This window comes from uncultured Lacinutrix sp. (assembly GCF_947500325.1).
Lineage (GTDB): Bacteria > Bacteroidota > Bacteroidia > Flavobacteriales > Flavobacteriaceae > Lacinutrix.
The window spans coordinates 1-56,312 of record NZ_CANMRQ010000015.1; the positions used below are offsets into that span (position 1 = coordinate 1).

Consider the following 56,312-nt stretch of genomic DNA (forward strand, 5'->3'; position numbering starts at 1 on the left):
TCGTTTAACTCTTTTGTTCTCTTTACTTTTCATTAATAAGTCGATTTTTTGTCAACTTATTTCAGGACGGGACAACCAAAACAAAAAAGCCGCAACTTATGTTGCGGCTTTTTTTATTTAATTATGTTACCATTTTTATCATAAAAATGATATTCTAAATACGTGTAAGCATCTCTAGGTTGAATTTTGACCCATTTTTTGTGTTCAAAAAACCATTTTGAACGTATAGATGGAAAACCTTTCGTAAGAAAGGCTGCTATAAAAGGATGTGTGTTTAAGGTCACCTTTTTGTAGTCTTTTTTAAATAATTGTTCAAGGCGTTGAGTAATTTTTTCTACCAATACAATTGGCGCTTCGACTTCTTGTCCACCATTACCATTAGGGTTTTCCTCCCTGGTTTTAATGTTCATTTCTGGTCTTACTCTTTGTCTTGTAATTTGAATCAATCCAAACTTACTTGGAGGTAATATTTTGTGTTTGGCTCTATCATCTTTCATTTCATCACGAAGATAATTGTAGAGTTTCTTTCTGTTTTCAGCTTTACCTAAATCAATAAAATCTACTACTATTATGCCTCCCATATCTCGGAGTCTAAGTTGTCTTGCAACTTCTGCAGCAGAAATTAAATTGACTTCTAAAGCTGTGTCTTCTTGTGAGTTAGATTTATTTGATCTATTCCCACTGTTTACATCTATAACATGAAGTGCTTCAGTATGTTCTATTACTAAATAAGCACCTTTAGCCATTGAAACCGTTTTTCCAAATGCGGTTTTAATTTGTCTTTCAACTCCAAATTTTTCAAAAATTGGAACCTTAGATTGATGTAGTTTGACTATTGATTCTTTTTTTGGTGCAATTTCTTGCAAATACTCTTTAATTTGAATAAAAAGCGATTCATCGTCTACTACAATACTAGTAAAAGTATCGTTAAAAATGTCTCTTAAAATAGAAGAGGCTTTATTTAACTCACCTAATACTTTAGTAGGATGATGTGCTTTATGTAGTTTTTTACACATTGCGGTCCAACGACCAATCAAATTTTGTAAATCTTTGTCTAATTCGGCTACTTTTTTGCCTTCGGCTACTGTGCGTACAATAACTCCAAATCCTTTTGGAGTTATACTTTTTACCAAACGTTTTAATCTGTCTTTTTCAGCTTTGTCTTCTATTTTTTGAGAAATAGAAATACGATCACTAAAAGGAACTAAAACGATATATCTACCAGCAATAGAAAGCTCAGAGCTTATTCTAGGGCCTTTAGTAGATATTGGTTCTTTTACAATTTGTACCAGCATCGATTGATTTGATTTTAAGACATTGGCAATTTTGCCGTCTTTATCAATATCTTTTTCAAATGGGTAATTTCTTAAAGAAAAGTCTTTTAATTTACCTGTGCTTACACTTTTGGTGAATTTTAAAAGTGAAGATATTTTTGGGCCTAAATCATGATAATGCAAAAAGGCATCTTTTTCATAACCTACATTTACAAATGCAGCATTTAGTCCAGGAACAGCTTTTCTAATTTTGGCTATAAACACATCGCCAACAGCAAAGTTGTTACTATCTTCATCCTTATGTAATTCAATAAGTTTTCCATCTTTTAATAAGGCAAAATCAACACCTTCAGAATTAGATCTAATAATCAATTCTTTGTTCATACTGTTAATTTTAATCCATTATACTTAAATAGTATAACAGATGGATTATACATTATTTTATATCTAATTCTAAATTAGATATAGGGTCTTAACTAATGATTAATTAAGACATTCACAGGATTTTGAAAATCCGAAGAACTTAATTTATACGCAAGGTTTTACGGATATAGTAATTAAGCTCGTTTTCAAAGAACATTGTTTTTAACAAACCAAAAAAGTAGTTATAGAAACTACTTTTTTGAATTATTTTTTCTTTTTGTGACGATTAGCGCGTCTTCTTTTCTTGCGCTTGTGCGTTGCAACCTTGTGTCTTTTTCTTTTTTTACCGCTTGGCATAAGATCTTTGGTTTTAAATTAATAATTCGTTTATGTTGTATTTATTTTATTTCAACATTAGTTTTTACTCCTTCTACAAACACTTTTGCTGGTTTGAATGCAGGAATATTGTGTGCTGGTATTTTGATAGTTGTATTTTTAGAAATATTTCTACCAGTTTTTTCAGCTCTTGTTTTAATAATGAAGCTACCAAATCCTCTTAGGTATACGTTATCGCCAGCTTCTAAAGATGTTTTTACTTCTTCCATGAATGTTTCAACAGTTGCTTGAACATCTCCTTTTTCAATTCCTAGTTTTTCAGAAATCTTTGCTACTAAATCAGCTTTAGTCATTTTGTAATATTGTTTGGGTTACTATTTTCTTTTAAGGGTGCGCAAATATAGGCATTTAATATTCAATATTTCAAACCTAATTCATTAAAATTTAATGCTATAAAGATTTATTTTTGCCATAGAATCTAATAATATAAATGAATATTACAAAAAAATTAATAAGCTGGTACTCAGACAATAAAAGAGATTTACCTTGGAGAAACACCACAAATCCATACTTTATTTGGCTTTCAGAAATTATTTTACAGCAAACACAAGTTGTTCAAGGCTTACCTTATTACATGTCTTTTACGTCTAATTTTCCAACTGTTTTCGATTTAGCTAAAGCAGAAGAAACAGAGGTCTTAAAATTATGGCAAGGTTTAGGTTATTATTCAAGAGCTAGAAATTTACATGCCTCGGCAAAGTATATTGTTAATGACTTAAATGGCGAATTTCCAAATACTTTTAATACCATTATAAAACTTAAAGGTGTTGGAGATTATACAGCCAGTGCTATTGCCTCTATTTGTTTTGACGAATCTACTGCAGTAGTAGATGGTAATGTGTATAGAGCCTTATCGAGAATTTACGGTATAGATACACCTATTAATACCGGTAAAGGATTTAAAGCCTTTAAAGCTTTGTCTCAAGAATTAATAGACAAAAAACAACCAGCTACATACAACCAAGCTATTATGGAGTTTGGTGCAAGACAATGCAAACCTAAAAATCCAGATTGTACTGTATGTCCTTTTAATAAAAAATGTGTAGCATTTCAAAACAATGAAATAGAAGTATTACCAGTAAAACTGAAGACTTTAAAAGTTAAAAAAAAGTATTTCAATTTTATTGTAATGCTTTCTAATGATGGTAAAACATATTTAGAGCAACGCAAAGGCAAAGGTATATGGCAAAACCTATATCAGTTTCCGTTAATTGAAACTGATAAACCTTCTAAAATAATTGAAATAGAGCATGGTTTAAAGCGTTTAGACCTTTTAAAAGATCAAGAATATGAAGTGTCAATATATAATGAAAAGGAGATTATTCATAAACTATCTCATCAACATTTATATACAAAGTTTTGGATTGTGACTTTAAGCGATAATCTACCTAGTGGTATTTCAACAAAAGAAATTCGTGATTTTCCGGTGCCTATTCTAATAGGAAATTTTATTGAAAGCTTTAATTTTTAACCTTTTAAAGTGTTTCTGTCTTTCTTTTTTTATTAAATTTAAGTTTATCAATAGTAAAAATGTAATTTTGCTGTTGTAAAATAGATACAAAATATGTCTGGAACATTAAATAAAGTTATGCTTATAGGGCATTTGGGAGATGAAGTGAAAATGCATTATTTTGAAGGTGGTGGTTGTGTTGGCCGTTTTCCATTAGCAACTAATGAAACGTATACAAATAAGACAACTAATGAGCGTGTAACAAATACAGAGTGGCATAATATTGTATTAAGAAATAAAGCAGCAGAGATTTGCGAAAAGTATTTAAGCAAAGGCGATAAAGTATATATAGAAGGACGTTTAAAAACTAGAAAATGGCAAGACGATTCTGGAAACGATCGTTATAGTACAGAGATTCAAGCCAATGAATTTACTTTTTTAACAACTAAAAAAGAAAGTGATGCTTCAGCAAACTCAGCAACTAATACACAGCAAGCAGTAAAACCTGTAACACCAAAAGAGGAAGCAAACGACGATTTGCCTTTTTAAACTAATACTAAAATTAATTAAAAACAGACACATTTGGATCCAGAACCCACGTCCATACTATTATTAATTGCTAAAGTCGATTTTTCGATAATTTCTGGATTTATATTACTTCTTGTGTTGTTAATATGCTCAGCACTTATTTCTGGAGCAGAAGTAGCTTTGTTTTCATTAACAAGAGCAGATTTAGAGCCAGAAGACAACCAAATAAGTAAATCGCTTAAAATTATAGCAAAGCTTTTAGAAAAACCTAAAAAGTTATTGGCGACAATATTAGTAGCCAATAACTTTATAAATATAGCTATCGTTTTACTCTTTGCATATTTAGGAGAGTTTATGTTTGAGAGTATAACAACCAAATGGCTAAAATTCACACTAGAAGTTATTGTTGTTACTTTTTTAATTTTACTTTTTGGTGAAATATTACCTAAGGTATATGCTAGTAGAAACAATATGAAGTTTTCTTCTTTTATGGCGTATCCGCTTCGTTTTTTAGATATTGTATTTTCTCCTTTAAGTATGCCAATGCGTTCTATTACTCTAGGTATTCATAATAAATTGGGAAGACAGAAGTCTAACCTAAGTGTGGATCAATTATCGCAAGCTTTAGAATTAACTAGTGAAGATGACACTACGCAAGAAGAACAAAAAATCCTTCAGGGTATTGTGTCGTTTGGTAATACAGATACTAAACAGGTTATGCGCCCACGCTTAGATATTTTTGCACTTAATAAAGAACAAACGTATGCTGAGATTATGCCAGAAGTTATTAAAAATGGGTTTTCTAGAATTCCGGTATATACAGATAATATAGATACTATTGATGGTATTTTATATGTAAAAGATTTGTTATCTCATATTGATAAAAAAGATCTTGATTGGGTTAAACTTATACGAGAGCCTTTCTTTGTGCCAGAGAATAAAAAACTAGATGATTTAATGGCCGAGTTTCAAGAAAAGAAAGTACATTTAGCTGTTGTTGTAGATGAGTATGGCGGCACTTCTGGTTTGGTGTCTTTAGAAGATATTATAGAAGAAATAGTTGGCGATATAAGTGATGAGTTTGATGATGAAGATGTAATCTATTCTAAGTTAGATGATAAAAATTATGTTTTTGAAGGTAAAACGGCGCTTAAAGATTTCTATAGGATAACAAAAATTGAAGACGATGATAATTTTGAAGATAATAAAGGAGAAGCAGAAACCATTGCGGGCTTTATTTTAGAAATTTCTGGTAGTTTTCCTAGAAGAGCAAGTAAAATAAATTTTGAAAATTACGTTTTTACTATTGAAGCTTTAGATAAAAAAAGAATTAAACGTGTAAAGGTCACTTTACCATAAAATATATTAAAACTGTCACATAGAGAAAGCCTGTGTTAATTGCAGTCTAAGTATCGAAGTGTTTTTATGTATGAAACAAAATAGTCTATTATTTTTAATAATTATTGCGATAATATCAAGTTGCGGAGAAGACCCAACACCAAAACCTAAAGCGTATTTGCGTTTAGATTATCCTGAAGCAGTATACAAAACAGAAGATATTACCAAAATGCCTTTTACTTTCGATCGTAATGCGTTGGGAAAAAATTTAAGAACCAAAACCTTAAAAGGAGAGACTGTTAGTTACGGTGTGAATATAGAATACCCAAACTTAAAAGGGACTATTTACTTAACGTATAAGGCCATTGAAAACAACCCAGAATATCTTAATTTATATCTTAGAAACGCACAAAACTTTACGCAAGAACATACGCAAAAAGCAGATGCTATAGAAGAGTTTGTATACGAAAATCCTGAGCGTAAAGTATATGGTATGTTTTACGATGTTGGTGGTAATGCAGCCTCACAATCACAGTTTTATGTAACCGATAGTATTAACCACTTCTTAACTGGCTCGTTATACTTCTTTGCCAAACCAAATTACGATTCTATTTTACCTGCGGCACATTACCTGCAAAAGGATATTAGACGTATTATGGAGAGTTTAGAGTGGAAGGAGAATTAATTTTTTGAAGTAGATTTTTTTGCTAAATATAATTGTTATATGGTCATTGTTTATTTACAGGTAATAATCTTTTCAATGAAAAACCTACTCATAAAAGTTAATAAATTATTAATGTTATTATTTATAGTCTTTCTTTTTAATTGTGAAAAGGAAGAGACTAATTATAAAGATTTTAAAACACATACTAACATCGACTTACTAAAGACTTATATTAATAATTATAAAATTAATAATAATAGTGATTCAATATTTTTAGCAAATGATAACTCTAACATAGAAATTTATAAAACTTATAAAAGATATTTAAACTCTAATAATGAATCTATAAATGAAACTATAATTCGAGTGTTTAATAAAAGAGAACTAGATAATTTTAAAACCCAATCTGTAGATAGTTCATTTTGGGATATAGATATTTCTGAATTTGATAATGTTTTTCAAGAAAATGAAGCATCTAGCATGGAAGATTTATTATTTGTAACTAAACCTATATATACTATTGATAATGCATATGCTTTACTTTATAGTTATAAAAAAATTGGTAAGAAAGAAATGTTTTTTATTCCTCGAATCGAGGTGTATCAAAATAAAGAAAAGGGTTGGGTGAAAATAGAAGAGATTAAGCATTTTTCTTTGAAATAAATATTTTAAAAAGAAAAGACTTTTTTATTGTTAGTTCTATTAAGTTTATAGTGTTTTCTAATAGTATATAAATAAAAAGGCTTCGCATCGCGAAGCCTTTTTATTTATATAAATGTTTTAAAATCTATGCCTTCGCTTCTTTAGTACAACACGCTTTTTTACAATCTTTAGCACATGCTTTCTTTTCTGCTTCAGTTTTGTTTTTACAACAGTCTTTTTTACAATCTGCTTTACATTCTTTTTTAGAGAACGCCTCTACAGTTTTCATGTCTTTTACTTTATAAATATCTGCAACACTAGTTACAGTACCTTCTAAGTTAGCAGGCGTTACTTTAGCTTCGTCGTATTCTACCATTGCTAATTGCCTATCAAAATCTACAGTAGCAGATTTTACACCTTCCATTTTAGCCATTTTCTTTTCTATAGTCTTTGCACAACCCATGGCACAAGTCATACCTTCAATTTTAAATTCTGCTTTAGCATATGTTGCATTTGGGTCTAAAGTAGTTTTTGCCGCTTCAACAGCCGTTTCAACGGTTTTTACTTCTGGTTGTACTTCATTTTTGCAACTAAAAGCAGTAACTGCAATTATAGCGATTGCTAATATATTTTTTATAGTGTTCATAATTATCAATTTTAATTATTAAAATATAGATTACAAAACTAACAATTATAGGCATTTATTGCGTTAAAAATTCCATTTTTGTACTGCTAAATCAATCGAATATGCCAAATCAAAATACCAAATGGATATACTTACTAGTATTATCGCTTATTTGGGGAACTAGTTTTATTTTAATTAAAAAAGGACTGCTTGGTTTAACGCCATATCAATTAGGTGCTTTAAGAACCGTTTTAACAGGTTTATTTTTATTAGCTGTTGGTTTTAATACTATTAAGACTATAAAAAAGAAAGATTGGAAATGGATTATTATTTCTGGACTCTTAGGGTCTTTTATTCCTGCTTTCTTTTTTGCTATTGCAGAAACGGAGATAGATAGTGCTGTAGTCTCTGTTTTAAATTCTTTAGTACCTTTAAATACTATTTTAATGGGGCTAGCTATTTTTAAAATAACATCAACAAAACGGCAAATATTAGGTGTCATTATTGGTTTTATTGGTACTGCTATTTTAATTTTAAAAGGCGCAGCGCTTAATCCAGATCAAAACTATTGGTTTGCAGGTTTTATTATAGCTTCTACTTTAATGTATGCTGCTAATGTAAATATAATTAAACGTTATTTACAGGATGTAAAACCGTTAACGATTGCTGTTGGTAATTATGTGCCTATTATTATTCCTGCACTTATAGTATTAGTTTTTACAGACTTCTTTTCTATAGATAACTTTAATTCTTCAGTGTTTGGGATCTCTATTTTTTATGTGGCTATTTTATCTCTTTTTGGTACTGCAATGGCAAAGGTTTTATTTTTTAAACTAGTACAAATATCGACTCCAGTATTTGCGTCTTCTGTAACTTATATTATGCCAATTGTAGCGCTTATTTGGGGATTGCTAGATGGCGAATCTTTTAGTGTATTACAAGGCTTAGCAACAATAATTATTTTAATTGGTGTGTATTTAGCGAATAAGAAGTAATACCATTTTTAATTTAAAATAAGCGTAATAAAGCATTCTTTTTACTTTATACTTCAATAGAAAAAGAAACCGTAGCTGCTGCTATACTCTATTTTTATAGTATGCATAAAGCAAAAAATCACCATTTTATTTTGCAGTAATTTCAAACAAGAACAAAATAAGGCTATGTTTTTTCAGTCTTTAAAGCATAAAAAAATCCGAAATCTTTCGACTTCGGATTTTTTATAATGTATTGTTGTTTAAATATTAATTAAAATCAGCATCTGTTAAAGGGGTATTAATTTTAATAGATGTTGTTGTTAATTCAACATTTTGCCCAGCCATTGGTACAACCATTTTATGTGGGAATTTAATACCATCAACCGCTTTATAATCACTATAAGAAGTATCTTGAGTTACATCTTGTCCTCCAGGACCTTTTGCTGTTGCAGAACTCTTAACTTTTAAACCAGAAGCTACATCATAGTAGTTTTTAGTTTTTTCTCCTTTTGCATCTTCAACAACTACAACATAAGCATCTTTACCATCAATTGGTTCAATAGACATTAATTTTACTTTTTTAGTAGTATCTGCCATTAAAAGAAGTTCATCAAATAATCCTTTTTTAGTCTTCATTTTATCTGTCATAGTTGCAGGCATAGGTTGTTTATTTCCCATTTGAGCCATGTAACCATCTTTACCATTAAATGCTTGCTTAAATACAGTTCCCATACCAACAATGCTAACATCATTAGACATTAAGTTAGGGCTTTTTTGTTTTACTGTAGTTACCATATTCTGTCCTTGGAAAGTAGCATTCATTTCTTGTACTAATGTTGTAACATTTTGTAATGCTTGCTTACCTCCAACAGCTTTTATATAACCATCAATAACAGTTTGAGCAGTTACTCCAGCTGGAATCGCTTTAGAGAACACAGGCTTTTCTGTTGGTGTGGCATATTTATCAAAGTACTTAATAGGAATGTATGTTTTTTCTAAATTAGAAATTACCTCACTTCCTTTACCTACAATAATAACTCTAGCTTTTTCATTTGTAAAATACTTGTTAGCTATACGCATAACATCTTCTGTAGTTACAGCATTGATTTTTTTAAGATATGTAGTGTAAAAATCTTTAGGTAAATCGTTTAATTTAATGTTTAAAGCATAGTTAGCAATGGTTTGCGGACGCTCTAAAGCTAGTACAAAATCACCAACATATTTTGCTTTTGCATTTTTTAAATCTTCAGCAGAAACAGGTTCTGTTTTTATTCTTTTTATTTCTTTTAATGCTTGTACAACAGAGCTGTCTGTTACTTCATTTCTTACTGCAGCACCTGCAGTAAAACGAGATGCATATCGGTTTGCACGAACACTAGAACGCGCACCATATGTATAACCATGCTCTTCACGTAAATTCATGTTTAAGTATGAGTTAAAACCACCACCTAAAATTTTATTCGCAATTAAAACAGTATGATAATCTGGATCACCCATTTTAAGATTTACATTACTAGAAATAGAGATGTTAGATTGTACCGCATTTGGCATATCTATAAAATTAATCTCGGTAGCATCAACATTCTTGTATGGTTCTGGAATGTTTGTATTTACATCAAGACCTTTATCCCATTTTTTAAAGTACTTTTTAACTTGCTTTTCAACTGTTTTAAAATCAACATCACCAACAACAACTAAATAAGCATTATTAGGATTGAAACTTTTTTGATAGTAAGAACGTACGTTATCTAATGTAATATTGTTTAACGTTTCTTCTGTTACAAACTCGCCAAAAGGGTGTTTTTTACCATAGGCTAAAGCACTACCAACGCGACCTGCAACAGCATCTACGCTTTTAGCACTAGACTTAATACCTTCTATTGCTTTAGCTTTTTCTTTTTGAAACTCTTCTTCGGTTAATAAAGGGTGCATAGCAGCATCTGCCATTAATTCTAAAATACGTTCAGAATATTTAGTTAACGAACTTCCAAAGGCACTACTAGACCCAAAGCCTAAGTTAGCTCCAAGGAAATCTATTTCCTCGTTAAAGTCATCTTTAGAGATAGAAGCAGTTCCATTACCTAGCATAGCGCCTAAAATTCCAGAAACACCTGCAATATTACCTTCTACAGTTGGTTTGTTGTCAATTCTTAAAGAGTAAGATACACGCGGTAACTTATGATTTTCTACTACAAGAACTTTAAGTCCGTTCTTTAGTTCAAATTCGCCAGGAACTTCCAATGTAATAGCTGGAGCTGGTCCTGGTTTTGGTTGTTTAGATCTATCAATTTGAGCAGTTGCAGAAATTGATAATAAAAACAAGGCTATAAGTGCTGTTATTTTTGTTTTCATTCTTCTCATGTATATTTTAGTTGTCATCTTTTTTAGGTAAGTATTCTAAAATTAGACGTTGATTAGGATTTAAATACTTTTTTGCAACGGCTTGTATCTCTTCTCTAGTAATAGATCTATAAATATCAATTTCATTGTTAATTAAATTTACGTCATCATAAAGCATATAGTAACGTGCCAGTGAATTTGCAATACCAGAAACACTTGAGTTAGAACTTACAAAACGATTTTCGAACTTGTTTTGTAATTTTTGGTAATCTCTCTCGGTCATTAACGTGTTTTGAGCTTTAGTTAATTCTTCATCTATTCCTGCTAATATATCATCTAAAGAATTATCTCCTAATGGTAAACCAAATAAAATGTAAGTTCCATAATCTTCTTGACTTTGGTTAAATGCACCTACTTGTAAAGCTTTCTTTTCATCATCAACTAATTTTTTATACAATTTAGAAGTTTTACCATCACTTAAATAGCTAGAAAGCATATCTAATACATAAGCATCTCTTTCTGTCATAGCTGGTGTTCTATATGCAGCCACAATTGCAGGAATTTGAATGTTTGGATCGTAAGCTTTTGCTCTTATTTCTTTAGTAATAGGATCTTCTTTAGGGAAGTTTCTTACTATATCTTTTCCTCTTGGAATTGGCCCAAAATAATCTTCAATCATTTTTTTAGTAGATGGGATATCAATATCGCCAGCTACAACTAATACTGCATTATTTGGAACATAGAACTTTTTGTTAAATGCTTGAAACTCTTCTAAAGTGGCAGCATCAAGATGCGCCATTTTACCAATAGTTGTTCCTTTATATGGGTGTTTTTTGAACATATGAAGTTTTACATTTTCAAAAAATCTACCATAAGGAGAGTTATCTACACGTAAACGTTTCTCTTCTTTTACAACCTCATTTTGTGTGTCAACACCAATTTGATTAATAATTGGATGCATTAAACGCTCAGATTCCATCCATAATCCTAATTCTAAACTATTAGAAGGGAAAACTTCGTAATAATAAGTTCTATCATCTGTAGTGTTAGCATTGTTACTTCCTCCATTTGAAGTTACAATTTTAAACCACTCACCACGCTCAATGTTTTCTGTACCTTCAAATAAAAGGTGTTCAAAAAAGTGAGCCATTCCTGTGCGTTCAGGATCTTCATCTTTTGCACCAACATGATACATAACAGAAGTTGTAACTACAGGCGCTGTGTTGTCTTGATGTAATATAACGTGCATGCCGTTACTTAAATCATACTCTTCAAACTTAACTTCTTGTGCATTAGCTGTTAAACCAACTAAAAGCAAAGCCGCTAATGAGAATAAATTTTTTTTCATTTTGAGATTGTTTATGTTAATGAGTTATAAGTCTATAACATTTATAAAATGTTACAGGTTTCGAACAAAAATACTAATACAAAGGCTTAATTTGTGAAGTAAATGTTAAAATTTAACAATGAATTATCATTTTTAGACAGTTTTTTTCCGAAATTTATAGATGTACGAACCTTAAAACCATATAATTATGAAAAATTTAGCGCTTCCTATACGTTTTGGAATTGTTATAAGTGCATTGCTTGTAGCTTATTTTTTAGTTTTATCTCTTTTTGGACTCCATACACATCCAGCTTTTAGTCTTGGTAATGGTATTATAGTTGGTTTAGGAATATATGAGACTATAAGGTATTATAAGTTAGAACAAGGCAACGATTTTAGTTACACAGGAGGATTTACTGTTGGAATTGTGGCAGGTTTTTTTGCAACATTAATATTTACAGCATTCTTTCTTTTGTATGCAACTGAGGTTAATACTGGATTTCTTGCCAGTTTACTAGAAGTTTTTAAAGGTGATTATAATGTAGGAGTAGGTTTAGTGTCTTTTGTAGTCGCTATAATGGGTTTTGCAACTACCGTTATTTTAACATTAACTTTTATGCAATTATTTAAAGAGAGTAGAAATATTTCTCAAGCTAATACGGTTATAAATAATAATTCTCATTTAAAAAAAGTGTCTTAATTAGCTATTGTAGAAATTAGACTTTTATAAATTAAATCAAAAAAGCCTAAAAATTAGTGTATTGACTAATAAAACGTTTGTAGATTAATTAATTAGAAGTATATTTGCATCCGCTTTCTGGGAAAAAGAGAGTGGATTAAGTATAACAAATTAATAAAAACGTTACGCTATGTACGCAATTGTAGAGATAGCAGGGCATCAATTTAAAGTTGAAAAAGACCAAAAAGTTTTTGTTAACCGTTTAGCAACAGAAGAAGGAAAGAAAGTATCTTTCGATAATGTTCTTTTAGTAGCAGATGGTGACAATGTAACTGTAGGCGCCCCAGCTATAGGCGGAGCACAAGTAAGTGCAAAAGTCTTAAAGCACCTTAAAGGTGATAAAGTTATTGTTTTCAAGAAGAAAAGAAGAAAAGGTTACCGTGTTAAAAATGGACACAGACAAGCTTTATCTGAAATCGTAATTGAAAGTATAGTAGCTTCTGGAGCTAAGCCAGCTAAAAAAGCTGAGAAAGCTGCTCCAAAAAAAGAAACTAAAAAAGCAGAACCAAAAGTAGAAGCTAAAGCTGCTGCTCCTAAAGCTGAAAAAGCTGCACCTAAGAAAGCTGCTACTAAAAAAGCTACAGGTAAGGCTGACGATTTAAAGAAAATCGAAGGTATTGGACCAAAAATTGCTTCAACATTAGTAGAAGCTGGAATCTCAACTTTTGCTGAATTAGCAAAAACAGATGCTGCTAAAATTTCTGAAATCATCGCAGGTGTTCGTGGAAACCACGTAACAGATACTTGGCCAGCACAAGCTAAATTAGCTGCTGACGGTAAATGGGATGAGTTAAAAAAATGGCAAGACGAATTAGACGGTGGTAAAGCTTAATTGCTAAACTACTTAAGTATAACAATATAAAACCTTAAGACAATGGCTCACAAAAAAGGAGTAGGTAGTTCTAAAAATGGTAGAGAATCAGAATCGAAACGTTTAGGTGTTAAGATTTTTGGTGGACAAGCTGCCATCGCAGGAAACATTATATTAAGACAACGTGGTAATACACATCACCCAGGTGAAAACGTATACCAAGGAAAAGATCACACTTTACATGCTAGAGTAGATGGTCTTGTAAAATTTACAAAGAAAAAAGATAACAGATCTTATGTTTCTATTGAGCCTTTTGAGGCTTAGAAATAATTTCTTTTAGATACATGCCCAGAGCTTTGTCGATGGGTTAAAAACGCCTTTCCTTTTGGAAGGGCGTTTTTGTTTATATAATAAAATTGAGTTTTCAACGTTTTGTAAGGAATGAAAAACTTAAACCTACTTTTCTTAATAGTATTTTCTTTTAATTGTTCTTTCAGTCAAAAAAATAAAGATATAAAAACCATTCATGTTTTTGTTGCGCTTTGCGACAATGTAAATCAAGGTATAGTTCCCGTTCCTAAAAAATTAGGTAACGGCCAAGACACAAAATCTAACTTGTATTGGGGCGCAATGTATGGTGTTAAAAGTTATTTTAAGCGTAGTAAAGATTGGGTATTAATATCTACTAAACCTAATCCCCAAAAAAATATTTTAGAGCGAGTATTATTTAAGCATAAAACATCAAATACATATTTATTAGCAGATGCTTATAATGGAAAATATATAAAGCAAACCACTATTGATTTTTTGGAAGCTAATGCGGGTAATAATGGATTAAAAATAGAGTATAAAGGAACTGAACTTTGTTTTGGTGGAGACGCTAATCTTATAAGTTATGTTGGTCACGATGGCTTAATGGAATTTAGTGTTGAAGGTGATTTTAAACAAAAAAACTCTAAGAAAAGAGACGCAATAATCTTAGCATGTGTAAGTAAAGATTACTTTAAGTCTTATCTTAAAAAAACAAAATCTAATCCGTTGGTTTGGACAACAGGATTAATGGCTCCAGAAGCATATACTTTAAAAGCTTCAATTGATGGGTGGATTTTAAACGAGACAGATATTCAAATTAGAGAGCGAGCAGCTCAGGCTTATCATAAATATCAAAAATGTGGTATTCGAGGTGCTAGAAGATTATTGGTTACAGGTTATTAACTTACTTTCTTATAATATCGTTTATAATTTTTAAATGATGATTTGTATGAAGCATTAAAAAACGATACACTCGCGCAGTATTAATATTACCAAATAATGGATGCTTAAAATAAGCGTTTTGATCTAAGTTAGAAATTGTATTAATATTAGTTTTAGCCAGTTCCATTTGCGAGATTAGATCTTCTTTTAAAATAACTTCCGGTGGCTTTACATGTTTAGGTGCTTTCGCTTTTCCTCTAGGAAAGAAACCAAGTTTAAAGAACACTTTTCCTAACATACTAAAATTATTTTTATACGTGCTAGGATCAGATTTTTGAAGTGCTAGAATTACATTATTTATAACTTTAAGACTATGGTCTATATGCCAAGCAATATTGGCATTAGATATTTTAGAATTAGAAGTATTGTGGTTTTCAATGTGAGATTCTAAATTCTTAATGGTGCTGGTTACTTTTTTTAGACTCATATAACTATGCTTTAAAACTCGAAGTTAATTATTTATTATATGTTATACATATAAAAGAAAACCCAAACAAAAATGTTTGGGTTTTAATGATATATAGATTCCTTTTTTTAAAGGAATTTGTATTAGTATCTATAATGCTCAGGTTTATAAGGACCATCAACTGTTACTCCAATATATTCAGCTTGATCGTTACGTAACTCGGTTAACTCAACACCAATTTTTGCTAAGTGTAATTTCGCTACTTTTTCATCTAAATGTTTTGGTAACATATAGACTTCGTTTTTATACGCGTCTATGTTATTCCATAATTCTATTTGTGCTAAAGTTTGGTTAGTAAAAGAGTTACTCATTACAAAACTTGGATGTCCAGTAGCACAACCTAAGTTTACTAAACGACCTTCGGCAAGAATAATTATATCGTTACCATTAACATTATATTTGTCAACTTGAGGTTTAATAGTATCTTTTGTATGACCATGATTCTTATTTAACCAAGCCATATCAATTTCATTATCAAAATGCCCAATATTACAAACAATAGCTTTGTCTTTTAAAGCTTCGAAGTGACGTCCTTGAACAATATCTTTATTTCCTGTAGTAGTAATAACAATATCTGTATTACCAATAACAGTTTCAAGTTTTTTAACCTCAAAACCATCCATTGCAGCTTGTAATGCACAAATAGGATCTATTTCTGTAACAGTAACAATACTTCCTGCGCCTTTAAAAGATGCTGCAGTACCTTTACCAACATCACCATAACCACAAACAGTTACACGCTTTCCAGCAAGCATAATATCTGTAGCACGACGAATAGCATCTACAGCACTTTCTTTACAACCGTATTTGTTGTCAAACTTAGATTTAGTTACAGAATCATTTACATTAATAGCTGGCATTGGTAAAGTACCATTTTTTACACGTTCGTATAAACGGTGTACTCCAGTAGTTGTCTCTTCAGATAAACCATTTATTCCAGCTGCTAATTCTGGGTATTTATCTAACACCATGTTTGTTAAATCACCACCATCATCTAAAATCATATTTAATGGTTGTCTGTCTTCTCCAAAGAATAATGTTTGTTCTATACACCAATCAAATTCTTCTTCAGTCATGTCTTTCCAAGCATACACTGCAGTTCCTGCAGCAGCTATGGCAGCCGCAGCTTGATCTTGAGTAGAGAAAATATTACAAGAACTCCAAGTAACTTCTGCACCTAAAGCCTGTAGTGTTTCAATTAAAACTGCAGTTTGAATCGTCATGTGTAAACAACCTGCAATTCGAGCACCTTTTAAAGGTTGTTCGTTTTTATATTCTTCACGTAAACTCATTAAACCTGGCATTTCAGCCTCAGCTAATTCAATTTCTTTTCTTCCCCAAGCCGCAAGCGACATATCTTTTACCTTGTTAGGTACGTAAGCAACAGTTTTTGTACTCATAATTGTATATTTGTCTGTAAAATTTTCAGACAGCAAAGATAATCAATAACATTCAGAATATTAAATGCCTCTTTATAAAACCATTAGTGTAAACTCACAAACTACTGTTAAAATATGGAAGATTGAAGAATCCTATAAGGATTTACTTTCGCCATTAAACTTAAGAGAAGAAAGTAGTCGTAGAGTAAATAAAATGAAAAGCGAGTTACACCAACGTGGCTTTTTGAGTGTTCGACATTTATTAGCAGAGTTTGGTTATACAGATCATGATTTATATTATGATAATAATGGTAAACCACATTTAAAAGATGGCAAGCATATTTCTATAACACATTCCTTTACTTTCTCTGGTGTTATTATTAGTGATAAAAAGATTGGTATTGATATTGAAAAACAGCGTGATAAAATAACTAGAATTGCTAATAAGTTTATTGACTACGAGTTTAATTATTTATCTAATGATGATAAGAGCTATGTAAATAAATTAACTGTTATTTGGTGTGTTAAAGAATCGTTATATAAGTTATATGCTACTCCTGGCTTAAGTTTTTTGCAAAATATTTTAGTAATACCTTTTATGATAAAAGATGGAGAAACGGTATCATGGATTGATTATGAAAACAAAAAAGAACGTTTTACTATTCACTTTATAGAATTTGAAGGTTTTACTTGTGCTTATGCTTTAGCTTAAATGAGAAACATCCTTAAACATATTAAAACTTCAGTTGAAAGTAAAACTAAATTATTAGCGGTTTTAATTGATCCTGATAAGTTGAAAACAGAAGCATTATCGCAATTTGTAAATAAAGTGAATAGTTCTATAGCGACTCACATTTTTGTTGGAGGAAGTACAGTCGAAACAGATGTTACTCAACGTTTACTCACTGCTTTAAGATCACTAACTAATTTACCCATTGTTTTATTTCCTGGCGATGTTACTCAAATTTCTAATGATGCAGATGCTATTCTATTTCTATCGTTAGTTTCTGGCAGAAACCCAGAATATTTAATTGGCCAGCATGTTAAATCTGTATCTACTCTACGAAAAACAAATTTAGAAGTTATACCAACCGGCTATATTTTAATTGATGGCGGTAAAGAAACAGCAACTCTAAAAGTAACAAAGACTAGTCCTTTAACAATAAAAAGTGAAATTGTTGATACTGCAAAAGCAGCTGAATTATTAGGTATGAAATTGATATATCTTGAAGCTGGTAGTGGTGCAAAGCAAGAGGTTTCTTCAGAAATTATTAAAGCAGTAAAACAAGAAGTATCTATACCGCTCATAGTTGGAGGTGGCATAAGAAATAAAACACAATTGGATAATGCATATAAAGCGGGAGCAGATCTAGTAGTTATTGGAACTGCCTTTGAAAAAGACGAATCGTTTTTTAATAAACTAAAATAATAAATAATGGATATATCGGTAGAATTAACATTAACACCATTACAAGATGAGTTTGAACCAGCCATCATTCATTTTATAAAAAAACTAAGGGCTTCAAATTTAAAAGTGCTCGAGAACCCATTAAGCACTCAGGTTTATGGTGATTACGATAAAGTGATGAGCTTGCTCACTTCAGAAATAAAAGAAGCCTTTGAATTAGTAGATAAAGGATTACTATATATAAAAATTGTAAAATCTGATAGACGTGATTATGAGCCACATTTTTGATTTTTTATTTAAACAATATTTTGAATATGAAACCCTAGATGTTGCTTTAGAAGTTATTGCAATTATTTTTGGGTTTCTTTCAGTTTGGTATTCTAAGCAAAATAAAATTTGGGTGTTCCCTACAGGAATAATTAGCACAGTTATTTTTGTTTATTTACTTTTAAAATGGGGATTATTAGGTGATATGATGATTAATGCTTATTACTTTATTATGAGTGTTTATGGTTGGTATATTTGGACTCGTAAAGTAGATCAAGTTAATGTTACACCAATTTCAAGAACATCGTCTAAAGAAAAAAACATAAGCATAGTAATATTTCTGTTAACTTTACTTTTCGTTTTTACAGTCTATAAGTCATTTGATAAATGGACAAGCTGGGTGGCGTATATAGATACTTTTACCACAGGTATTTTCTTTGTTGGTATGTGGTTAATGGCAAGACGTAAAATAGAAAATTGGCTTTTTTGGATAATTGGTGATATTATTTCTGTGCCTTTATACTTTTATAAAGGGTATACATTTACTAGTTTTCAATATTTAGGATTTACAATTATTGCAATATTTGGATATTTAGCATGGAAAAAAAGCTTAAACAAGAACCAGCAAACTGTATAAAAGTAGTATTGTTTGGTCCAGAATCAACAGGGAAGACAACTTTATCTAGGCATTTGGCACGCCATTATAATTCTGTGTGGGTTAGAGAATACGCTCGTGAATACCTTCAAGAAAAATGGAATAATGAACGTAAAACATGCGAGCCTAAAGATTTGTTACCAATTGCAGAAGGTCAAATGCTATTAGAAAACACATCTGCACAAAAAACAAACACTGTTCTTATTTGCGATACAAACTTATTAGAAACTAAAGTATATTCTGAAGTATATTATTCTGGAACCTGTGATCCAATATTAGAAAAATATGCATTAGAAAATAAATATGATTTATACTTTTTAACGTATATTGATACACCTTGGGAAGCAGATGATTTAAGAGATAAACCTCAAGATAGAGAAGAGATGTTTAAAGCTTTTGAAGACACTTTAATAAAGTATAATATTCCTTATGTTATACTAAAAGGTGATAAGAAAACAAGATTGAATAAAGCTGTAGAACATATTAATAAATTAGTAAAAAATAAGAGTTGAGTTTTACAAAAGCGCAAATAAAACAAATAGAAGATAGAGGATTAACCGAAGAAAAGGTTGAGAAACAAATTGAGATTTTTAAATCTGGACTACCATTTATAAACTTAGATTCTGCTGCAGGAATTAATCAAGGTATTTTTAATTTTTCAATAGAAGAAGAAGATCACTATCTAAACTATTATCAAGTAAAGAAAGAAGAATTAGACATTGTTAAATTTGTTCCTGCTTCAGGAGCTGCTACAAGAATGTTTAAATTCTTATTTGAATTTTTAGAAGATTATAAATCTGAAGAAGGCTCAATCAATTCATATATTAATAAGAATAAAGCAACAGACTTATCATTGTTTGGCGTTGGCTTAGAAAAATTTCCATTCTATGATATTGTTTTAAAGGAAGCAGAACATTATGTTCCTAATTTTAAAGACCTATCTAGAGATGAAAAGGCTATCGAGTTTATAAAAACTATGCTAAATGAGGATCGTTTAAACTACGGTTTTTCTCCAAAAGGATTATTGCCATTTCATAAATATAAAGACCATATAGCTACGGCTTTTGAAGAGCATTTATTTGAAGCAGCTTTATATGTTGCATCTAATGGAGTAGCAAAAATACATTTCACTATTTCTGAAGTTTATAAAAATGTTTTTGATAAAGAATTTGAGCGCATTCAAGATATAGTTGAGCGTAAAACAAATACTAAATTTCAAATTTCATTCTCTTATCAAAAACAGGTTACAGACACCATTGCAGTGAATTTAAAAAATGAACCATGTATTAATAACGATGGGAGTCTATATTTTAGACCATCTGGTCATGGTGCATTATTATCTAATTTAAATGATTTTCAAGCAGACATTGTTTTTGTAAAAAATATAGATAATGTTGTTGTTTTTAAATATGAAAATGAAGTTGCTAAGCACAAAAAGATATTAGCAGGCTTATTGCTGGAGACACAAGATCAGGCATTTGATTACTTAAAAGCACTAGAAAAAGAAGCGCTTAGCGAAAAAGAACTATTAGAAATAGCAAGGTTTTTAAGAACGAAATTAAACGTTATTATTTCTCAAGAGTTTGAAAAATACTCATTAAAATATCAACGAGAATATTTAAAAAATAAACTTAATAGACCTATTCGTGTTTGTGGAATGGTTAAAAATGAAGGAGAACCTGGAGGCGGACCTTTTTGGGTTAAAGACGAAAGTAATAGTATTTCTCTACAAATTGTAGAATCTGCACAAATAGATAAAAAAAATAAACATCAAAAAAGTATATTAAAAAATGCAACGCATTTTAATCCTGTAGATTTAGTTTGTGGTATTAAAAATTATAAAGGAGAAACCTATGATTTGTCTAAATTTGTAGATGATAAAACGGCTTTTATAACGATGAAAACTAAAACAGGAAAAAAAATAAAAGCTTTAGAATTACCGGGTCTTTGGAATGGTAGTATGGCAAATTGGAATACTATATTTGTTGAGGTGCCTTTAGTGACTTTTAATCCTGTAAAAACGGTAAACGATTTGTTAAAAGCAACACATCAATTGTCATAATGTTTAATGAAGAGTTACTTATACAAGAGTTTAATTTTAAGGCAGTAAGAAGCTCTGGTAGTGGTGGGCAGCATGTAAATAAGGTCTCTTCTAAAATAGAACTAACCTTCAATGTTTTGGAATCTTTGGTTTTAAATGAAGAGCAAAAAAAACGAATTTTTAATAAATTGAACTCCAGGCTTACTAAAAAAGGAGTGTTAATATTACAATGTGGAGAAAGTAGAAGTCAGCATAGAAATAAAAATCTTGCTGTCATTAGGATAATACAACTTTTAAAATCTGCTATAATACCTCAAAAAAAAAGAGTGCCTACTAAAATTCCTAAAGCAGTTGTTGTTAAAAGACTTAAAAATAAACGAATTCATTCTTTAAGAAAGACCAATAGAAGAAAACCAGATTTAGATTAAAAAAAATGTAAATCGTCATTCTAAAATCAAAAAACTAAACTACATTTGCAGCGTTCTCAAAAAAGGGGTGCCAAAATAACGGCTGAGATCATACCCAATGAACCTAGAACAGGTAATGCTGTTTAGGGATTTTGAACACAAATTTTGTGTTGCAATGTCATACTGAGCTTGTCGAAGTATCTCATTAATTTAAACTAATTATTTTTAACAGAATAATGGCCTCTTTTTATTCGTAACTTAAATGTATTTCGAATGAAAAAATCATTCTTATTTTTAGTATTTGCTGTATTTACAGCATTAACCTTTGCTCAAGAACTTAAACAAGATTCAACAAAAGTTGAAACGCTTGACGAAGTTTTAATTAAATCGCTTCGCGTAGATGCAGATTCTCCAATTACACATTCTAATGTTAGTAAAGAAGAATTAGAAAAAAGAAATTTAGGACAAGATATTCCTATCTTATTAAATTATTTGCCTTCAGTAGTCACTACAAGTGATGCAGGAGCTGGAGTAGGTTATACAGGTATTCGTGTGCGTGGTATAAATGCTCAATCTACTAACATTACAATTAATGGAATACCTTATAATGATGCAGAAAGTTTAGGAACATTTTGGGTGAACTTAGGCGATTTTACTTCATCTGTTGAGAGTTTGCAATTGCAACGTGGTGTTGGTACATCAACTAATGGTTCTGGTGCCTTTGGAGCAAGTTTAAATGTACTTACTGATGCAGTATCGAAAAAAGCTAATGGTGAAATTGCTAATAGTTTTGGTAGTTATAATACTAGAAAACATACTGTAAAGTATAGTACAGGTTTATTGAATGATCATTTTGAAATTGCAGGTCGTTTATCTCAAATAAACTCCGATGGTTATATTGATAGAGCTACTTCAGATTTAAAATCATATTTTTTGCAAGGAAGTTATGTAGATAATAATACTTTAATTAAAGCACTTACTTTTGGTGGGCATGAGGTTACTTATCAAGCATGGAATGGTATTGATGCTACTACATTAGAAAATGATAGAACTTTTAATCCTTCTGGACAATATACAGATGCAAATGGTAATACACGTTTTTATGATAATGAAGTAGATAATTATAGACAAGATCATTATCAATTACATTGGAATGAAAAGTATAACAATAATTGGTCTACAAATTTAGGGTTAAATTATACATATGGTCGTGGCTATTTTGAGCAGTACAAAGAGGATGAAGATTTTGCAACTTATGGATTTGATAATATTACCATTGGAGGTGAAACAGTAAATACAACAGATGTTATTCGAAGACGTTGGTTAGACAACAATTTTTATGTGTTAAATGCTAATGTAAATTATAAAGACGATGCATTAAACTTAACGGCAGGTATATCATATAGCTCATATCACGGAAATCATTTTGGAGAAGTTATTTGGGCACAATATGCAAGTAATAGTGAAATTAGAGATCGTTATTACGAAGGTGATGGTGATAAATATGACTTTAGTTCATTTGCTAAAGCAACCTATCAATTAAACGATAAGTTAAGTTTATATGGTGATTTGCAAGTGAGAAGTGTAAATTATGATACTAGTGGTTTAACTTCAGATCAAGTTCCTTTTGCAATAGATAAGACCTATAGTTTTTTCAATCCAAAAGCAGGTTTATCATTTAATTTAAATGATAAAAACAATTTCTATTTCTCTTATGCGAGAGCAAATAGAGAGGCAAGTAGAAGTGATTTTGAAAGTAATCCAGATATTAAACCAGAACAGTTAAATGATTTTGAATTAGGATGGAGACATACTTCTCAAACATTTACGTTTAATGCAAACGCTTACTATATGTTGTATAATGAGCAGTTAGTGTTAACAGGAGCTATTGATGATGTTGGGGCGCCAGTTCGAGATAATTCGGGAAAAAGTTCGCGTTTAGGAATAGAATTAGAAGGAGCAGTAAAATTAGGTAAGGTAACTATACAGCCAAACATTACATTAAGTTCAAATAAAAACAAAGAAACGATTGTCTCTAGAGATGGAAATTTAGTAAATCTTGGTAAAACTAATATTTCATTTTCTCCAGATGTTGTTGCTAGCAACGCAGTGATATTTAAGCCAATTGAAAACTTACAATTATCATTGTTAAGTAAATATGTAGGAGAGCAATTTATGGGTAATACAGATTCTGAAAAGTCTAAGTTAGAAAGCTATTTTGTTAATGATTTTAATATTACTTATGAAATTAAAATGAATAAAATCTTTAAATCAATTTTATTATCAGGGTTAGTAAATAACATTCTTGATGAAGAATATGTGTCTAATGGATACTATTTTACTTTTGATGATACATGGTCTAATCCAGGAACAACTACTACAATTGAAGGTGCTGGATATTACCCACAAGCAACAAGAAACTTTTTAGTTGGTGCAACCTTGAAATTCTAAGAGTTATACCAGTTCTTAAATTCATTTGGGAAATGGTAGTAAAGTGTTAATTAAAAAAAGGTAGCTTATTATTAAGCTGCCTTTTTTAATTATTAAAGACACGTATTACTGTACCACTAACTTCTACTTGATAAGGTACTAACGTAAATTGACCAGTTGTTCCTGTTTGTGGTAGACCACTAACAATTTCATAAGCATTATCATCATCACAGTTACAGGTAGCAATAATACCATTAACAGTAAGAGTTGAGCAACTATTTAATTGGTGATTAGGATCACTTAATTCCCATGCTAAATATGTAGAACCAGTATAAAAAACAACAATACCATTATGGCCTATATTAGCACCAGTAACAATAACATGTTGAGAAGGTATTAGTAAGTTGTTATATTGAGGTAGATTAGTGTCTATTTGATTTTGGGTATCAAAAACAGCATTAGGTATATTAGGGTTCCTATTTTGGTTGTTGATATCATCATCTTTTTTACATGAGTTTGTAAATGTGATAATTAACAATAGTAATAAAGCTATTTTTTTCATTCGTTTTTTTCTTTTTCGGTTCGCAATTTACAACATTTGATAATTACGAATTAAATATTTTGTATATTTGTAGTACAATCTCGTGTATACGAGATTTTTTTATTCCGAAATTATTTTCGGAATCTTTTTTATAAAAGTAAACGAAAAAACAATGAGTAAAGTATCATATTATACTGCTGAAGGCTTAAAAAAATTAAGAGAGGAGCTTAAGCAATTAAAAGATGTTGAGCGTGTCAAGGCTTCAAAAGCAATTGCAGATGCTCGTGATAAAGGCGATTTAAGTGAGAATGCAGAATACGATGCCGCAAAAGAAGCGCAAGGAATGTTGGAGATGCGTATTTCTAAAATAGAAGATCAATTAGCTGGAGCTCGAGTAATAGATGAGTCGCAAATGGATACATCTAAAATTCTAGTATTGTCTATAGTTAAAATAAAAAATCAAACTAATGGTATGGAAATGACCTATACTTTGGTTGCAGATGGAGAAGCAGATTTAGCATCTGGTAAAATATCTGTAAACTCTCCAATAGGTAAAGGGTTGTTAGGTAAAGCTGTTGGTGATGTAGCAGAAATAAAAGTGCCAAGTGGTATCATGAAATTCGATATCATAGAGATAAGTAGATGATTTTTTGATTTCTGCAATAGTGGAAAACACATAATACAAGCTAATTCCTGTTTTATCTGAATTAATTATCAGTAGAGCAGGAATCTTTTTTTATCTTTATTTTTATTCTGAAACATTAAAATTATGGCATCAATATTCACCAAAATAGTAAACGGAGACATTCCATGTTACAAAGTAGCAGAAACTGAAGCGTTTTTAGCTTTTTTAGATGTGAATCCTAATGCTAAAGGACACACATTGTGTATACCAAAACAGGAAGTTAATAAACTATTTGATTTAGACGAAAAGACATACGTCGAATTAATGCAGTTTTCTCGTAAAGTAGCTATAGCTCTTGAAAAAACTGTAGAGTGTAAACGTATTGGTGTTTCTGTTATTGGTTTGGAGGTGCCTCATGTCCATGTACATTTAATTCCTTTGAGCACTATGGAAGATGCTCGTTTTATTAAAAAAGAGTCTCTAAAACAGGAGGAGTTTGAGGATTTGGCTAAAGCAATTCAAAATAACTTATAATAGTATCAGTAATGCTATTGCAGTAATTAATAAAGCTAAAGTAATCCCAATTATAACCCAAAACAAAGGCTTAAATTTTTTCGATACCTTTTTAGGAGTAAAGGCTTTCATTTGATACTCATAGATACGCTCAATATCTTCTGTCCAGCGTTCAGGATAGATTATAGTATTGCATGTGCTACAATGCATTTCAGTAGAAATATTTTGAGTTATAGATTTTGAAAATTTAGTATCAATAAATTCTTGTTTATAGGTTAGTCCTAAGCCATCTTTACTAAAACATTCAGGGCAATTATTATTTAGTGCAACTTCTTTTACTGTTATCCATTGTTTTGCCATAACTTAAATTGTTTTAAAAGTGATTTGCATAGTTGATCCTTTTCCAATTTCAGACTCAGCAACTTTAATTTTGCCATTATGAAAGTCTTCTACAATACGTTTTGCTAGAGATAAGCCTAATCCCCAACCTCTTTTTTTGCTAGTATATCCAGGTTCAAAAATAGTATTAAATTCATTTTTAGAAATGCCTTTTCCAGTATCTATTATTTGAACTTTTACTATGTTTTCTATTTGAGTCATTTTTAGTTTTAAATCACCTTTCCCTTTCATAGCATCAATAGCATTTTTAACTAAGTTCTCTATTGTCCAACTATATAACTGAGAATTAAGGTTGACATAAATTGGTGCATCTGGCATTTCAATACTAAAGTTAACTAATTTAGATGAGCGTAATTTTAAATAATTATAACTCGTTTCTGTTTCTAAAACAATATCTGTTTTTTCTAATGTAGGCAATGAACCAATTTTACTAAAGCGCTCGGTAATAGTTTGTAAACGATCAATATCTTTTTCTATTTCTTGAATGTACTCTGGGTTTACGTTTTCTGTTTTTAAAATCTCAGTCCAACCTATTAAAGAAGATAAAGGTGTGCCTATTTGATGCGCTGTTTCTTTTGCCATTCCAGACCATAGTTTATTTTGTGTTGCTATTTTAGAACTTCGATAAAAGAAATAAACAACAGCCCCAAATAAAAAGATAATGAGTAGTAAAGCTAAAGGGTAGTATTTAAGTTTATTTAATAGTGGAGAATTACCATAATATAGAGTTTGATCTTCATTTTTTATTAGTAAAGGAGTATTCTCTTTACTAAAGCGTTTAATTAAAATAGCTGCATTTTTATCGACATAAGCAGAATCTTTAGTGGTTTCTAATATATTACTGGAACTTAATATTTTAGAATCTTTATTGTCAACTACAATCATTGGGGTTGTAGTATTACTTCCTAAAATCTTTAAGATTAATTCTAAATCATAGTTTACATTATCATTTTCCGAAATGGATGTATTGTCAATTATTTTTAAATATTCACTTTGTGTCGATGACCAAATTTCCATTTTTGCACGCTCTTCATCCTTAAATTTTTGAAAGAAAACATAAGTGTTCCATAAAATAAGAGAGATAATGGCAAAGGACGCAATGATAATGATCCAGCGTATTAGTTGTCTGTGTTTTGTAAAAAACATCTATTAATTTTTGTGTTAAGATACTTAAAAAGTATATAATGCAAAGTTGTTAATAATATTGTATAATATGGACATTAATCTACTTTTAGTTGAATGTTAGAATGGTTACATTTGTGGCAAACAGAAAGAAAAAAATGACCTCTTTTGAACCTAAAGATTTACCAACAGCAAAACTACACAGTTATTTGCTTAGTGCTGTGGCACCTAGGCCAATAGCTTTTGCTAGTACAGTGGATGCTAATGGTAATCCAAATCTGTCTCCATTTAGTTTTTTTAATGTCTTTAGTGCAAACCCGCCAATAATGATTTTTTCACCAGCGAGGCGTGTTAGAGATAATACGATAAAGCATACTTTAATGAATGCAGAAAGTACTAAAGAAGTCGTTATTAATGTTGTTAATTACGATATAGTACAGCAAATGTCATTGAGTAGTACGGAGTATGCAGAAAATGTAAATGAGTTTGTAAAAGCAGGTTTAACAATGCTTAAAAGTGATATAGTAAAGCCTTTTCGCGTTGCAGAATCACCAGTACAGTTTGAGTGCAAAGTCAATGAAATTGTAAAGCTGGGTAATGAAGGTGGTGCAGGTAATTTAATTATATGTGAAGTTGTAAAATTGCATATTAATGATGCTGTTTTAAATGAAAGTGGAAGCATTGATCAAGAAAAGTTAGATTTAGTGTCTAGAGCTGGTGGCAGCTATTACAGTAGAGCTAAAGCTGGTTTTTTTGAAATACCTAAACCTTTGTCAACACTGGGTCTTGGAGTAGATGCATTACCAAAAGAAGTTAGAAATAGTAATATTCTTACAGGTAACGATTTAGGACTTTTAGGAAATGTTGAAAAACTGCCAAATGAAAATGCTATTAAAGCATTTGCTAAAAAACATGACATAATAGCGCTTACTGAGGATGAAAAGCACAAAAAGGCACAAGATTTGCTTAGTTACAATGATGTTGAAAGCGCATGGAAAGTATTGTTATCGTAACAATACAATTATAAATTAGACGAATATTAATAATTATTATAGACAATGGAAGTACAAGGTAAAGTAAAATTAATTGGAGAAACTCAAACGTTTGGGAGCAATGGGTTTAGAAAAAGAGAATTAGTTGTAACGACTGAAGAGCAGTATCCACAGCATATATTAGTGGAGTTTGTTCAAGATAAATGTGATTTATTAAACAATTACCAAGTAGGTCAAGATGTAAAAGTGAACATCAACTTACGTGGTAGAGAATGGGTTAATCCACAAGGAGAAACTAAATATTTTAACTCTATTCAAGGATGGAGAATTGAAGGTGCTCAGACTGGAGCTCCAGCTGGAATGCCAGAAGTACCGCCTGCTGCAGCATTTGAGCCAGCAACAGACTTAAAAGAAGAAGAGCACGACGATTTACCTTTCTAAGTAAATTTTAACTTGCAAAAATTACAAACGACATTATATTCATAATGTCGTTTTTTTGTTTAATAGAATTGCGTTAATTTACTTGACATGAATATTACTAAAACCATAGAGACCGTTTTTAAAAGGTATTTGCCTTCTCCTTTTACTATTGCTATTTTACTCACTTTAGTGACTATAGTATTAGCTTTTTTCTTTACAGAAACACCTGAAAATGAAAATCATTTACTTAGTATTTTAAGTTATTGGGAAAAAGGTATTTGGAATAACAATTTATTGGTTTTCGCGTATCAAATGATGTTAATACTTGTTTTAGGACATGTATTAGTACTTAGTAGACCAGTTAATAAACTTATAACTAGTTTATCTAAAAATGTAACATCAACTACAAGTGCAGTAGTCTTAGTTAGTGTAACTACAATGTTGGCAGCTTTTATTAATTGGGGACTTGGACTTATTTTTGGAGCCATTTTAGCAAGAAAAGTTGGTGAATATGCTCAAGAAAAGGATATAGCCTTAAATTATCCTTTAGTTGGAGCAGCAGGCTATGTGGGATTAATGGTTTGGCATGGAGGAATTAGTGGTTCTGCACCAATAAAAGTAGCAGAAAATGGACACTTATCAAGTTTAATGCAAGGTGTTTCTACTTCCGTTTTACCAGAGAGTATTAATTTTAATGCAACTGTTTTTAGTTGGTGGAATTTATTGCTATTTGGAATTTTACTAATAGTCATACCGTTTGTATTATCAAGAATAGCTAAAGTAACTAGTCCAACAACAATTAATTTAGAACAATACCAATTTAATAGCTCAAAAGATCAATCTATAGAAGGTGCAGAAAAGCTGGATTTTTCTAATTGGTTTGGTGCTTGTTTTGGTATAATTTTGCTTGTTACTTTTTGCTATCAGTATTGGGATAATATTCTTAATTTACAGATAACACCAAACATGCTTAATTTTTTAATGTTAGGTTTGGCGATTGTTTTGCACAAGAACTTTAATAATTTTTTAAAAGCTGTAGAAGAAGCAATTAAAGGAACTTCAGGGATTTTAATTCAATTTCCTCTTTATTTTGGTATTATGGGGATTATGAAAAGTACCGGTATGGTAGTTTCTATCTCAGATTTTTTTGCGTCTATTGCTACAGCGACTACATTACCAATTTATACTTTTTTTAGCGCTGGATTAGTGAATATTTTTGTGCCAAGTGGTGGTGGACAATGGGCTATACAAGGACCAATTATTATAGAGTCGGCATTAAAATTAGGTGTGCCATTACCAAAAGCTATTATGGCATTGGCATATGGAGATCAAATTACTAATATGTTGCAGCCATTCTGGGCATTACCTTTACTAGGGATTACTAAATTAAAAGCAAAAGAAATTTTGCCTTATACATTAATTTTAATGTGTGTTGGTATAGCTGTTTATGTTTTAGGGTTATTTATTTTTTAATGTATTATTTAGATCATCATATTATTTTTCCTGATACGTCTAAAGCAGATGATGAAGGTTTACTTGCTGTAGGTGGAGATTTGTCTGTAGAACGATTATTATTGGCTTATAGAAGCGGTATTTTTCCATGGTTTAATGAAGACGAAGTCATTTTATGGTGGTCGCCAGATCCTAGATTTGTTTTGTTTCCAAAAGATTTAAAAGTGTCAAAAAGTATGAAGCAATTTTTAAGGAATTGTGATTATGAGGTTACTATAAATAAAGATTTTAAATCTGTAATTGAAGAATGTGCTAAAATGAAAAGAGAAGGACAATCAGGGACTTGGATTACAGATAGTATGATTGATGCCTATTGTAAACTTAACGAATTAGGTTATGCTAAATCTGTTGAAGTATGGGAACATGGGGATTTAATAGCTGGATTATATGGCGTTGATTTAAATAATGGTGTTTTTTGTGGAGAAAGTATGTTTACTAAAAAAAGTAATGCTAGTAAAGCAGCCTTTATCACTTTTATTCAAAACACAGATTATAAATTAATAGATTGTCAAGTTTACACTAATCATTTAGAAAGTCTAGGTGCTAAAGATATTTCCAGGGAAGCGTTTTTAAAATATTTAATACAGTAAATTCATTTGGGAAATGGTATAAGTAGTTAAACTTCATTATACCTAAAGCATTCAACTTCATGGTCATTAACCATACCAGTAGCTTGCATAAGTGCATAAACAACTGTACTGCCAACAAATTTAAAACCACGTTTTTTTAAATCTTTACTAAGTGTATTGCTTAAAGGCGTGTTTGCAGGTGCTTCTTTGTGGTTTTTTAATTTGTTTTTTATTGGTTTGCCATCTACAAAAGCCCAAATATATTTGCTAAAACTCCCAAATTCTTCTTGGATTTTTAAAAAAGATTGAGCATTAGTAATCGTTGCGTTTACCTTCAGCTTATTTCTAATAATACCTGCATTTTGTAATAATTCGTTTTTTTTATCCTCATCATATTTTGCGATTTTTTTATAATCAAAAAAATCAAAAGCTTCACGAAAATTTTCTCGTTTACGTAAAATAGTAATCCAGCTTAATCCAGCTTGAAAAGTTTCAAGAATTAAGAATTCGAATAAAGAATGATCATCATAAATTGGTGTTCCCCATTCTTTATCATGATATGCTTCGTATAAATCATCTCCAACGCACCAACCACATTTATGTTTTTTCATTTAACTGCCTTTTTAGTGTTTCAATTTCTCTATTTTTTCCTTTAATAATTAATTTATTCTCAACTAGTGATGCAATGATGAAGATAACTAAAAAAGCAATTTTAAAGTATTTAATAATGTTACTGTCTTCAGTTGGTAAACCTTCAAAATAATACTGTCTTTCAAGAAAAAATAGAATTATAAAGCTAATTTTTGCAATCCATCGTATTCTATTAAAAAGTCTAACAAGCTTCATATTGTAAGGATTACCATAATTTACTACTAATTTAAGGACTGTAAATTTAAATAAAAAACTTACAGTACATTTATACTATGGATACACTACAAAAAACAGACCTACAAAATATTATAAATAATAGCATTGAAAAATCTTCTAGCTATCAAGAATACAGAGCTTTAGTTAAGGAGTTAACAGATAAAAATTTGTCCACCGGAGATACCCAATCTGAAGCATTATCTAATTATACCATGCTTAATGATAGGCGTATGAAACGTTGGGATAAAACAGTAAAAATTTCAGAAGCTGTACAAGAGGAAGTTAAGAACCTTAAACTAAATCAAACATGGTTGGTTTTAACAGAAAGTTGGTGTGGTGATGCAGCACATTTAATGCCTGTAATGAACAAAATAGCAGCGTTAAATGATGGTATTGATTTTAAGGTAGTCTTAAGAGATGATAATGATGATTTGATGAATCAGTTTTTAACAAATGGAGGAAAATCTATCCCAAAGTTAATAATGATTGATAATGAAAATGGAGAAGTAAAAAATACTTTTGGACCTAGACCTAGTGAGGCTACAAAATTGGTAAACGACTATAAAGCTAAACACGGTAAACTAACACCAGAATTTAAAGAAGATTTACAAGGTTGGTATAATAAAGATAAAGGACAAAACGCGATAAGCGATTTGATGAATTTGTTATAAAATTCTATTTTTTTCCTTGAAATGAAAAAGTAATAGTTCCTATTTGTGATTTTTTCGAAGAGTTGTTAAAGCGAGATTCTTTTGCATACTCTAATGCATGTTGTTGTAAACATGTGTTAGACGAAGTTGAAGAAGAATTTATTGAAGTACTTGTAACTTTCCCGTTATTATTTACTGTAATGTTTACTACAATTTTACCACGTGCTTCACACAAATAAATAGGAATCGGTAAAAAAGTATCTGTTCTTCCTTTTAAAGAATATATAATAGTACTGTTTTTATTTAAGGCGTCATTAGAGCTACTTTTTTGTGAAGCATTTGTGCGCTTATTTAAAATGCTATTAACACTTTCAAACGAAGTTAATTCATCATTTTGAATGGTATTACTATCACTAATATCATTTTCTGAAGCTTTATTAATCTCAAAAGTTTCTGTTTGACGTTTGGTTAATCTTGGATCTTCATAATCTTTTGGAGGTGCAATAGTTTTGTATGCTTGAGCAAAATGCTTGTATTGTTTTGTGTCATTGTAAGCCTTATTTGTTTTGCTAGAAGCATCTTCTTGTTCTAATTGTTCCTTTTCTTCCTCTATTTGTTTTAAAACTTCAACAGGAGTAATATCAATAAGAGTTTCAGTAACTGCGTTATTATATTTCGCAACCTCAAAATTAACAAGAGAAAGCGCTATACTAGCAACAATTAAAAATGTAATGGCTAACGCCTTATGTGAATTATTCAAGTTCCAATAAGTATAGGTTAATAATAGGTTTGGGTTAATTAGTATACAAATATACGTATAAAATATAAAAAAGGATTATATGGTCTAATTATTAAGCTTTTAGGGTGTCTATATACGCTTCTATAGAAAGTGCATCATCTACATTAAAATCTCCAATTTTTGTTCGACGTAATACAGATAGATGCCCGCCAGACTTTAAAGCTTTACCAAAATCATTCGCTAGAGAACGAATATAAGTGCCTTTACTACATACAACTCTAAAGTCAACAGTATTACTATCAATATTAGTGATTTCAAATGCTTCTATAGTAACCTTTCGCGATTTAATATCTACAGCTTCTCCAGCTCTTGCAAATTCGTATAAACGTTTACCCTCTTTTTTAATTGCTGAAAAAACAGGCGGAAATTGATCTATTTCACCAATAAATTGTTTAGTAGTCTCGTGAATTAAATCATTAGTAATGTGTTCTGTAGAAAAGGTTTCATTGATTTCAGTTTCTAAATCAAAAGAAGGTGTTGTAGCTCCTAATACAATAGTACCTGTATATTCTTTTATTTGCCCTTGAAAAATGTTTATTTGTTTAGTCATTTTACCAGTGCAAATAACTAATAATCCAGTTGCTAAAGGGTCTAAAGTACCAGCATGACCTACTTTTATTTTTTTAATATTGAAAGCCTGACGTATTTCCCAACGTAATTTATTAACGGCTTGAAAAGACGTCCAGTTTAAAGGTTTATCTATTAATAGAACTTGTCCGGCTTGAAATTCTTCTGCAGTCATTTTTAATTTAAAATTGAAAAAACAATGGCAATAATACCTACAATAGCACAGTAAATTGCAAAGTATGATAATTTACTTTTTTTAACTAAGGCAATCATCCAGGTACAAGCAAATAACCCAGCAATAAATGCTGCAATAAATCCAGCTGTTAAAGCTGTTAAATTTTGACTTTCAAAAGATAAATCGCCTCCTAAAATATCTTTTGCCATTTTTCCTATAATTAATGGTACAACCATTAAAAAAGAAAAACGAGCAGCTTTGGTTTTATCATTACCTAAAAGTACAGAAGTAGAAATTGTTGCACCACTTCTTGAAATGCCAGGAAGCATAGCTATAGCTTGAGAAATCCCAATTATAAAAGCGTCTTTAAAACTTACTTTTTTATTAGTGTTTTTGGCTTTATCTGCTAAAAATAAAAGAAGAGCTGTTACTAGAAGCATACAGCCAACTAGCATAATGTTTCCTCCAAAAAGTTGCTCTAACTGTTCTTCAAAAAATACGCCTACAATAACAGCTGGAAGCATAGAAATAATAATTTTAACAGCAAACTGTCTATCTTCATTAAACGCAGGTTTAAATAAACCTTTTAGTATATCTAGAATATCTTTTCTAAATATTACAATGGTACTTAAAGCAGTTGCGAAATGTAATACTACTGTAAATAAAAGGCTTTCTTGGGGAATAGAATTGTCACCTAAAATAGCCTTACCAAGTTCTAAATGTCCGCTTGAAGATACGGGAAGAAATTCTGTTAACCCTTGAATAATACCTAAAATAATTGAATCTATTATGTCCATTGAATTGTTTGTAGCTATATGGTTGTAGTTTTTAGAAAAGTGTTTCTAAAAGCCTTATATTTTATTAGAGAGGAAACTTACTTAGAGTCGTTCGAGTCTTTAGAACGAGTAAGTATGGCATAAATTTGAATCCCAAAACCAATAAGTACTAATGTTGGTGCTAAACGAATACGTCTAAAACTGAAGATGTCTTCGTTAAAAACATTAGGGTCATCACTGCCACCACCAGACATTAAAATAAAGCCAATAACAATACAAGCTAAACCTATAAACATAAATTTATAGTTTCGTTTTCCAAAAATAAAATCACTATTATTTTGATTATTTACCTCTTTTCGTTTTTGTTCTCCCACGATCTATTTACTTAAATTCTGAAAAAATAATGTCATAACCAATAGCTATTTGAGCAATATGTTCAGATGTATCATAATTACCCAATACTTTTGGTAAGTGCAAAGTAACGGTTTTATTTAAAACTTTTGCTAGTGGTAGCATCTAAATTTAGCTTAGGTTGTAGACCTCGATTCATATAATAATAAACATGACTATCGTCAAATACAATGTCTTTTGCAGTGTCTTCAGAGGTTTTAATGATTTTTCGGTTTGAATTACGCAAATGTCTAGCTTTGGGTTATCAATTTTAAGGCCTTTATTAGTTAATCTATGAAAAGCAAGAAAAAAGATAGTAATATAATAGCTGTTTTCTTTAATGCGTATTAATCATAAATACTTTTTAATTCATGTTTAGTTATATCTGTCTTTACCACCTTTGAAGAAGTATCTTCAAAATGTTTTTGAGATAATAATGTTGATATTACTATAATAACAATGCCTACAAATACAAATGTTACTCGTTTCATAGTTTTAAGTTTGAAAGATGAATAAATGTATTGGTATAGTCAGTATAAAATTGGTTTGTTTGGTTATATAAAGATAACCGTAAACTTTACTAAATATTGTTAAGGTGAACGTTAAAAGCTGTTAAAGTTGAAGTGATTTTTAATAATACAGTTTGTCTGTATTTAAATTTAAAAAACGTTGTGTAGCAATAAACGTTGAAATCCAAGTAATAAAAATGCCTAATGCGAATATTAAAGCAAATAAAGCTATTATTAGAACGGGTTTATTTAATAAGGCTAATTCAGGAAATGTTTTGTCTATAAAATATAGAACAATAGCCATGCCTATTAATGCTAAAATGGCACCAATAATACCCAGTTTAATATTACGCCATACAAAAGGCTTTCTAATAAAATACTTTGTAGCCCCAACCATTTGCATGGTTTTTATAGTGAAACGTTTTGAATATACAGCTAAACGAATAGAACTGTTAATTAATAAAACAGCTATTAATGTAAAAAGAGCACTTATAAGTAAGACCCAAAAACTAATCTTTTTTACATTATCATTCATTAAATTCACCAAATCATTATCATAACTAACTTCATCCACAAAGTTTTTAGATAGCGCTTGGTCTGCTATACTTTCAAGTTTTTCTGAAGTAACAAAGTCTGCCTTTAAATTCACATCAATTGAATTTTTTAAAGGATTATTACCTAAAAAATCCATAAAATCTTCACCGCTTTCGGCTTTCATAAACTCTGCAGCTTGATCTTTAGAAACAAAAACGGTAGATTTTACATAATCTGCCATAGCCAAACTTTTCTCTAATTGCTTTGTCTCAACATCTTTGGCTGTGTCTTTTAAAAAAATAGTTACGGTTACTTTTTCTTTAAAATGATCGGCTACTTTTTTAGCATTTAATACTAAAAGCCCTAATAAACCTAATAGGAACAATACCAAAGCTATACTTAATACAACAGAAAAGTATGACGAGATTAAACGACGTTTTTGGTATTTATCAAAAGATGAGCTCATAAAATGCACTTGGTTTACTGCGTAAAAATAATAAAGTTATTCAATACCTAAACTTTACAACGCTTAAACTTTCAACACTATTATAATAAGTTTAAATTTGCGCTTTAATTTCAGGAAAAACTTTAAGATGCAATACCATTTTAACGACATAGAAGCCAAGTGGCAAAAATATTGGGCAGAGAACGAAACGTTTAAAGCTTCAAACAATAGCGATAAACCTAAATACTACGTACTCGATATGTTTCCTTATCCATCAGGTGCAGGATTGCATGTTGGGCATCCATTAGGCTATATTGCTAGTGATATTTATGCGCGTTACAAACGCCACAAAGGGTTTAATGTATTACATCCGCAAGGCTATGATAGTTTTGGGTTACCAGCTGAACAGTATGCGATTCAAACTGGACAGCATCCAGCAATTACAACAGAAACAAATATTGCTACTTACAGAAGACAATTAGATCAAATAGGGTTTTCTTTTGACTGGAGTCGTGAAGTTCGTACAAGTAATCCAGATTATTACAAATGGACACAGTGGATATTTATTCAATTATTCGAATCGTATTATTGCAATAATGAAAATAAGGCAAAAGATATAAATGAATTGGTGTCAATTTTCTCTTCTGAAGGGAATGCTAATGTAAATGTAGCTTGTGATGATGATATTGAAATATTTTCTGCCGAAACATGGAATGCGAAATCATCTGAAGCGCAACAAAAAATATTATTACAATATAGATTAACCTATTTAGCTGAAACAGAAGTGAATTGGTGCCCAGCATTAGGAACTGTATTGGCTAATGACGAGATTGTAAATGGTGTGTCAGAACGTGGTGGGCATACAGTAGTGCGTAAAAAAATGACGCAATGGAGTATGCGTATTTCTGCATATGCCGAAAGATTATTACAAGGTTTAGATACTATTGATTGGACAGATGCTTTAAAAGAAACACAACGTAATTGGATTGGTAAATCTGTTGGGGCAAGTGTAACGTTTCACGTCAATGGACATGATGATAGAATAGACGTATTTACTACACGTCCTGATACAATCTTTGGTGTGAGTTTTATGACGTTGGCGCCAGAACACGATTTAGTATCAAAAATTACAACTGTAGAACAAAAAGCAGCAGTTGAAGCTTATATAGAAAAAACTGCAAAACGAAGTGAGCGTGACCGTATGGCAGATGTAAAAACCATTTCTGGTGTATTTACTGGTGCTTATGCAGAACATCCATTTAGTAAAGAGCCAATTCCAATTTGGATTGGTGATTACGTTTTAGCAAGTTATGGAACAGGAGCAGTAATGGCTGTGCCATGTGGAGATCAAAGAGATTACGATTTTGCAAAGCATTTTAATATCGAGATTCCAAATATTTTTGATGGTATAGACATTAGCGAAGAAGCCTTTGCATCTAAAGACAATGTAAAAATAGCTAATAGCGATTTCCTAAACGGAATGAACTACAAAAAAGCAACAAAACGTGCTATTTATGAGTTAGAACAATTAGGGCAAGGCGAAGGTAAAACCAATTACCGTTTGCGTGATGCTGTATTCTCAAGACAACGTTATTGGGGAGAACCATTTCCTGTGTATTACGTTAATGGCATGCCACAAATGATTGAGGCAAAACATTTACCAATTCAATTACCAGAAGTAGAAAAATATTTACCAACCGAAGAAGGCGAACCACCATTAGGTCGTGCAGATGTTTGGGCTTGGGACACCAATACAAATACTGTTGTAGCAAACGATAAAGTTAATAACGAAACAGTATTTCCATTAGAATTAAACACAATGCCAGGTTGGGCAGGCAGTTCGTGGTACTTTTTCCGTTATATGGAAGAAGCAAATAGAGATGGTGTTTTTGCAAGTGAAGATGCGCTTAAGTACTGGGAAAATGTAGATTTGTACATTGGTGGAGCAGAACATGCAACGGGCCATTTATTATATGCACGTTTTTGGGTGAAATTATTAAAAGATCGCGGTTTTGTAAATGTTGAAGAACCTTTTAAGAAATTAATAAACCAAGGAATGATACTTGGTACAAGTGCTATAATCTATAGGGTTTCTGGAACAGAAAAATATGTTTCAAAAGGATTGATAGGAGATTATGGCGTAGAGGAAATACGAGTTGATGTTAATATGGTTAATGCTTCAGATGAAATAGATATTGAAGCTTTAAAAAAATGGCAACCTCAATATGCAAATGCAGAATTTATTTTAGAAGATGGTAAATACATGGTAGGCAGAGAAGTTGAGAAAATGTCTAAACGTTGGTTTAATGTTGTTAATCCAGATGATATTTGTTCTCAGTATGGCGCAGACAGCTTAAGGCTTTATGAAATGTTTCTTGGACCATTAGAACAGTACAAACCATGGAATACTGCAGGTATTACAGGTGTACACGGTTTTCTTAAAAAGCTATGGAAGTTATATGTTGGAGAAAATGGTGTAAATGTAACAGATGTAGAACCTACAAAAGACAACTTAAAAACATTACATAAAACCATAAAGAAAGTACAAGAAGATATTGAGAATTTCTCTTTTAATACGTCGGTATCTACCTTTATGATTGCTGTTAATGAACTAGGAAAGCAAAAGTGTACAAGTAAAGCTGTTTTAGAACCATTATTGATTTTAATATCTCCTTATGCGCCACATATTGCAGAAGAATTATACAGTCAATTAGGTAGTAGCGAGTCTATCTCAACAGCAGTTTTTCCTAAGTTTGACGAAAGTCATTTAGTGGAGAGTAACAAAAATTACCCTATTTCATTTAATGGTAAAATGCGTTTTACATTAGAGTTACCAATGGATATGAGTAAAGACGATATAGAGAAAACAGTAATGGCTCATGAAAAAACAATAGCACAATTAGATGGTCGCGAACCTAAAAAAGTAATTGTGGTTCCTGGGAAAATTGTAAATATTGTTGGCTAAAATAGCAATACATATAGTTTTCTTATTGTTGCCATTAGCGATTTGGTCACAATCTTATGTAGGGCATATAGGTAAGTATCCAATTCATTTACAAATTAATACTTATGTAGATGATAAAGACGAGTCGAAAGGAAAGTGCGATGGTTATTATTTTTATGATTCTAAATTAATAAACATACCATTAAGTGGCGTGTATAATAAAGAAGATGTTGTCTTAGTAGATGGCTATCATTATTTTGAAGATAGCGTAGAGTCTGCAGGAGAAGTTTTTACACTCAAAAAAAAGGAGGATCAACTCATAGGGAGTATAAAATTAAAAGAAAAAACACATAAGGTCGTTTTAAACAAAACTGATAAAGACCCTTTAGAAACCTATAGAAATCAAAAGTTAACCTTTGTAAAAGATAGTGTATCTACTTATAACGATAAACAATTAGTTTGGTTTCATGAAAAATGGTCTAAAACCCAATTGTTTAGATTAGGTAATGGTTTTTCGAAAGCACAAAGAGCAGTGTTTAATCCAATTTTAGATGAGATACATTTAGATGATGCTAAAGTCATGTTAGAATGTAATTCTTGGTTTGAATTGTCGTTAGTAATTAATTTGGTTAATAATAATTTTGTAAGTTTTTCTAAATTTTATAGTGTTTATTGTGGAGGTGCACATCCATCACATGGAAATAACGGCTATAATTTTGATTTAAATAAATTAACTCATGTTGATGCTATTGAAACATTATATCCTAATGTTGATTTTTTTGAATTATTAAAGAAAAAATATTATGATGCAGAAGATATACACCAACAAGATTGCGAAGTGTTTACCCAAGCTTCAAATTGGGAATTTAAAACATGGAATTTAACTTCTAAAGGCGTGATGTTAACACCTAGTTATCCACATGCAATGACACCTTGTGAAGATGCTTATTTTTTAACTTATAAAGAGTTAGAAAAAAAATAGATATAAATTAAATAGTATGAGATTTAAGCTAAAAAGAAATAATAAGATTGGATTATTTTTCTTTATGGCTTTTGTAATTAGTTTGACACTAATTTATGTGTTTGAAGAGCAGTTTGACAAGAATACATGGCAAACCGATCCACTTACACGATACAAAATGGTTGATGATATTATTGAAAAAAGAGTATTTATAGGTAAAACTAAGCAAGAAATAATTTCACTTTTAGGAGAGCCATATGAGATCAAATCATCAGAAAGCAACTATTTTATTTATAAAGTAGGAACACCTCCAAGTTTTTTTAAGACTAAAAAACAGTTTCTATTAATCGTTTTTAATAATCAAGAGGTTGTTAAAGTGTCTCAAGCTGAAGAATAATGTTTTTTAAATTAAAATCATGAAATATATACTTTCAATAGTAATTGTATTACTTAGTTTTTCCGCGGAAGCGCAAACAGAAATAAAGACGTTTCCACAAGATTATTTTGGTATATATAAAGGCAATTTAGAAATTACCAATGCTAAAGGGAAGAAAAGTATTGGCATGGAATTTCATTTAACCAAAACAGATTCTGTTGGGATTTATAATTACAAAATTGTCTATATTTTTGATGGTAAACGTAATGATAGAAATTATACCTTAAAAACTATTGATGCGCAAAAAGGAGAATATGTTATAGATGAAAATAATGGTATTATTTTAAGAGCTAAATTGGTAGATAATGTACTTTATAATGTATTTGAAGTTGAAGGTAATTTATTAATGACAACAGAAGCTTTTTTTGAGGATTATATGACGTTTGAAATTGTATTTTCTGCTAAACAAGCTAAAACAATTACTAAAACTACTGAAGATGAAACAGAAGTTATTAGTTACCCCGTTACTGTAACACAAAAAGCAAGATTAATAAAGCAGTAAAACTGACAAGTTTTCAAAAAAACAGATTGGCTTACTTTTTGTTATCTTTAAACTAGAATTTAAATACAATATATTATGATGATGACAGGACATATGGGCTACTACATATTAATTGGTGCAATTGCATTAGTAAGTAGTTTAGTAAGTGGCCAATTAAAAAGAAAATTTGCCCATTACTCAAAAATACAGTTACGTAATGGCTTAACTGGTAGAGAAATCGCCGAAAAAATGCTAGCAGATCATGGCATTACAGATGTTGAAGTTATTTCTACTGCAGGTCAATTAACAGATCACTATAACCCAGTAAACAAAACGGTAAACTTAAGTGAGGTTGTTTATAATAAAGCTAATGCTTCAGCTGCAGCTGTAGCTGCACATGAAGTTGGACATGCTGTACAACATGCTACAGCCTATAGCTATTTAACAATGAGATCTAAATTAGTGCCAATAGTACAAGTAACTTCAAAAATGTCACAATGGGTTATTTTTGGAGGTATTGCTTTAATGGCAAGTCAAGCCATGGGTGCAATGGGACAATATGTTGCTATAGCAGGATTAGTGATGATGGGAGCAGCAACATTATTTAGCTTTATTACATTGCCAGTTGAATACGATGCTAGTAATCGCGCATTAGCTTGGTTAAAAAATAAAAACATGGTCTCTCAAGAAGAGTATAAAGGTTCTGAAGATGCACTTAAATGGGCTGCAAGAACGTATTTAGTGGCAGCAATTGGAGCATTAGCCTCTTTATTATATTGGGCATTACAAATTCTTGGAAGTAGAGATTAACTAAAAAAAAACGCTGACAATATAAAAGCTCCTAAATAATTTTAGGAGCTTTTTTTAATTAAAAGTGTCATTTTCTAAAGACACTAATTTATTTTTTAAAGCGTAAATTACTAGACCAGCAACATTTTTAGATTCTGTTTTAAGTAGTAAATTATTGCGATGTCCTTCTACTGTTCTTGGGCTAATAAAAAGTGCTTCTGCAATGTCATTAGTCGTTAATTGCTTGCAAATTAGTTCTAGAATTTCTGTTTCACGTTTAGTAAAGTAATTTGTATCAAAATTAGATTTTACTTTTTTATCTGCAGGGTTTACAATACTCTCATGAATGTATTGCATAACTTGTTCATCGTAATAAAACCCTTTATCTGAAACCTCTTCAATTGTTTTTATCATTAGTGCAGGAGTGCTGTTTTTTGCTAAATAAGCAACAGCTCCAATAGATATCATATTTAATATAAAGGGCTTGCTAAAGTAACTTGTTAGTGCTATAACTTTAAGATTTGGAAATTCTTTTCTAATCAATTTTGTGGCCTCAACACCATTAAGTTCTGGCATTTTTAAATCTGTAACTACAATTTCTGGAAGTTCTTTAGCCTGTCTTAATGATTGTATTAAATCCTCACCGTTTTCAGCATCAAAAAGCACTTCTATAGTTTCATTACTTTCAAAAATGGCTTTTAAACCTTGTCTAAATAAAAGCTCGTCGTCTGCTAATACTATTTTTATTTTATTGCTCATAATTACAACGTATTATAAATTGGCTTCCACTATTTTGTGTACTATCTATTTTTAATTCTCCATTTAAAATTTTAACCCTACTTTTTATGTTTTGAAGACCTATGCCTGGTTTTTCTTTAACATCTTTTACAGTAAAACCTATACCATTATCTTGATACCTTAAAATAAAGCCAGTAGTGTTTTGTTCCATATAAATTACCAATTCATTGGCTTTGCCATGTCTTATAGAATTGTTAATTAGCTCTTGCACTATTCTAAAAACATGTAATTGATTAGTTCTAGATAATTTTGAAAGCTTTTCTATATTACTTTCAATATCAATATTAGTATTTGCTGTACATTCTTCAAATAATTCTTCTAGGGCAGCTTTAAGCCCAAATTTGTCTAAAATAGGAGGTAGTAAATCGTGGGCTATTTTACGAGAACTTTCTAGAGTGTTAGTTGTTATATCTAATATTTGTTCTAATGATTGTTTCTGTTTTTTTCCTATAGTTTTATCTACTAGAAGCACATTAGTACTTAAACTAACAATATTTAGTTTAGAGCTAATAGCATCATGTAAATCTTGAGCAATACGGTTACGCTCTCGTTCTTGTATAGCAATTGAGGTTTGCAATATTTTTTTTTGATTTTCTAATTTTAATGCAGCTTTTTCTAATTCTTTTTGAATTATTTTTCGTCTAGAGTAATGGAAAAATAGAATCAGTCCAGTTGTAACCAAAACTAGAAAAATAATACCGTATACTAATGCTTGTAATATTAATTTTTCCATAAACTCTTTTTCCATTCAATTAATATTAATAATAGATAGCCAACATAAAAAACTTTATTTAAAAACCAAACATTAAAAGCAATTGAAGAATCTATTTTACTGATATAGTTTCCTAAAATAAATATGAGTGAGCTAACCGATAAGTAAATTAGTATTCCTGCATTTATGTACATGAATTTGCCTGGTTTACTTAAGGAGTTATACAAATGAATAATTGAGTATACAATAAGAGGAAAAGAAGTTAATAAAATTTCTAAAAGATTAAATTTATTAAATAAAGTAAAATCATTAATATATTGAATAATAATTACTGTTGAAACAATAAAAAAAATAACATTAACCCAATTCCTCTGTTGTTTTGTATAATTTTCCTTATAAAATAAAGACAAGAAAATAAATTGAAAAATAAAATAAAAATGCGATAGAAATAAGTTGTTTTTTACATCAAAAACAATAACAATTATAATACTTGAAAAAAGTATCACAAATGTTATTATTAAATAAATAACAAAATACTTTAATGCTTTAGACTTGTTTTTTAAGTAATAACTAGTAAAAAGTATAGTGTTAACTAGAAGTAAAAAAACACCAAAATATTTAAAAAAACTATCGATTAACTTCATTAATTATTATAACAATGGGCTGTTTTCATCACATTCGTTAGGACAAGGTGCAGTAAAATCAAAAACACCACTGTCTATTCTGCTTGATAATAAAGTATTTATAGTTAAGTCTCTTGCATCTATAGAACCTACTGGTATTGCGCCTTCAATAATATCTCTGTGCTTTCCTGTAGAATCTGTTTTTGTGCCTACAATTAATAATTTTTCTCCGCCACCTTCTTTTGTGTTTTTATCTATTGCCATGTAAGCCCGAACACCTGAATTATCTATATCATTTAACGTGTAATTTTCGCTGCCTTTTACTGGTACTAATACATTCATTTCTTTAAGAGCCTCAATTAAGTCTACAGCAGGAATTAAAAAGGCTTTACAGTTATCTGGACAAGTTGTTTGCCATCTTCTAGCCCATTCTTTTGCTTCTATAATGTTTACAACATTTTTTGCATTACTCATTTTTTTGGTTTTTTAGATGTTAATAGTTAATAATAGATAAAACTAAACATACTAATCCATATAAAAAACAGTATTTGTAAAAACAGGTGTTTTTACTTGGTTGTAACAATCCGTAGATGCACGGTTAAATAAATTAGACATTGGGTATAGCTTTGTAGAACTATTAATTACTAATTTAAAAAACTTAATTATTATGGACCCATTTATTGGACAAGTTATGATGTTTGGCGGAAACTTTGCGCCTAGAGGTTGGGCGTTTTGCAACGGTCAATTATTAGCTATTTCAAGCCATTCGGCTTTATTTTCTATTTTAGGAACAATGTACGGAGGAGATGGTAGAACCACTTTTGGTCTACCAGATTTAAGAGGTAGAGTAGCAAAAGGTATGGGTAATGGCCCAGGGCTAAGTACTGTAACAGAAGGCGAAAAAGGAGGTAGAGAAACTGTAACATTAACTATTAATGAGTTACCTAATCATAATCATGATGGGACTAGTCTTAGAGGAACAAGTACTATGCCTTGTAATGAAGAAGATGGAGGGACTAATGATGCTGCAGGAAATGTACTAGGTAATGCTGCTTCAGGAACGCCATATAACAGTGATCCAGCAGACAGTGCTTTAGGAGCTACTGGAGCTGTTTCTATCACAGGAAATACAGGAAATACAGGTGGGCAAAGAGCTTTTAATATAGACAACCCTTATTTAGGAGTAAACTATGTTATTGCTTTAGAAGGGATATTTCCTTCAAGAAGCTAATGTTATGAGATAAATATTATCCTTTTTAATATCATCTCATCCTACCTTGTGATGATATTAAAGAGGGTATTTGTCTTAGAATAATATATAAATACTACCTTTATACTTATTATCCTTAATCAATAATTATTATGAAAAAAAATTACTTATTATTATTACTAATAACTATCTCTTCAAGTTATGCACAAGTTAGTCAAGATTTTGAAGGTATTACAGGAATTGGGTTTACTGGAGCTAACACGTGTTATTATTTTGACGCAGATCAAACAACAGTTCATGATCTCGTAAACTATGTGGGGCCTTGTGGGGAAGTCGTTGTGACCTCACCAGATTCATCTCCAAGCACATTAGGATTTACTAATTCTTTAAATCCAACTGGTGTAGGGTTTTCAGATTTTGATGCTTTTGGTGTAGCTAATGCATCTGGAGTAGCTTCACAAATGCCAGAAGGGCCTATAGAAGGGAATAATAGCTTTGTAATGGAAGATACTGACGGTGAAATTACTATGCGATTTAATCTTGTAAATTTATCTGGTACTATAAATCCTGAAGTAAATTTGAAGTATCGTTTAGAAACAACATCATGGGAAACAACTGATATTTTAAAAGTGTATGTTGAAATAACAGGATGTGCAGCCGCAACTACGGTTACATTGATTGATATTTTTGGTACCGGTTTTGACGCAGTTGAAGGACCAATACAAACATTAAGTGCAAATCTTAGTGCTTATGTGGGTTGTAATGCACAGCTAGTTATCGAATTTGCTTCAAATTCATCTTCTGAAGAGATGATTTTAGATGATATTAATTTTACTGAAGGAGCTCTAGATAGTACACTTTCTAATGAGAATTTCACATTAAATAGCACATTATTTACGATTTACCCTAACCCATCAAATGGAAACATTACTATTAAAAATTCTGGTATTGCTTTAGATAAAGTGCAAATTACAGATTTAAATGGACGTGTTGTTTTTGGCCAAGATTTAAATGGAATTACAGAGGATAAAGAGTTAAATTTAAGCTCTAAATTATCTTCAGGTATGTATTTAATGACTTTAACATCTAATAATATAGCTACAGTTAAAAAATTAATTATAGAATAAGTTAATTATAACTAGCCTCAAAAAAACTTTAAAAAAGAGCTTCTAACATTAGAAGCTCTTTTTTTATATTTTAATTTGTCGTTCTATTTGTTGATCTAAAGAAATAAAGGTTTCTGTTCTAGAAACTCCGGTTATAGATTGAATATCGTTATTTAATAAGTGCATTAAATGAGCGTTATCTTTACATAATATTTTAATAAAAATACTCCAGTTTCCAGTAGTATAATGGCATTCTAAAACTTCAGGTATTTTTTTAAGCTGCTTAACAGCTTCAGGATTACTTACGGCTTTGTCTAGATAAACGCCTACAAAAGCCATAGTAGTATACCCTAATACTTTTGGGTTAATTATAAATTTAGAGCCAGCAATTAAACCAGATTTTTCTAACTTACGAAGTCGTTGGTGTATCGCCGCACCAGAAATACCTACTTGTCTAGCAATTTCTAAAACAGAGGTACGGGCATCTGCCATTAACGCACGAAGTATCTTTTTATCGATACCATCTATATGAATGTTTTGATTTATTACTTTCAAGTCTTGTTTTTGTTTTCAGATTAAAACATAAAAGTACTAAAATGATTTAATATTGTAATTCTAATGTAATAGAACTAGCTTTTGGTGCTCTTCAAACATTTAAAGGGTTATATCCTAAGTATGGTACTTCTTTTTCATTAAAAACAACACCATAATCTTCTAATTCTTTTAAAATAGGTTCGTATACCTCTTTTGTAATTGGAACTAATACACCTGGTGTTTTTATTTTTCCATTAAGTATAGCCATAGCTGCCATTGCTACAGGTAAGCCAACTGTTTTAGCCATGGCTGTATAGGTTTGATCTTCACCTAATGTAACCATTGTTGCATCAATTTGATGCTTCTCTCCATTAAGTTCGTAACCAAACTTATGGTACATTACAATCATATCTTTATCATGTTCATCTAATGTCCAGCTGTCCATTAAAATCTTTTGAAGTATTTGTGCAGGAGTTGCTTTTTTAAGTTCAACCATTTTGTTTGGGTTAAAAATATCTAGTTCAATAAATTTATCCCAAATAGTATCATCTTGATCTATTTTTATAGCATGCCTAAACTTAAGTTCTACAGAATCTGTTGGGCTATATGGTAAAAACGAGTTCACAAAATCACGATAACTCATGTTTTCACTATCATCTATTGTATAACTGTCGTCTGTCATGCCTAAAGCAGCTAATACTTGCCAACCACGAGAAAACCCTACGCGACGTATTGTACCTCTATATAGTGTTTTAATATCTTCTAAACCATAAACACTTTGGTATTTTAAAGAATCTCGATTGGCATAAGCTTCAAAACGACCAAAACCATCTATTTCTAAAAATTCAGTTCGCCTAAATAAACGATTGTATGGAATGTATTTATAAGTGCCTTCTTGTAAAAATTTAGCAGCACTTCCTTGACCTGCTACTACTACGTTTCTTGGGTTCCAAGTAAATTTATAGTTCCAAAGATTATTATCACTTTCAGGAGCAACTAAACCACCAGTAAACGATTCGAATAAAATCATTTTCCCACCTTGGTCTGTAATACGATCAATAACTTGCATAGCACTCATATGATCAATACCTGGATCTACACCAATCTCATTCATGAAAACTAAACCCTTTTCTTTTGCAGCTTCATCTAAAGCTTGCATTTCTTTACTTACATAGGATGCAGTAACCATGTTTTTACCATAAGTAATACAGTCTTTGGCAACTTCTATATGAAAACGTGCTGGAAGCATTGAAATAATAATATCTGCTCCTTTTACAGCTTCAACTCTTGACTGTTCATTAAAAACATCTAAAGTAATAGCAGTTGCATTTTTATGGTTTCCTACTAATTTTGAGGCATTATCAATGTTTAAATCGCCAACGGTAACGTGAAGGTTTTCACTTTCAGATTTGTCTAATAAATATTTTATTAAATAAGAGGTCGATTTTCCAGAGCCAATAACTAAAATCTTTCGCATAATGAGATTTGTTGAGTAATTTTGTTCTGCGAATGTAATAAAATGCAAACGTTATTTAAACTCAAATATTAAAATATTATGAATAGAAAAATATTAATTTTAGCAACAATTTTTGGTTTGCTAGCTGTTGTTATTGGCGCTTTTGCAGCTCATGGTTTAAAGCCATTACTTTCGGTTGATGCAATGCAGTCTTTCGAAACTGGAGTACGCTATCAAATGTATCATGCCTTATTGCTTTTATTTATTGGTGTTTCTAAAATATTATCTATAAAAACAAGAAAAATAATATACTATTTGGTTGGTGCTGGAGTTTTCTTTTTTTCGGGATCTATCTATCTTTTAGCCACAAATACATTATCTACTATAGATTTTAAAGTGATTGGTTTTATTACACCAATTGGAGGTGTCTTACTTATTGCTGCATGGATAGTCTTGTTAATAAGCTTTTTAAAAAGTAATAAGATTTTTGAGGAAATCTTATAATAATGTGTAATTTTGCACCTTAAACAACATACTAAATTATGGTAAACCATACAAAATCTGCGAAATCGATTTCGTTAGAAAAATACGGTATTAAGAATGCTAATGTTCAATACCAACTATCTCCTGAAGACCTACATGATGTTACTATTGAGAAGAAGCAAGGCGTTCAAGCCTCTTCTGGTGCTTTAGCTGTTAACACAGGTGAGTTTACTGGACGTTCACCTAAGGATCGTTTTATAGTAAAAGATGATATTACTAAAGATCGCGTTTGGTGGGGAGATATTAACATTCCGTTTGATTCGGATAAATTTGATAAACTTTATGATAAAGTAACAAATTACCTTTCTGAAAAAGAAGTATTTGTTAGAGATAGTTATGCCTGTGCAGACGAAAATTATAAATTGAATATTCGTGTTATTAACGAATATCCTTGGAGTAATATGTTTGCATATAATATGTTTTTGCGTCCTACTGAAGCCGAATTAGAAAACTTTTCGCCAGAATGGACTGTAATAAACGCACCAGGATTTATGGCAGTACCAGATGAAGATGGTACACGTCAACATAATTTTGCCATTTTAAATTTTACAAAAAAGATTGCCTTAATTGGAGGTACTGGTTATACAGGTGAAATTAAGAAAGGTATTTTTTCTGCGTTAAACTTTATTTTACCAGTTTTTAAAAATACATTACCAATGCATTGTAGTGCAAATGTTGGTAAAGATGAAGATACTGCCATTTTCTTTGGGTTATCTGGAACTGGAAAAACAACGCTATCTACAGATCCTAATAGAAGCTTAATAGGTGATGATGAACATGGTTGGACTGCAGAGAATACTGTGTTTAATTTTGAAGGTGGTTGTTATGCTAAAGTAATTAATCTTTCAGCAGAGCAAGAACCGGAAATTTATGATGCTATTAAAAAAGGAGCTATTCTTGAAAATGTGATACTAAATGAAGCTGGAGAAGTAGATTTCGAAAATACCTCTATTACTCAAAATACAAGAGTAAGTTATCCAATACACCATATAGAAAACATTAAAAAGCCATCAATAGGAAGAAATCCAAAAAACATTTTCTTTTTAACTGCTGATGCTTTTGGAGTATTACCTCCAATTTCAAAATTAACACCAGCACAAGCTGCTTATCATTTTATCTCTGGATATACTGCTAAAGTAGCAGGGACAGAAGCAGGAGTTGTTGAGCCTCAACCTTCTTTTTCTGCATGTTTTGGCGCGCCTTTTATGCCATTACACCCAACTAAATATGCTGAAATGCTTAGCAAAAAAATGTTAGATGCTAACGTAAATGTATGGTTAGTAAACACTGGTTGGTCTGGTGGTTCTTATGGTGTTGGTAAGCGTATGAAGCTAAAATATACTCGTGCTATGATTAATGCGGTCTTAAATGGTGATTTAGGATTGTATAATTACGATGACTACCATATCCATTCAGTATTTGGAGTAGCGCAACCAAGATCTTGTCCTGGTGTTCCAACCGAGGTATTGAGCCCAAGAACAACATGGAATGATGATAAAGCGTATTATGATACAGCGTTTAAATTAGCAAATGCATTTAGAGAAAACTTTAAGCAGTTTGAAGATAATGCTAGTGAAGAAATAAGACGTGGTGGACCACAACGTTATGGGTATTAATTAGAATAGAATATCTATTTCTATAAGTACAAAAAAGGCTTCTCATTGAGAAGCCTTTTTTGTATTGTATTATTAAACTAAATAAGAAACTATTTCTTATTTACAGTGTTTATATATTTTTTTAAAGCCATAGTCATTGAAGGTGTTTCAGGAGTTGGAGCAGCAATATCTACTCTTAGACCTTTAGCTTCAACAGCTTTAATTGTGGTATTACCAAAAACAGCTATACGGGTTTCATTTTGTTTGAAATCTGGAAAATTATGGAATAAAGATTCTATGCCAGAAGGACTAAAGAAAACTAAAATGTCATAGGTTACATTTTCTAAATCAGATAAATCACTAATAACAGTTTTATAGAAAACAGCTTCTTTCCAGTTTACTCCTAAATCATTTAGTACTTTAGGAACTGCAGGTTTTAATTTGTCTGTAGCTGGTAGTAAAAAAGACTCGTCTTTATATTTTTTAATTAAAGGAGATAACTCAGCAAAAGTACGTTTACCAACATATATTTTACGTTTTCTGTAAACAACATACTTTTGAAGGTAGTAAGCAACAGCTTCAGATTGACAAAAATACTTCATAGCGTCTGGCACTTTGAAGCGCATTTCTTCTGCAACTCTAAAAAAGTGATCTACAGCATTTCTACTAGTTAATATAATAGCAGTAAATTTTGTTAGGTCAATTTTTTGTTGTCTAATTTCCTTAGATGGGACGCCTTCTACGTGAATAAATGGTCTGAAATCGATTTTAACTTTCTGTTTTTCAGATAGATCGAAATATGGCGAATTTTCTATTTTAGGTTCGGGTTGAGAGACTAAAATTGTTTTCACTTTCATATTTAATAGCTTTGTTTAGTTGCCTTGTATTTTTGTAAATGACTTGTACAAAATTACATAAGGCGAAATTTCAAGTGCGCAAAGATACAAAATAAAATAAAATATATGTTTCTTTATTAAGTTTAGATTGTTTTTAAAAAAGAAAAATAATCCAATAGAGTGTATTGCTATTAAAATAGATGCTGCAATTAGAAGCGTTGTTTTATTAGGAGTGAAACTAAATAGCATAATTGCATTTATTGGAATTAATAATATGCCCAAAAAATTTTTGTAACTAATTTTTTCAAAAATGTAATTATTAATTATAAAATCTAAACTTAGTATACTACTTATAATGCGTTCTATTAGTACTTTTATTAATATAAATAAGGCTATTGCAATGGCAAGTTTAAATATAAACATTTTAATAGTACTGTTACTAAAATCTGAGCTATGCTTATATATATTTAAACTAAAAATAGATAATCCAATAACCAAATTTGTAAAAAGTAAGCCTTCAAATAAATCAAGAAATTTTTGTTCTCTACCATAGATTTTTAAATATCTAAAATTAAATAGCATATAAATAAAATCTTGGAAACGTTTAGGAAACATTAATTTAGTTATAGCAACCAACAATAGACAAACCATTAATAAAATGGTGTGCAGTTCAGTAGAAAAGACTTCGCGTAACATATCTGTAAAATTATTATAATTATTTAGAGTTGGATGTTATTTATTAAGAAATATTTACAAATAATAAAGTTTCAAAATATGTACATTTGCTCTAAAATATATTCAATTAATGAAGGACGCTATTGTCATCATTCCTACGTACAATGAGATTGAAAATATCGAAGCTATTATAAAAGCAGTATTTGCTCAAGATAAAGCCTTTGATATATTAATAGTTGATGATAATTCACCAGACCTAACAGCATTAAAGGTGAAAGAACTTCAAGAAGAGTTTTCTAATCAATTGTTTTTAGAGACCCGAGAAGAGAAATCTGGCTTAGGTACTGCGTATATTCATGGTTTTAAATGGTGTTTAAAAAGAGACTATAATTATATTTTTGAAATGGACGCAGATTTTTCGCATAATCCAAAAGATTTAGTCCGATTATATGAAGCTTGTTCTAAAAATGCAGATTTAGCTATTGGATCTAGATACGTAAAAGGAGTGAATGTTGTAAATTGGCCCTTAAGTAGAATTATTTTATCGTATGGAGCATCCATTTACGTTAAATTAATTACTGGAATGCGTATTCAAGATGCTACAGCTGGCTTTATTTGCTATAAAAGACAAGTATTAGAAACAATAAACTTAGATGAAGTAAAATTTATAGGTTATGCCTTTCAAATTGAGATGAAATTTAGAGCGCATTTAAAACGTTTTAAAATTGTTGAAGTTCCAGTAATATTTACAGATAGAACAAAAGGAAAGTCTAAATTAAGCTCAGGAATTATTTCTGAAGCCATATTTGGAGTTATTACTATGAAATTTAAAAGTCTATTCAATAAAAAAAATAATGAGTGATAGAATAACACTAATTAAGAACGCCAAAATTGTAAACGAAGGTGTTGTATTTGAGGGAGATATCTTAATTGAAGGCGAATTTATAACGAAAATTGATCGTTCAATTAGTCCAAAATCTGCTGATGTGAATGTATTTGATGCAGAAGGTAAGTATGTTATTCCTGGAGCTATTGATGATCAAGTGCATTTTAGAGAGCCAGGTTTAACGCATAAAGCAAATATAGAAACCGAATCTCGTGCAGCTATTGCTGGAGGTATTACGTCGTTTATTGAGATGCCTAATACTAATCCACAAACAACTACTATTGAAAAATTAAATGAAAAATTTGATATAGCAAAAAATACTTCTTATGCGAACTATTCTTTTATGTTTGGTGGGACTAATGATAATTTAGATGAAATATTAAAAGTAGACCCTAAACAAGTAGCAGCTTTGAAATTATTCTTAGGATCTTCTACAGGTAATATGCTTGTGGATAATCCAGAGGTGCTAGAAAAAATATTTTCTAGTACAGATTTATTAATTGCAGTACATTGTGAAGACGAGGCAACAATAAAAGCAAATACAGAAGTATATAAAGAACGCTATGGTGATGATATTCCTGTTAAGTTTCACCCTATTATTCGTAGTGAAGAAGCATGTTATATTTCTTCATCTAAAGCTATAGAGTTAGCAAAGAAAACAGGTGCTAGATTGCACGTGTTTCATTTGTCAACAGGTAAAGAAACGGCGCTTTTTGATAATAAAATACCTTTAAGTGAAAAGAAAATTACTGCAGAGGTTTGTATTCATCACCTTTGGTTTAATGATAAAGATTATGATGAAAAAGGAACATTAATAAAATGGAATCCTGCTGTAAAAACTGAAAATGATAGAAGTCAGCTTTTAAAAGCATTACTAGATGATCGTATAGATGTTATAGCTACAGATCATGCACCGCATACAATAGAGGAGAAAAGTAATGTGTATACTAAAGCACCTTCTGGTGGGCCATTAGTACAACATGCTCTACCAGCTTTATTAGAAATGTATCATCAAGGGCAAATTTCTATAGAAAAAATTGTAGAAAAAATGTGTCATAATCCAGCTATATTATTTCAAATAGAAAAAAGAGGTTATATAAAAGAAGGTTATTATGCAGATTTAGTGATTATAGATTTAAATAAACCTTGGACTGTTAATAAGGATAATATTCTGTATAAATGTGGTTGGTCTCCTTTTGAAGGAACAACATTTAAATCTAGAATTTTATATACATTTATTAATGGTGGATTAGCGTATAAAAACTTCAAGTTTTATGATACTAAATACGCAAAGCAATTAACTTTTAATAGATAATAATGAAGTTTTACTACGGCATATTATTAATATTAGGGATGTTATTTACATCTTGTTATAATGTTGAGAAACCAGAAAAACCTAAAGATTTATTGTCTCAAGATGAAATGGTTGCGATATTGGTAGATATGGCTATAATATCTTCTGCTAAGGGAACTAATAAAAAGAAAATAGAAAATATAGGAATCGCCCCAAATGAGTATATTTTTAAAAGACATAATATAGATAGTATACGCTTTAATAATAGTAATAATTTTTATGCTTATAATATTGACAAGTATACTGAAATATATAAACAAGTAGAAGATAGTTTAACAGTTCTAAGGGATGTCTATAAAGAAATTGAAGCCAAAGAGAAAAAAGAAAAAACGATAAGAGATTCTATTAATAAAATAAGAACAATTAAACAAGATTCTATTTATAAAGCTAATGGAGGCAAAGCTAAATTAAAGAAAATACAATCTCAAAAACAAAAGGGAATAGGAGAACTTAAAAAACAAATAAAAGAGAAAAAGTAATTAATTTTTCTGATCTTCTAAAAAGTAGCTAGCAACATTTTCAATACTCTTTGCGATTACCATAAACTTAAAACCTAAAGCTTTAATAATTTTATCATTATTATAATAATCTTTAGTCGTTGCAGATTGAGCATTATGTTTACTCATTTGTCTGCGTTTTCCTACGAGTTTATGTCTTAGCCAATCAAATCTCCAAAATAGATTTAAATGCCATTGTTTGGCTTCTTTTTTTGGTTGTTTTACACCTAATGCAATTGCAGTCTGTTTAGTAAAAGTTTCAAAGCTTAAATTCTCAGAAACTAAAATAAAACGCTCATTTATAATATGAGATTGCATAATACCAATCATCGCATTCACAACATCATTTACAGAGACATAACCAGTAACACCTTTTGTGTAGAAAGGTAAACCTTTATAGATTCGTGTAAATAAACCACCACTACCATATTTCCATATCCCAGGGCCTAATATAATCCCAGGATTAACAATAACTGCATTTAAGCCTTCTTGGGTGCCACGCCATACTTCCATTTCAGCACCGTATTTAGTAATGGCATACACGCTGTTATCTTTTTCAGGATTCCAATCGGTTTCTTCTGTAATGGGTTCGTTGTTTTTTGAAGAACCAATAGCAGCAATAGAACTTACATAGCATAACTTTTGAGTTTTATTTGCTAAACATAGATTTACAATGTTTGCAGTACCTTCTATATTTGTTTTCTTTAGTAAATAAAACTTATCTGGTTCAAAAGATACAAATGCAGCACAATGATATACATGAGTAACATCTTTAAATGCATCGTTTAAAGACGGTATATCATTAAGGTCTGCAAGAATCCATTCAATTTTATTAAAAAGAGCTTCAGTATTATCATTATAGTAAGAAAAGATGCGTTTTACTATCTCAAACTTTTTTTTATTTCTGTATATGGCACGAATGTTTTGTTCTTCATTTAACAATTTGTAGAGTAAATGAGCACCTACCATGCCAGTTCCACCTGTAACTAAAATCATAGGTCTAATGTAAGAAATATTCAATATTGTATCTTAATTATGCATTGATTTTTATCTTTGCTATCGATAATAAATAATGCAGTAAAAATGGCAAATAAGTTTGTAGAAGAATTACGTTGGAGAGGAATGGTACATGATATCATGCCTGGAACAGATGAGCAATTAGATAAAGAAATGACCACAGCCTATGTAGGCTTCGATCCAACTAGTGATTCTCTACATATTGGTAGTTTAGTTCCAATTATTTTATTAGTGCATATAGAAAAGGCTGGACATAAACCAATAGCTTTAGTTGGTGGAGCTACAGGTATGATTGGTGATCCATCTGGGAAAAGCGATGAGCGTAATTTATTAGATGAAGCTACTTTGGCGCATAATGTAGCTGGGATTAAAAATGTATTATCTCGTTTTTTAGATTTTAATTCTCAAGCAGAAAATGCTCCAATCTTAGTAAATAATTACGATTGGATGAAAAATTTCTCATTTATCGACTTTGCTAGAGATGTTGGTAAGCGTTTGACGGTGAATTATATGATGGCTAAAGATTCTGTGAAGAAACGATTGTCTGGTGATGATGGCAGTGTTGGAATGTCGTTTACTGAATTTACTTACCAATTAATTCAAGGTTATGACTTTTACCATTTACATAAAACTATGGGCTGTAAATTACAAATGGGAGGTAGCGATCAATGGGGAA

At 30.6% G+C, this 56,312-nt stretch carries 65 protein-coding genes and 1 riboswitch (1 of these 66 running past the window's edge); of the genes, 38 read left to right on the plus strand and 27 right to left on the minus strand.

Annotated features, from left to right (window positions below; all coding sequences use genetic code 11):
• Positions 1–113: 113 nt before the first annotated feature.
• Together Q0997_RS15095 and Q0997_RS15100 are read right to left on the minus strand one after the other, a co-directional pair.
• Positions 114–1,658, minus strand: coding sequence for a ribonuclease E/G (locus Q0997_RS15095; RefSeq protein ID WP_299890270.1), 1,545 nt, complete (start codon positions 1,656–1,658; stop codon positions 114–116).
• Positions 1,659–2,035: 377 nt separating this feature from the next.
• Positions 2,036–2,326, minus strand: coding sequence for an HU family DNA-binding protein (locus tag Q0997_RS15100; protein WP_299890272.1), 291 nt, complete (start codon positions 2,324–2,326; stop codon positions 2,036–2,038).
• Positions 2,327–2,463: 137 nt separating this feature from the next.
• Between Q0997_RS15100 and mutY the strand changes: the two genes are divergently transcribed.
• The 5 genes from mutY to Q0997_RS15125 all read left to right on the plus strand — a co-directional run bounded on the left by mutY (position 2,464) and on the right by Q0997_RS15125 (position 6,676).
• Complete coding sequence (gene mutY / locus Q0997_RS15105; protein ID WP_299890274.1) at positions 2,464–3,504, plus strand: A/G-specific adenine glycosylase; 1,041 nt, start codon at positions 2,464–2,466, stop codon at positions 3,502–3,504.
• 93 nt (positions 3,505–3,597) lie between these two features.
• Positions 3,598–4,032 carry a single-stranded DNA-binding protein gene (locus Q0997_RS15110; RefSeq protein WP_299890276.1) on the plus strand — a complete coding sequence of 145 codons (435 nt, stop codon included), beginning with the start codon at positions 3,598–3,600 and terminating at the stop codon, positions 4,030–4,032.
• A gap of 33 nt (positions 4,033–4,065) precedes the next feature.
• Positions 4,066–5,370, plus strand: coding sequence for a gliding motility-associated protein GldE (locus tag Q0997_RS15115; RefSeq protein WP_299890278.1), 1,305 nt, complete (start codon positions 4,066–4,068; stop codon positions 5,368–5,370).
• 70 nt (positions 5,371–5,440) lie between these two features.
• A complete protein-coding gene (gldD, locus tag Q0997_RS15120; protein WP_299890280.1) occupies positions 5,441–6,034 on the plus strand; it encodes a gliding motility lipoprotein GldD in 594 nt (197 codons plus the stop codon).
• A 75-nt stretch (positions 6,035–6,109) separates the two neighbouring features.
• Positions 6,110–6,676, plus strand: a complete 567-nt coding sequence (locus Q0997_RS15125) for a hypothetical protein (protein ID WP_299890281.1) — start codon at positions 6,110–6,112, stop codon at positions 6,674–6,676.
• 124 nt (positions 6,677–6,800) lie between these two features.
• Here Q0997_RS15125 and Q0997_RS15130 read toward each other — a convergent pair whose 3' ends face one another.
• Positions 6,801–7,301, minus strand: coding sequence for a heavy metal-associated domain-containing protein (locus Q0997_RS15130; RefSeq protein WP_299890283.1), 501 nt, complete (start codon positions 7,299–7,301; stop codon positions 6,801–6,803).
• 101 nt (positions 7,302–7,402) lie between these two features.
• On the opposite strand from Q0997_RS15130, the gene Q0997_RS15135 reads away from it, so the two are divergent.
• Positions 7,403–8,275 (plus strand): DMT family transporter, encoded by an 873-nt coding sequence (locus tag Q0997_RS15135; protein WP_299890285.1) that lies wholly within the window; start codon positions 7,403–7,405, stop codon positions 8,273–8,275.
• A gap of 246 nt (positions 8,276–8,521) precedes the next feature.
• Here the strand turns inward: Q0997_RS15135 and Q0997_RS15140 are convergent, their stop codons facing one another.
• Both Q0997_RS15140 and Q0997_RS15145 read right to left on the minus strand, forming a co-directional pair.
• On the minus strand, positions 8,522–10,606 hold the full coding sequence (locus Q0997_RS15140; RefSeq protein ID WP_299890287.1) for a pitrilysin family protein: 2,085 nt from the start codon (positions 10,604–10,606) through the stop codon (positions 8,522–8,524).
• A gap of 16 nt (positions 10,607–10,622) precedes the next feature.
• Positions 10,623–11,942: a pitrilysin family protein gene (locus Q0997_RS15145; RefSeq protein WP_299890289.1), complete on the minus strand. Its 1,320-nt coding sequence runs from the start codon at positions 11,940–11,942 to the stop codon at positions 10,623–10,625.
• Between the two features lie 187 nt (positions 11,943–12,129).
• On the opposite strand from Q0997_RS15145, the gene Q0997_RS15150 reads away from it, so the two are divergent.
• The 4 genes from Q0997_RS15150 (at position 12,130) to Q0997_RS15165 (ending at position 14,686) form a co-directional block, all read left to right on the plus strand.
• Positions 12,130–12,621 (plus strand): DUF4199 domain-containing protein, encoded by a 492-nt coding sequence (locus Q0997_RS15150; protein ID WP_299890291.1) that lies wholly within the window; start codon positions 12,130–12,132, stop codon positions 12,619–12,621.
• A 169-nt stretch (positions 12,622–12,790) separates the two neighbouring features.
• Positions 12,791–13,492, plus strand: coding sequence for a 50S ribosomal protein L21 (rplU, locus tag Q0997_RS15155; RefSeq protein ID WP_299890293.1), 702 nt, complete (start codon positions 12,791–12,793; stop codon positions 13,490–13,492).
• 42 nt (positions 13,493–13,534) lie between these two features.
• A complete protein-coding gene (gene rpmA / locus Q0997_RS15160; protein WP_299890295.1) occupies positions 13,535–13,795 on the plus strand; it encodes a 50S ribosomal protein L27 in 261 nt (86 codons plus the stop codon).
• A 117-nt stretch (positions 13,796–13,912) separates the two neighbouring features.
• Entirely contained in the window at positions 13,913–14,686 is a 774-nt protein-coding gene (locus Q0997_RS15165; RefSeq protein WP_299890297.1) for a hypothetical protein, read from the plus strand.
• Position 14,687: 1 nt separating this feature from the next.
• On the opposite strand, the gene Q0997_RS15170 is transcribed toward Q0997_RS15165, so the two are convergent.
• Entirely contained in the window at positions 14,688–15,152 is a 465-nt protein-coding gene (locus Q0997_RS15170) for a DUF1569 domain-containing protein (RefSeq protein WP_299890299.1), read from the minus strand.
• Positions 15,153–15,274: 122 nt separating this feature from the next.
• Positions 15,275–16,591, minus strand: coding sequence for an adenosylhomocysteinase (ahcY, locus tag Q0997_RS15175; protein WP_299890301.1), 1,317 nt, complete (start codon positions 16,589–16,591; stop codon positions 15,275–15,277).
• 64 nt (positions 16,592–16,655) lie between these two features.
• On the opposite strand from ahcY, the gene Q0997_RS15180 reads away from it, so the two are divergent.
• The 8 genes from Q0997_RS15180 (at position 16,656) to Q0997_RS15215 (ending at position 23,799) form a co-directional block, all read left to right on the plus strand.
• Positions 16,656–17,282, plus strand: coding sequence for a 4'-phosphopantetheinyl transferase superfamily protein (locus Q0997_RS15180; protein WP_299890303.1), 627 nt, complete (start codon positions 16,656–16,658; stop codon positions 17,280–17,282).
• A complete protein-coding gene (locus Q0997_RS15185) occupies positions 17,283–17,999 on the plus strand; it encodes a geranylgeranylglyceryl/heptaprenylglyceryl phosphate synthase (RefSeq protein ID WP_299890305.1) in 717 nt (238 codons plus the stop codon).
• Between the two features lie 6 nt (positions 18,000–18,005).
• Positions 18,006–18,266 (plus strand): thiamine-binding protein, encoded by a 261-nt coding sequence (locus Q0997_RS15190; RefSeq protein WP_299890306.1) that lies wholly within the window; start codon positions 18,006–18,008, stop codon positions 18,264–18,266.
• Positions 18,250–18,882, plus strand: coding sequence for a nicotinamide riboside transporter PnuC (gene pnuC / locus Q0997_RS15195; protein WP_299890308.1), 633 nt, complete (start codon positions 18,250–18,252; stop codon positions 18,880–18,882). Before Q0997_RS15190 ends, pnuC begins: the two co-directional genes overlap by 17 nt.
• Positions 18,843–19,412, plus strand: a complete 570-nt coding sequence (locus tag Q0997_RS15200; RefSeq protein WP_299890310.1) for an ATP-binding protein — start codon at positions 18,843–18,845, stop codon at positions 19,410–19,412. Before pnuC ends, Q0997_RS15200 begins: the two co-directional genes overlap by 40 nt.
• Positions 19,409–20,962: a DUF4301 family protein gene (locus Q0997_RS15205; RefSeq protein WP_299890312.1), complete on the plus strand. Its 1,554-nt coding sequence runs from the start codon at positions 19,409–19,411 to the stop codon at positions 20,960–20,962. Before Q0997_RS15200 ends, Q0997_RS15205 begins: the two co-directional genes overlap by 4 nt.
• On the plus strand, positions 20,962–21,369 hold the full coding sequence (arfB, locus tag Q0997_RS15210; RefSeq protein WP_299890314.1) for an alternative ribosome rescue aminoacyl-tRNA hydrolase ArfB: 408 nt from the start codon (positions 20,962–20,964) through the stop codon (positions 21,367–21,369). The genes Q0997_RS15205 and arfB overlap by 1 nt, the downstream gene beginning before the upstream one ends.
• 53 nt (positions 21,370–21,422) lie before the next feature.
• A riboswitch (TPP riboswitch) is annotated at positions 21,423–21,515 on the plus strand.
• Positions 21,516–21,621: 106 nt separating this feature from the next.
• Positions 21,622–23,799: a TonB-dependent receptor gene (locus Q0997_RS15215; RefSeq protein WP_299890316.1), complete on the plus strand. Its 2,178-nt coding sequence runs from the start codon at positions 21,622–21,624 to the stop codon at positions 23,797–23,799.
• Positions 23,800–23,884: 85 nt separating this feature from the next.
• Here the strand turns inward: Q0997_RS15215 and Q0997_RS15220 are convergent, their stop codons facing one another.
• Positions 23,885–24,340 (minus strand): hypothetical protein, encoded by a 456-nt coding sequence (locus Q0997_RS15220; RefSeq protein WP_299890318.1) that lies wholly within the window; start codon positions 24,338–24,340, stop codon positions 23,885–23,887.
• A gap of 151 nt (positions 24,341–24,491) precedes the next feature.
• Here Q0997_RS15220 and greA point away from each other — a divergent pair, with 151 nt between their 5' ends.
• The gene (greA, locus tag Q0997_RS15225) at positions 24,492–24,965 is read left to right on the plus strand and encodes a transcription elongation factor GreA (protein ID WP_299890319.1); all 474 of its coding nucleotides are present in this window, start codon (positions 24,492–24,494) and stop codon (positions 24,963–24,965) included.
• 123 nt (positions 24,966–25,088) lie between these two features.
• Positions 25,089–25,478: an HIT family protein gene (locus Q0997_RS15230; RefSeq protein ID WP_299890321.1), complete on the plus strand. Its 390-nt coding sequence runs from the start codon at positions 25,089–25,091 to the stop codon at positions 25,476–25,478.
• Here the strand turns inward: Q0997_RS15230 and Q0997_RS15235 are convergent.
• Both Q0997_RS15235 and Q0997_RS15240 read right to left on the minus strand, forming a co-directional pair.
• A complete protein-coding gene (locus Q0997_RS15235; protein WP_299890323.1) occupies positions 25,473–25,817 on the minus strand; it encodes a hypothetical protein in 345 nt (114 codons plus the stop codon). The genes Q0997_RS15230 and Q0997_RS15235 overlap by 6 nt on opposite strands.
• 3 nt (positions 25,818–25,820) lie before the next feature.
• Positions 25,821–27,002: a HAMP domain-containing sensor histidine kinase gene (locus Q0997_RS15240; RefSeq protein ID WP_299890325.1), complete on the minus strand. Its 1,182-nt coding sequence runs from the start codon at positions 27,000–27,002 to the stop codon at positions 25,821–25,823.
• Between the two features lie 134 nt (positions 27,003–27,136).
• On the opposite strand from Q0997_RS15240, the gene Q0997_RS15245 reads away from it, so the two are divergent.
• The 4 genes from Q0997_RS15245 (at position 27,137) to aat (ending at position 30,492) form a co-directional block, all read left to right on the plus strand.
• The gene (locus Q0997_RS15245) at positions 27,137–27,991 is read left to right on the plus strand and encodes a flavin reductase family protein (protein WP_299890326.1); all 855 of its coding nucleotides are present in this window, start codon (positions 27,137–27,139) and stop codon (positions 27,989–27,991) included.
• Positions 27,992–28,036: 45 nt separating this feature from the next.
• Positions 28,037–28,411 (plus strand): DUF3127 domain-containing protein, encoded by a 375-nt coding sequence (locus Q0997_RS15250; protein ID WP_299890328.1) that lies wholly within the window; start codon positions 28,037–28,039, stop codon positions 28,409–28,411.
• 87 nt (positions 28,412–28,498) lie between these two features.
• On the plus strand, positions 28,499–29,863 hold the full coding sequence (locus tag Q0997_RS15255) for a TIGR00366 family protein (RefSeq protein ID WP_299890330.1): 1,365 nt from the start codon (positions 28,499–28,501) through the stop codon (positions 29,861–29,863).
• Positions 29,863–30,492 carry a leucyl/phenylalanyl-tRNA--protein transferase gene (gene aat, locus Q0997_RS15260; protein ID WP_299890331.1) on the plus strand — a complete coding sequence of 210 codons (630 nt, stop codon included), beginning with the start codon at positions 29,863–29,865 and terminating at the stop codon, positions 30,490–30,492. The genes Q0997_RS15255 and aat overlap by 1 nt, the downstream gene beginning before the upstream one ends.
• Before the next feature lie 26 nt (positions 30,493–30,518).
• On the opposite strand, the gene Q0997_RS15265 is transcribed toward aat, so the two are convergent.
• Positions 30,519–31,082 (minus strand): DNA-3-methyladenine glycosylase I, encoded by a 564-nt coding sequence (locus Q0997_RS15265; RefSeq protein WP_299890333.1) that lies wholly within the window; start codon positions 31,080–31,082, stop codon positions 30,519–30,521.
• On the minus strand, positions 31,069–31,317 hold the full coding sequence (locus Q0997_RS15270) for a hypothetical protein (RefSeq protein ID WP_299890335.1): 249 nt from the start codon (positions 31,315–31,317) through the stop codon (positions 31,069–31,071). Before Q0997_RS15270 ends, Q0997_RS15265 begins: the two co-directional genes overlap by 14 nt.
• A gap of 77 nt (positions 31,318–31,394) precedes the next feature.
• Here Q0997_RS15270 and Q0997_RS15275 point away from each other — a divergent pair, with 77 nt between their 5' ends.
• The gene (locus tag Q0997_RS15275; protein ID WP_299890337.1) at positions 31,395–32,009 is read left to right on the plus strand and encodes a thioredoxin family protein; all 615 of its coding nucleotides are present in this window, start codon (positions 31,395–31,397) and stop codon (positions 32,007–32,009) included.
• 4 nt (positions 32,010–32,013) lie between these two features.
• Here Q0997_RS15275 and Q0997_RS15280 read toward each other — a convergent pair whose 3' ends face one another.
• The 7 genes from Q0997_RS15280 to Q0997_RS15310 all read right to left on the minus strand — a co-directional run bounded on the left by Q0997_RS15280 (position 32,014) and on the right by Q0997_RS15310 (position 36,204).
• Positions 32,014–32,748 carry a TonB family protein gene (locus Q0997_RS15280; protein WP_299890339.1) on the minus strand — a complete coding sequence of 245 codons (735 nt, stop codon included), beginning with the start codon at positions 32,746–32,748 and terminating at the stop codon, positions 32,014–32,016.
• 91 nt (positions 32,749–32,839) lie between these two features.
• On the minus strand, positions 32,840–33,529 hold the full coding sequence (truB, locus tag Q0997_RS15285; RefSeq protein WP_299890340.1) for a tRNA pseudouridine(55) synthase TruB: 690 nt from the start codon (positions 33,527–33,529) through the stop codon (positions 32,840–32,842).
• A 2-nt stretch (positions 33,530–33,531) separates the two neighbouring features.
• Positions 33,532–34,326, minus strand: coding sequence for an undecaprenyl-diphosphate phosphatase (locus Q0997_RS15290; protein WP_299890342.1), 795 nt, complete (start codon positions 34,324–34,326; stop codon positions 33,532–33,534).
• Positions 34,327–34,403: 77 nt separating this feature from the next.
• Positions 34,404–34,679, minus strand: a complete 276-nt coding sequence (locus Q0997_RS15295) for a DUF3098 domain-containing protein (protein WP_299890344.1) — start codon at positions 34,677–34,679, stop codon at positions 34,404–34,406.
• Positions 34,680–34,686: 7 nt separating this feature from the next.
• On the minus strand, positions 34,687–34,821 hold the full coding sequence (locus tag Q0997_RS15300; RefSeq protein ID WP_299890346.1) for a hypothetical protein: 135 nt from the start codon (positions 34,819–34,821) through the stop codon (positions 34,687–34,689).
• A gap of 221 nt (positions 34,822–35,042) precedes the next feature.
• Positions 35,043–35,186 (minus strand): hypothetical protein, encoded by a 144-nt coding sequence (locus Q0997_RS15305; RefSeq protein ID WP_299890348.1) that lies wholly within the window; start codon positions 35,184–35,186, stop codon positions 35,043–35,045.
• Positions 35,187–35,325: 139 nt separating this feature from the next.
• Complete coding sequence (locus tag Q0997_RS15310; RefSeq protein ID WP_299890350.1) at positions 35,326–36,204, minus strand: permease-like cell division protein FtsX; 879 nt, start codon at positions 36,202–36,204, stop codon at positions 35,326–35,328.
• A gap of 127 nt (positions 36,205–36,331) precedes the next feature.
• Here Q0997_RS15310 and leuS point away from each other — a divergent pair, with 127 nt between their 5' ends.
• The 5 genes from leuS to Q0997_RS15335 all read left to right on the plus strand — a co-directional run bounded on the left by leuS (position 36,332) and on the right by Q0997_RS15335 (position 41,815).
• Positions 36,332–39,148, plus strand: coding sequence for a leucine--tRNA ligase (gene leuS / locus Q0997_RS15315; RefSeq protein WP_299890352.1), 2,817 nt, complete (start codon positions 36,332–36,334; stop codon positions 39,146–39,148).
• The gene (locus Q0997_RS15320; protein ID WP_299890354.1) at positions 39,141–40,109 is read left to right on the plus strand and encodes a hypothetical protein; all 969 of its coding nucleotides are present in this window, start codon (positions 39,141–39,143) and stop codon (positions 40,107–40,109) included. The genes leuS and Q0997_RS15320 overlap by 8 nt, the downstream gene beginning before the upstream one ends.
• Positions 40,110–40,125: 16 nt before the next feature.
• Positions 40,126–40,485: a hypothetical protein gene (locus tag Q0997_RS15325; RefSeq protein ID WP_299890355.1), complete on the plus strand. Its 360-nt coding sequence runs from the start codon at positions 40,126–40,128 to the stop codon at positions 40,483–40,485.
• Positions 40,486–40,504: 19 nt separating this feature from the next.
• Entirely contained in the window at positions 40,505–41,026 is a 522-nt protein-coding gene (locus Q0997_RS15330) for a hypothetical protein (RefSeq protein ID WP_299890356.1), read from the plus strand.
• 75 nt (positions 41,027–41,101) lie between these two features.
• Positions 41,102–41,815: a zinc metallopeptidase gene (locus Q0997_RS15335; RefSeq protein ID WP_299890358.1), complete on the plus strand. Its 714-nt coding sequence runs from the start codon at positions 41,102–41,104 to the stop codon at positions 41,813–41,815.
• A 54-nt stretch (positions 41,816–41,869) separates the two neighbouring features.
• On the opposite strand, the gene Q0997_RS15340 is transcribed toward Q0997_RS15335, so the two are convergent.
• The 3 genes from Q0997_RS15340 to Q0997_RS15350 all read right to left on the minus strand — a co-directional run bounded on the left by Q0997_RS15340 (position 41,870) and on the right by Q0997_RS15350 (position 44,401).
• Positions 41,870–42,553: a response regulator transcription factor gene (locus Q0997_RS15340; RefSeq protein ID WP_299890360.1), complete on the minus strand. Its 684-nt coding sequence runs from the start codon at positions 42,551–42,553 to the stop codon at positions 41,870–41,872.
• A complete protein-coding gene (locus Q0997_RS15345) occupies positions 42,543–43,340 on the minus strand; it encodes a sensor histidine kinase (RefSeq protein ID WP_299890362.1) in 798 nt (265 codons plus the stop codon). The genes Q0997_RS15340 and Q0997_RS15345 overlap by 11 nt, the downstream gene beginning before the upstream one ends.
• A gap of 614 nt (positions 43,341–43,954) precedes the next feature.
• Positions 43,955–44,401, minus strand: a complete 447-nt coding sequence (locus tag Q0997_RS15350; protein WP_299890364.1) for a hypothetical protein — start codon at positions 44,399–44,401, stop codon at positions 43,955–43,957.
• A 193-nt stretch (positions 44,402–44,594) separates the two neighbouring features.
• Between Q0997_RS15350 and Q0997_RS15355 the strand changes: the two genes are divergently transcribed.
• Both Q0997_RS15355 and Q0997_RS15360 read left to right on the plus strand, forming a co-directional pair.
• Positions 44,595–45,158: a phage tail protein gene (locus tag Q0997_RS15355; protein WP_299890365.1), complete on the plus strand. Its 564-nt coding sequence runs from the start codon at positions 44,595–44,597 to the stop codon at positions 45,156–45,158.
• A gap of 131 nt (positions 45,159–45,289) precedes the next feature.
• Positions 45,290–46,264, plus strand: coding sequence for a T9SS type A sorting domain-containing protein (locus Q0997_RS15360; RefSeq protein ID WP_299890367.1), 975 nt, complete (start codon positions 45,290–45,292; stop codon positions 46,262–46,264).
• Positions 46,265–46,327: 63 nt separating this feature from the next.
• Here Q0997_RS15360 and Q0997_RS15365 read toward each other — a convergent pair whose 3' ends face one another.
• Together Q0997_RS15365 and Q0997_RS15370 are read right to left on the minus strand one after the other, a co-directional pair.
• Positions 46,328–46,798 (minus strand): Lrp/AsnC ligand binding domain-containing protein, encoded by a 471-nt coding sequence (locus Q0997_RS15365; RefSeq protein WP_299890369.1) that lies wholly within the window; start codon positions 46,796–46,798, stop codon positions 46,328–46,330.
• A gap of 91 nt (positions 46,799–46,889) precedes the next feature.
• Positions 46,890–48,254 (minus strand): saccharopine dehydrogenase C-terminal domain-containing protein, encoded by a 1,365-nt coding sequence (locus Q0997_RS15370; protein WP_299890371.1) that lies wholly within the window; start codon positions 48,252–48,254, stop codon positions 46,890–46,892.
• Between the two features lie 78 nt (positions 48,255–48,332).
• Here Q0997_RS15370 and Q0997_RS15375 point away from each other — a divergent pair, with 78 nt between their 5' ends.
• Together Q0997_RS15375 and pckA are read left to right on the plus strand one after the other, a co-directional pair.
• Positions 48,333–48,737, plus strand: coding sequence for a DUF423 domain-containing protein (locus Q0997_RS15375; RefSeq protein ID WP_299890373.1), 405 nt, complete (start codon positions 48,333–48,335; stop codon positions 48,735–48,737).
• 38 nt (positions 48,738–48,775) lie between these two features.
• A complete protein-coding gene (pckA, locus tag Q0997_RS15380) occupies positions 48,776–50,392 on the plus strand; it encodes a phosphoenolpyruvate carboxykinase (ATP) (RefSeq protein WP_299890375.1) in 1,617 nt (538 codons plus the stop codon).
• A gap of 89 nt (positions 50,393–50,481) precedes the next feature.
• Here pckA and Q0997_RS15385 read toward each other — a convergent pair whose 3' ends face one another.
• Positions 50,482–51,228 (minus strand): uroporphyrinogen-III synthase, encoded by a 747-nt coding sequence (locus Q0997_RS15385; protein WP_299890376.1) that lies wholly within the window; start codon positions 51,226–51,228, stop codon positions 50,482–50,484.
• Positions 51,229–51,243: 15 nt separating this feature from the next.
• On the minus strand, positions 51,244–51,903 hold the full coding sequence (locus tag Q0997_RS15390; RefSeq protein WP_367180221.1) for a DUF4271 domain-containing protein: 660 nt from the start codon (positions 51,901–51,903) through the stop codon (positions 51,244–51,246).
• A gap of 109 nt (positions 51,904–52,012) precedes the next feature.
• Here Q0997_RS15390 and Q0997_RS15395 point away from each other — a divergent pair, with 109 nt between their 5' ends.
• From Q0997_RS15395 to Q0997_RS15405, 3 genes are read left to right on the plus strand one after another with little or no spacing between them, the layout of a single operon-like run.
• Positions 52,013–52,744: a polyprenol monophosphomannose synthase gene (locus Q0997_RS15395; RefSeq protein WP_299890378.1), complete on the plus strand. Its 732-nt coding sequence runs from the start codon at positions 52,013–52,015 to the stop codon at positions 52,742–52,744.
• Positions 52,737–54,083, plus strand: a complete 1,347-nt coding sequence (locus Q0997_RS15400; protein ID WP_299890380.1) for a dihydroorotase — start codon at positions 52,737–52,739, stop codon at positions 54,081–54,083. The genes Q0997_RS15395 and Q0997_RS15400 overlap by 8 nt, the downstream gene beginning before the upstream one ends.
• A 2-nt stretch (positions 54,084–54,085) precedes the next feature.
• Complete coding sequence (locus tag Q0997_RS15405) at positions 54,086–54,601, plus strand: DUF4296 domain-containing protein (RefSeq protein ID WP_299890382.1); 516 nt, start codon at positions 54,086–54,088, stop codon at positions 54,599–54,601.
• Here the strand turns inward: Q0997_RS15405 and Q0997_RS15410 are convergent, their stop codons facing one another.
• Positions 54,602–55,615 carry an NAD-dependent epimerase/dehydratase family protein gene (locus Q0997_RS15410; RefSeq protein WP_299890384.1) on the minus strand — a complete coding sequence of 338 codons (1,014 nt, stop codon included), beginning with the start codon at positions 55,613–55,615 and terminating at the stop codon, positions 54,602–54,604.
• Between the two features lie 87 nt (positions 55,616–55,702).
• Here Q0997_RS15410 and tyrS point away from each other — a divergent pair, with 87 nt between their 5' ends.
• Positions 55,703–56,312 carry the 5' portion of a tyrosine--tRNA ligase gene (tyrS, locus tag Q0997_RS15415; RefSeq protein ID WP_299890385.1) on the plus strand. 701 nt of this gene lie beyond the right edge of the window, so the window shows 610 of its 1,311 coding nt (coding positions 1–610); its start codon is at positions 55,703–55,705; its stop codon lies off the right edge, out of view.

What these genes read in the sequence shown, in the direction of transcription:
- Q0997_RS15095 (WP_299890270.1), bottom strand. Translation starts at nt 1,658, where the DNA reads ATGAACAAAGAATTGATTATTAGATCTAATTCTGAAGGTGTTGATTTT.
- Q0997_RS15100 (WP_299890272.1), bottom strand. Translation starts at nt 2,326, where the DNA reads ATGACTAAAGCTGATTTAGTAGCAAAGATTTCTGAAAAACTAGGAATT.
- mutY (WP_299890274.1), top strand. Translation starts at nt 2,464, where the DNA reads ATGAATATTACAAAAAAATTAATAAGCTGGTACTCAGACAATAAAAGA.
- Q0997_RS15110 (WP_299890276.1), top strand. Translation starts at nt 3,598, where the DNA reads ATGTCTGGAACATTAAATAAAGTTATGCTTATAGGGCATTTGGGAGAT.
- gldD (WP_299890280.1), top strand. Translation starts at nt 5,441, where the DNA reads ATGAAACAAAATAGTCTATTATTTTTAATAATTATTGCGATAATATCA.
- Q0997_RS15125 (WP_299890281.1), top strand. Translation starts at nt 6,110, where the DNA reads ATGAAAAACCTACTCATAAAAGTTAATAAATTATTAATGTTATTATTT.
- Q0997_RS15130 (WP_299890283.1), bottom strand. Translation starts at nt 7,301, where the DNA reads ATGAACACTATAAAAAATATATTAGCAATCGCTATAATTGCAGTTACT.
- Q0997_RS15135 (WP_299890285.1), top strand. Translation starts at nt 7,403, where the DNA reads ATGCCAAATCAAAATACCAAATGGATATACTTACTAGTATTATCGCTT.
- Q0997_RS15140 (WP_299890287.1), bottom strand. Translation starts at nt 10,606, where the DNA reads ATGAAAACAAAAATAACAGCACTTATAGCCTTGTTTTTATTATCAATT.
- Q0997_RS15145 (WP_299890289.1), bottom strand. Translation starts at nt 11,942, where the DNA reads ATGAAAAAAAATTTATTCTCATTAGCGGCTTTGCTTTTAGTTGGTTTA.
- Q0997_RS15150 (WP_299890291.1), top strand. Translation starts at nt 12,130, where the DNA reads ATGAAAAATTTAGCGCTTCCTATACGTTTTGGAATTGTTATAAGTGCA.
- rplU (WP_299890293.1), top strand. Translation starts at nt 12,791, where the DNA reads ATGTACGCAATTGTAGAGATAGCAGGGCATCAATTTAAAGTTGAAAAA.
- rpmA (WP_299890295.1), top strand. Translation starts at nt 13,535, where the DNA reads ATGGCTCACAAAAAAGGAGTAGGTAGTTCTAAAAATGGTAGAGAATCA.
- Q0997_RS15165 (WP_299890297.1), top strand. Translation starts at nt 13,913, where the DNA reads ATGAAAAACTTAAACCTACTTTTCTTAATAGTATTTTCTTTTAATTGT.
- Q0997_RS15170 (WP_299890299.1), bottom strand. Translation starts at nt 15,152, where the DNA reads ATGAGTCTAAAAAAAGTAACCAGCACCATTAAGAATTTAGAATCTCAC.
- ahcY (WP_299890301.1), bottom strand. Translation starts at nt 16,591, where the DNA reads ATGAGTACAAAAACTGTTGCTTACGTACCTAACAAGGTAAAAGATATG.
- Q0997_RS15180 (WP_299890303.1), top strand. Translation starts at nt 16,656, where the DNA reads ATGCCTCTTTATAAAACCATTAGTGTAAACTCACAAACTACTGTTAAA.
- Q0997_RS15185 (WP_299890305.1), top strand. Translation starts at nt 17,283, where the DNA reads ATGAGAAACATCCTTAAACATATTAAAACTTCAGTTGAAAGTAAAACT.
- Q0997_RS15190 (WP_299890306.1), top strand. Translation starts at nt 18,006, where the DNA reads ATGGATATATCGGTAGAATTAACATTAACACCATTACAAGATGAGTTT.
- pnuC (WP_299890308.1), top strand. Translation starts at nt 18,250, where the DNA reads ATGAGCCACATTTTTGATTTTTTATTTAAACAATATTTTGAATATGAA.
- Q0997_RS15200 (WP_299890310.1), top strand. Translation starts at nt 18,843, where the DNA reads ATGGAAAAAAAGCTTAAACAAGAACCAGCAAACTGTATAAAAGTAGTA.
- arfB (WP_299890314.1), top strand. Translation starts at nt 20,962, where the DNA reads ATGTTTAATGAAGAGTTACTTATACAAGAGTTTAATTTTAAGGCAGTA.
- Q0997_RS15215 (WP_299890316.1), top strand. Translation starts at nt 21,622, where the DNA reads ATGAAAAAATCATTCTTATTTTTAGTATTTGCTGTATTTACAGCATTA.
- Q0997_RS15220 (WP_299890318.1), bottom strand. Translation starts at nt 24,340, where the DNA reads ATGAAAAAAATAGCTTTATTACTATTGTTAATTATCACATTTACAAAC.
- greA (WP_299890319.1), top strand. Translation starts at nt 24,492, where the DNA reads ATGAGTAAAGTATCATATTATACTGCTGAAGGCTTAAAAAAATTAAGA.
- Q0997_RS15230 (WP_299890321.1), top strand. Translation starts at nt 25,089, where the DNA reads ATGGCATCAATATTCACCAAAATAGTAAACGGAGACATTCCATGTTAC.
- Q0997_RS15235 (WP_299890323.1), bottom strand. Translation starts at nt 25,817, where the DNA reads ATGGCAAAACAATGGATAACAGTAAAAGAAGTTGCACTAAATAATAAT.
- Q0997_RS15240 (WP_299890325.1), bottom strand. Translation starts at nt 27,002, where the DNA reads ATGTTTTTTACAAAACACAGACAACTAATACGCTGGATCATTATCATT.
- Q0997_RS15245 (WP_299890326.1), top strand. Translation starts at nt 27,137, where the DNA reads ATGACCTCTTTTGAACCTAAAGATTTACCAACAGCAAAACTACACAGT.
- Q0997_RS15250 (WP_299890328.1), top strand. Translation starts at nt 28,037, where the DNA reads ATGGAAGTACAAGGTAAAGTAAAATTAATTGGAGAAACTCAAACGTTT.
- Q0997_RS15255 (WP_299890330.1), top strand. Translation starts at nt 28,499, where the DNA reads ATGAATATTACTAAAACCATAGAGACCGTTTTTAAAAGGTATTTGCCT.
- aat (WP_299890331.1), top strand. Translation starts at nt 29,863, where the DNA reads ATGTATTATTTAGATCATCATATTATTTTTCCTGATACGTCTAAAGCA.
- Q0997_RS15265 (WP_299890333.1), bottom strand. Translation starts at nt 31,082, where the DNA reads ATGAAAAAACATAAATGTGGTTGGTGCGTTGGAGATGATTTATACGAA.
- Q0997_RS15270 (WP_299890335.1), bottom strand. Translation starts at nt 31,317, where the DNA reads ATGAAGCTTGTTAGACTTTTTAATAGAATACGATGGATTGCAAAAATT.
- Q0997_RS15275 (WP_299890337.1), top strand. Translation starts at nt 31,395, where the DNA reads ATGGATACACTACAAAAAACAGACCTACAAAATATTATAAATAATAGC.
- truB (WP_299890340.1), bottom strand. Translation starts at nt 33,529, where the DNA reads ATGACTGCAGAAGAATTTCAAGCCGGACAAGTTCTATTAATAGATAAA.
- Q0997_RS15290 (WP_299890342.1), bottom strand. Translation starts at nt 34,326, where the DNA reads ATGGACATAATAGATTCAATTATTTTAGGTATTATTCAAGGGTTAACA.
- Q0997_RS15300 (WP_299890346.1), bottom strand. Translation starts at nt 34,821, where the DNA reads ATGCTACCACTAGCAAAAGTTTTAAATAAAACCGTTACTTTGCACTTA.
- Q0997_RS15305 (WP_299890348.1), bottom strand. Translation starts at nt 35,186, where the DNA reads ATGAAACGAGTAACATTTGTATTTGTAGGCATTGTTATTATAGTAATA.
- Q0997_RS15310 (WP_299890350.1), bottom strand. Translation starts at nt 36,204, where the DNA reads ATGAGCTCATCTTTTGATAAATACCAAAAACGTCGTTTAATCTCGTCA.
- leuS (WP_299890352.1), top strand. Translation starts at nt 36,332, where the DNA reads ATGCAATACCATTTTAACGACATAGAAGCCAAGTGGCAAAAATATTGG.
- Q0997_RS15325 (WP_299890355.1), top strand. Translation starts at nt 40,126, where the DNA reads ATGAGATTTAAGCTAAAAAGAAATAATAAGATTGGATTATTTTTCTTT.
- Q0997_RS15330 (WP_299890356.1), top strand. Translation starts at nt 40,505, where the DNA reads ATGAAATATATACTTTCAATAGTAATTGTATTACTTAGTTTTTCCGCG.
- Q0997_RS15335 (WP_299890358.1), top strand. Translation starts at nt 41,102, where the DNA reads ATGATGATGACAGGACATATGGGCTACTACATATTAATTGGTGCAATT.
- Q0997_RS15340 (WP_299890360.1), bottom strand. Translation starts at nt 42,553, where the DNA reads ATGAGCAATAAAATAAAAATAGTATTAGCAGACGACGAGCTTTTATTT.
- Q0997_RS15345 (WP_299890362.1), bottom strand. Translation starts at nt 43,340, where the DNA reads ATGGAAAAAGAGTTTATGGAAAAATTAATATTACAAGCATTAGTATAC.
- Q0997_RS15350 (WP_299890364.1), bottom strand. Translation starts at nt 44,401, where the DNA reads ATGAGTAATGCAAAAAATGTTGTAAACATTATAGAAGCAAAAGAATGG.
- Q0997_RS15355 (WP_299890365.1), top strand. Translation starts at nt 44,595, where the DNA reads ATGGACCCATTTATTGGACAAGTTATGATGTTTGGCGGAAACTTTGCG.
- Q0997_RS15360 (WP_299890367.1), top strand. Translation starts at nt 45,290, where the DNA reads ATGAAAAAAAATTACTTATTATTATTACTAATAACTATCTCTTCAAGT.
- Q0997_RS15370 (WP_299890371.1), bottom strand. Translation starts at nt 48,254, where the DNA reads ATGCGAAAGATTTTAGTTATTGGCTCTGGAAAATCGACCTCTTATTTA.
- Q0997_RS15375 (WP_299890373.1), top strand. Translation starts at nt 48,333, where the DNA reads ATGAATAGAAAAATATTAATTTTAGCAACAATTTTTGGTTTGCTAGCT.
- pckA (WP_299890375.1), top strand. Translation starts at nt 48,776, where the DNA reads ATGGTAAACCATACAAAATCTGCGAAATCGATTTCGTTAGAAAAATAC.
- Q0997_RS15385 (WP_299890376.1), bottom strand. Translation starts at nt 51,228, where the DNA reads ATGAAAGTGAAAACAATTTTAGTCTCTCAACCCGAACCTAAAATAGAA.
- Q0997_RS15390 (WP_367180221.1), bottom strand. Translation starts at nt 51,903, where the DNA reads ATGTTACGCGAAGTCTTTTCTACTGAACTGCACACCATTTTATTAATG.
- Q0997_RS15395 (WP_299890378.1), top strand. Translation starts at nt 52,013, where the DNA reads ATGAAGGACGCTATTGTCATCATTCCTACGTACAATGAGATTGAAAAT.
- Q0997_RS15400 (WP_299890380.1), top strand. Translation starts at nt 52,737, where the DNA reads ATGAGTGATAGAATAACACTAATTAAGAACGCCAAAATTGTAAACGAA.
- Q0997_RS15405 (WP_299890382.1), top strand. Translation starts at nt 54,086, where the DNA reads ATGAAGTTTTACTACGGCATATTATTAATATTAGGGATGTTATTTACA.
- Q0997_RS15410 (WP_299890384.1), bottom strand. Translation starts at nt 55,615, where the DNA reads ATGATTTTAGTTACAGGTGGAACTGGCATGGTAGGTGCTCATTTACTC.